At 59.3% G+C, this 57,671-nt stretch carries 48 protein-coding genes; 35 read left to right on the top strand and 13 right to left on the bottom strand.

The genetic code is table 11. The features are described from left to right. Positions 1 to 294: 294 nt before the first annotated feature. Positions 295 to 483 carry a hypothetical protein gene (locus AC07VY_RS14625; protein WP_495097749.1) on the bottom strand — a complete coding sequence of 63 codons (189 nt, stop codon included), beginning with the start codon at positions 481 to 483 and terminating at the stop codon, positions 295 to 297. Between the two features lie 23 nt (positions 484 to 506). Between AC07VY_RS14625 and AC07VY_RS14630 the strand changes: the two genes are divergently transcribed. The 3 genes from AC07VY_RS14630 to AC07VY_RS14640 are packed head-to-tail and all read left to right on the top strand — an operon-like array spanning position 507 to position 4,470. Further along, complete coding sequence (locus AC07VY_RS14630) at positions 507 to 1,754, top strand: acyl-CoA dehydrogenase family protein (protein WP_495097750.1); 1,248 nt, start codon at positions 507 to 509, stop codon at positions 1,752 to 1,754. 25 nt (positions 1,755 to 1,779) lie between these two features. Next, positions 1,780 to 3,033 (top strand): SfnB family sulfur acquisition oxidoreductase, encoded by a 1,254-nt coding sequence (locus AC07VY_RS14635; RefSeq protein ID WP_116607046.1) that lies wholly within the window; start codon positions 1,780 to 1,782, stop codon positions 3,031 to 3,033. 3 nt (positions 3,034 to 3,036) lie between these two features. Further along, positions 3,037 to 4,470 carry an LLM class flavin-dependent oxidoreductase gene (locus tag AC07VY_RS14640; RefSeq protein WP_495097751.1) on the top strand — a complete coding sequence of 478 codons (1,434 nt, stop codon included), beginning with the start codon at positions 3,037 to 3,039 and terminating at the stop codon, positions 4,468 to 4,470. A 259-nt stretch (positions 4,471 to 4,729) separates the two neighbouring features. Here AC07VY_RS14640 and AC07VY_RS14645 read toward each other — a convergent pair whose 3' ends face one another. After that, complete coding sequence (locus AC07VY_RS14645; protein WP_495097752.1) at positions 4,730 to 5,467, bottom strand: hypothetical protein; 738 nt, start codon at positions 5,465 to 5,467, stop codon at positions 4,730 to 4,732. Between the two features lie 651 nt (positions 5,468 to 6,118). Between AC07VY_RS14645 and msuE the strand changes: the two genes are divergently transcribed. From msuE to AC07VY_RS14685, 8 genes are read left to right on the top strand one after another with little or no spacing between them, the layout of a single operon-like run. Beyond that, entirely contained in the window at positions 6,119 to 6,706 is a 588-nt protein-coding gene (msuE, locus tag AC07VY_RS14650) for an FMN reductase (RefSeq protein WP_495097754.1), read from the top strand. Between the two features lie 28 nt (positions 6,707 to 6,734). After that, the gene (sfnG, locus tag AC07VY_RS14655; RefSeq protein ID WP_495097755.1) at positions 6,735 to 7,865 is read left to right on the top strand and encodes a dimethylsulfone monooxygenase SfnG; all 1,131 of its coding nucleotides are present in this window, start codon (positions 6,735 to 6,737) and stop codon (positions 7,863 to 7,865) included. A 12-nt stretch (positions 7,866 to 7,877) separates the two neighbouring features. Then, entirely contained in the window at positions 7,878 to 8,792 is a 915-nt protein-coding gene (locus AC07VY_RS14660) for an ABC transporter ATP-binding protein (RefSeq protein WP_495097756.1), read from the top strand. Beyond that, a complete protein-coding gene (locus tag AC07VY_RS14665) occupies positions 8,792 to 9,688 on the top strand; it encodes a branched-chain amino acid ABC transporter permease (RefSeq protein ID WP_207776344.1) in 897 nt (298 codons plus the stop codon). The genes AC07VY_RS14660 and AC07VY_RS14665 overlap by 1 nt, the downstream gene beginning before the upstream one ends. Beyond that, the gene (locus AC07VY_RS14670; protein WP_495097757.1) at positions 9,685 to 10,698 is read left to right on the top strand and encodes a branched-chain amino acid ABC transporter permease; all 1,014 of its coding nucleotides are present in this window, start codon (positions 9,685 to 9,687) and stop codon (positions 10,696 to 10,698) included. The genes AC07VY_RS14665 and AC07VY_RS14670 overlap by 4 nt, the downstream gene beginning before the upstream one ends. 41 nt (positions 10,699 to 10,739) lie before the next feature. Beyond that, positions 10,740 to 12,056: an ABC transporter substrate-binding protein gene (locus AC07VY_RS14675; protein ID WP_495097758.1), complete on the top strand. Its 1,317-nt coding sequence runs from the start codon at positions 10,740 to 10,742 to the stop codon at positions 12,054 to 12,056. A 10-nt stretch (positions 12,057 to 12,066) separates the two neighbouring features. Beyond that, entirely contained in the window at positions 12,067 to 12,819 is a 753-nt protein-coding gene (locus AC07VY_RS14680; protein ID WP_495097759.1) for an ABC transporter ATP-binding protein, read from the top strand. Positions 12,820 to 12,870: 51 nt separating this feature from the next. Beyond that, on the top strand, positions 12,871 to 13,224 hold the full coding sequence (locus tag AC07VY_RS14685; RefSeq protein ID WP_495097760.1) for a FlxA-like family protein: 354 nt from the start codon (positions 12,871 to 12,873) through the stop codon (positions 13,222 to 13,224). Positions 13,225 to 13,269: 45 nt separating this feature from the next. Here AC07VY_RS14685 and cysK read toward each other — a convergent pair whose 3' ends face one another. Further along, positions 13,270 to 14,244 (bottom strand): cysteine synthase A, encoded by a 975-nt coding sequence (gene cysK / locus AC07VY_RS14690; RefSeq protein ID WP_495097761.1) that lies wholly within the window; start codon positions 14,242 to 14,244, stop codon positions 13,270 to 13,272. A gap of 228 nt (positions 14,245 to 14,472) precedes the next feature. Here cysK and AC07VY_RS14695 point away from each other — a divergent pair, with 228 nt between their 5' ends. The 4 genes from AC07VY_RS14695 to AC07VY_RS14710 all read left to right on the top strand — a co-directional run bounded on the left by AC07VY_RS14695 (position 14,473) and on the right by AC07VY_RS14710 (position 17,510). After that, complete coding sequence (locus AC07VY_RS14695) at positions 14,473 to 15,300, top strand: ABC transporter substrate-binding protein (protein WP_495097762.1); 828 nt, start codon at positions 14,473 to 14,475, stop codon at positions 15,298 to 15,300. A gap of 68 nt (positions 15,301 to 15,368) precedes the next feature. Then, the gene (locus AC07VY_RS14700; RefSeq protein ID WP_495097763.1) at positions 15,369 to 16,064 is read left to right on the top strand and encodes an amino acid ABC transporter permease; all 696 of its coding nucleotides are present in this window, start codon (positions 15,369 to 15,371) and stop codon (positions 16,062 to 16,064) included. Between the two features lie 16 nt (positions 16,065 to 16,080). Further along, entirely contained in the window at positions 16,081 to 16,773 is a 693-nt protein-coding gene (locus AC07VY_RS14705; RefSeq protein WP_495097764.1) for an amino acid ABC transporter permease, read from the top strand. Then, complete coding sequence (locus tag AC07VY_RS14710) at positions 16,770 to 17,510, top strand: amino acid ABC transporter ATP-binding protein (protein WP_495097765.1); 741 nt, start codon at positions 16,770 to 16,772, stop codon at positions 17,508 to 17,510. The genes AC07VY_RS14705 and AC07VY_RS14710 overlap by 4 nt, the downstream gene beginning before the upstream one ends. A gap of 134 nt (positions 17,511 to 17,644) precedes the next feature. On the opposite strand, the gene AC07VY_RS14715 is transcribed toward AC07VY_RS14710, so the two are convergent. Beyond that, positions 17,645 to 19,687 (bottom strand): SPFH domain-containing protein, encoded by a 2,043-nt coding sequence (locus AC07VY_RS14715; RefSeq protein ID WP_495097766.1) that lies wholly within the window; start codon positions 19,685 to 19,687, stop codon positions 17,645 to 17,647. Between the two features lie 442 nt (positions 19,688 to 20,129). On the opposite strand from AC07VY_RS14715, the gene AC07VY_RS14720 reads away from it, so the two are divergent. Both AC07VY_RS14720 and AC07VY_RS14725 read left to right on the top strand, forming a co-directional pair. Beyond that, positions 20,130 to 21,062 carry a CysB family HTH-type transcriptional regulator gene (locus AC07VY_RS14720; RefSeq protein WP_495097767.1) on the top strand — a complete coding sequence of 311 codons (933 nt, stop codon included), beginning with the start codon at positions 20,130 to 20,132 and terminating at the stop codon, positions 21,060 to 21,062. 145 nt (positions 21,063 to 21,207) lie between these two features. Beyond that, on the top strand, positions 21,208 to 22,590 hold the full coding sequence (locus AC07VY_RS14725; RefSeq protein ID WP_495097895.1) for an MFS transporter: 1,383 nt from the start codon (positions 21,208 to 21,210) through the stop codon (positions 22,588 to 22,590). A 13-nt stretch (positions 22,591 to 22,603) separates the two neighbouring features. Here AC07VY_RS14725 and AC07VY_RS14730 read toward each other — a convergent pair whose 3' ends face one another. Then, a complete protein-coding gene (locus AC07VY_RS14730) occupies positions 22,604 to 22,810 on the bottom strand; it encodes a heavy-metal-associated domain-containing protein (RefSeq protein WP_495097768.1) in 207 nt (68 codons plus the stop codon). Between the two features lie 173 nt (positions 22,811 to 22,983). Here AC07VY_RS14730 and AC07VY_RS14735 point away from each other — a divergent pair, with 173 nt between their 5' ends. From AC07VY_RS14735 to AC07VY_RS14745, 3 genes are all read left to right on the top strand, one after another. After that, a complete protein-coding gene (locus tag AC07VY_RS14735; RefSeq protein WP_495097769.1) occupies positions 22,984 to 25,374 on the top strand; it encodes a heavy metal translocating P-type ATPase in 2,391 nt (796 codons plus the stop codon). Positions 25,375 to 25,388: 14 nt separating this feature from the next. Beyond that, positions 25,389 to 25,778 carry a Cu(I)-responsive transcriptional regulator gene (gene cueR, locus AC07VY_RS14740; protein ID WP_495097896.1) on the top strand — a complete coding sequence of 130 codons (390 nt, stop codon included), beginning with the start codon at positions 25,389 to 25,391 and terminating at the stop codon, positions 25,776 to 25,778. A 198-nt stretch (positions 25,779 to 25,976) separates the two neighbouring features. Beyond that, positions 25,977 to 26,351, top strand: coding sequence for a hypothetical protein (locus tag AC07VY_RS14745; protein WP_495097770.1), 375 nt, complete (start codon positions 25,977 to 25,979; stop codon positions 26,349 to 26,351). Between the two features lie 7 nt (positions 26,352 to 26,358). Here the strand turns inward: AC07VY_RS14745 and AC07VY_RS14750 are convergent, their stop codons facing one another. Next, on the bottom strand, positions 26,359 to 26,982 hold the full coding sequence (locus AC07VY_RS14750; RefSeq protein ID WP_495097771.1) for an outer membrane lipoprotein: 624 nt from the start codon (positions 26,980 to 26,982) through the stop codon (positions 26,359 to 26,361). 315 nt (positions 26,983 to 27,297) lie between these two features. Then, a complete protein-coding gene (locus AC07VY_RS14755; RefSeq protein ID WP_495097772.1) occupies positions 27,298 to 28,083 on the bottom strand; it encodes an IclR family transcriptional regulator in 786 nt (261 codons plus the stop codon). A 211-nt stretch (positions 28,084 to 28,294) separates the two neighbouring features. Between AC07VY_RS14755 and hmgA the strand changes: the two genes are divergently transcribed. The 5 genes from hmgA to AC07VY_RS14780 all read left to right on the top strand — a co-directional run bounded on the left by hmgA (position 28,295) and on the right by AC07VY_RS14780 (position 33,096). After that, positions 28,295 to 29,629: a homogentisate 1,2-dioxygenase gene (hmgA, locus tag AC07VY_RS14760; RefSeq protein ID WP_495097773.1), complete on the top strand. Its 1,335-nt coding sequence runs from the start codon at positions 28,295 to 28,297 to the stop codon at positions 29,627 to 29,629. Next, complete coding sequence (fahA, locus tag AC07VY_RS14765) at positions 29,626 to 30,948, top strand: fumarylacetoacetase (protein WP_495097774.1); 1,323 nt, start codon at positions 29,626 to 29,628, stop codon at positions 30,946 to 30,948. The genes hmgA and fahA overlap by 4 nt, the downstream gene beginning before the upstream one ends. A gap of 13 nt (positions 30,949 to 30,961) precedes the next feature. Further along, positions 30,962 to 31,600 (top strand): maleylacetoacetate isomerase, encoded by a 639-nt coding sequence (maiA, locus tag AC07VY_RS14770; protein WP_495097897.1) that lies wholly within the window; start codon positions 30,962 to 30,964, stop codon positions 31,598 to 31,600. A gap of 18 nt (positions 31,601 to 31,618) precedes the next feature. Beyond that, positions 31,619 to 32,422: a 4-hydroxy-2-oxoheptanedioate aldolase gene (hpaI, locus tag AC07VY_RS14775; RefSeq protein ID WP_495097775.1), complete on the top strand. Its 804-nt coding sequence runs from the start codon at positions 31,619 to 31,621 to the stop codon at positions 32,420 to 32,422. Between the two features lie 92 nt (positions 32,423 to 32,514). Continuing rightward, complete coding sequence (locus AC07VY_RS14780; protein WP_495097776.1) at positions 32,515 to 33,096, top strand: SRPBCC family protein; 582 nt, start codon at positions 32,515 to 32,517, stop codon at positions 33,094 to 33,096. 51 nt (positions 33,097 to 33,147) lie between these two features. Here AC07VY_RS14780 and AC07VY_RS14785 read toward each other — a convergent pair whose 3' ends face one another. Further along, positions 33,148 to 34,134, bottom strand: a complete 987-nt coding sequence (locus AC07VY_RS14785; RefSeq protein WP_495097777.1) for an AraC family transcriptional regulator — start codon at positions 34,132 to 34,134, stop codon at positions 33,148 to 33,150. Between the two features lie 159 nt (positions 34,135 to 34,293). Between AC07VY_RS14785 and AC07VY_RS14790 the strand changes: the two genes are divergently transcribed. From AC07VY_RS14790 to katG, 4 genes are all read left to right on the top strand, one after another. Continuing rightward, on the top strand, positions 34,294 to 35,901 hold the full coding sequence (locus AC07VY_RS14790; RefSeq protein WP_495097778.1) for a carboxyl transferase domain-containing protein: 1,608 nt from the start codon (positions 34,294 to 34,296) through the stop codon (positions 35,899 to 35,901). A 16-nt stretch (positions 35,902 to 35,917) separates the two neighbouring features. Further along, positions 35,918 to 36,706 (top strand): enoyl-CoA hydratase/isomerase family protein, encoded by a 789-nt coding sequence (locus tag AC07VY_RS14795; protein ID WP_495097779.1) that lies wholly within the window; start codon positions 35,918 to 35,920, stop codon positions 36,704 to 36,706. A gap of 10 nt (positions 36,707 to 36,716) precedes the next feature. Next, a complete protein-coding gene (locus AC07VY_RS14800) occupies positions 36,717 to 38,723 on the top strand; it encodes an acetyl/propionyl/methylcrotonyl-CoA carboxylase subunit alpha (RefSeq protein WP_495097780.1) in 2,007 nt (668 codons plus the stop codon). A 220-nt stretch (positions 38,724 to 38,943) separates the two neighbouring features. After that, positions 38,944 to 41,112 carry a catalase/peroxidase HPI gene (gene katG / locus AC07VY_RS14805; protein WP_495097781.1) on the top strand — a complete coding sequence of 723 codons (2,169 nt, stop codon included), beginning with the start codon at positions 38,944 to 38,946 and terminating at the stop codon, positions 41,110 to 41,112. Between the two features lie 239 nt (positions 41,113 to 41,351). Here katG and AC07VY_RS14810 read toward each other — a convergent pair whose 3' ends face one another. Together AC07VY_RS14810 and AC07VY_RS14815 are read right to left on the bottom strand one after the other, a co-directional pair. Further along, entirely contained in the window at positions 41,352 to 42,779 is a 1,428-nt protein-coding gene (locus AC07VY_RS14810; protein WP_495097782.1) for an ATP-binding protein, read from the bottom strand. A 2-nt stretch (positions 42,780 to 42,781) separates the two neighbouring features. After that, on the bottom strand, positions 42,782 to 44,896 hold the full coding sequence (locus AC07VY_RS14815) for a PAS domain-containing protein (RefSeq protein WP_495097783.1): 2,115 nt from the start codon (positions 44,894 to 44,896) through the stop codon (positions 42,782 to 42,784). Positions 44,897 to 45,468: 572 nt separating this feature from the next. Between AC07VY_RS14815 and AC07VY_RS14820 the strand changes: the two genes are divergently transcribed. The 6 genes from AC07VY_RS14820 to AC07VY_RS14845 are packed head-to-tail and all read left to right on the top strand — an operon-like array spanning position 45,469 to position 52,473. After that, positions 45,469 to 48,426 (top strand): EAL domain-containing protein, encoded by a 2,958-nt coding sequence (locus tag AC07VY_RS14820; RefSeq protein WP_495097784.1) that lies wholly within the window; start codon positions 45,469 to 45,471, stop codon positions 48,424 to 48,426. A gap of 2 nt (positions 48,427 to 48,428) precedes the next feature. Then, positions 48,429 to 48,749: a hypothetical protein gene (locus tag AC07VY_RS14825; RefSeq protein WP_495097785.1), complete on the top strand. Its 321-nt coding sequence runs from the start codon at positions 48,429 to 48,431 to the stop codon at positions 48,747 to 48,749. After that, positions 48,746 to 49,588: an HDOD domain-containing protein gene (locus AC07VY_RS14830; protein WP_495097786.1), complete on the top strand. Its 843-nt coding sequence runs from the start codon at positions 48,746 to 48,748 to the stop codon at positions 49,586 to 49,588. The genes AC07VY_RS14825 and AC07VY_RS14830 overlap by 4 nt, the downstream gene beginning before the upstream one ends. A gap of 10 nt (positions 49,589 to 49,598) precedes the next feature. Next, positions 49,599 to 50,561, top strand: a complete 963-nt coding sequence (locus AC07VY_RS14835; RefSeq protein WP_495097787.1) for an ATP-binding protein — start codon at positions 49,599 to 49,601, stop codon at positions 50,559 to 50,561. Further along, entirely contained in the window at positions 50,558 to 51,910 is a 1,353-nt protein-coding gene (nosR, locus tag AC07VY_RS14840; RefSeq protein WP_495097788.1) for a response regulator c-di-GMP phosphodiesterase, NosR family, read from the top strand. Before AC07VY_RS14835 ends, nosR begins: the two co-directional genes overlap by 4 nt. Then, positions 51,910 to 52,473: a response regulator gene (locus tag AC07VY_RS14845; RefSeq protein WP_495097789.1), complete on the top strand. Its 564-nt coding sequence runs from the start codon at positions 51,910 to 51,912 to the stop codon at positions 52,471 to 52,473. Before nosR ends, AC07VY_RS14845 begins: the two co-directional genes overlap by 1 nt. Positions 52,474 to 52,603: 130 nt before the next feature. Here the strand turns inward: AC07VY_RS14845 and AC07VY_RS14850 are convergent, their stop codons facing one another. The 3 genes from AC07VY_RS14850 to AC07VY_RS14860 form a co-directional block, all read right to left on the bottom strand. Further along, complete coding sequence (locus AC07VY_RS14850) at positions 52,604 to 53,779, bottom strand: EAL domain-containing protein (RefSeq protein WP_495097790.1); 1,176 nt, start codon at positions 53,777 to 53,779, stop codon at positions 52,604 to 52,606. 483 nt (positions 53,780 to 54,262) lie between these two features. Continuing rightward, positions 54,263 to 55,603, bottom strand: coding sequence for an ABC transporter substrate-binding protein (locus AC07VY_RS14855; protein ID WP_495097791.1), 1,341 nt, complete (start codon positions 55,601 to 55,603; stop codon positions 54,263 to 54,265). Then, positions 55,569 to 57,614, bottom strand: coding sequence for a putative bifunctional diguanylate cyclase/phosphodiesterase (locus AC07VY_RS14860; protein ID WP_495097792.1), 2,046 nt, complete (start codon positions 57,612 to 57,614; stop codon positions 55,569 to 55,571). The genes AC07VY_RS14855 and AC07VY_RS14860 overlap by 35 nt, the downstream gene beginning before the upstream one ends. Between the last annotated feature and the right edge of the window lie 57 nt (positions 57,615 to 57,671).

The raw sequence follows: 57,671 nt of genomic DNA on the forward strand, positions 1-57,671 counted from the left end.
GGGGCCTTGCAGGTCCACGGTTTCTATGGTCAGGGGGGCGCCTGCTTTCCAGGCGACTGCGGCTTTGGTTTTCATGGTGTGTGTCTCTCTTGCGGTCTACGCGCGGGAATGAAATATGGACGCGAATGTAATGCTGCGCCGGCCCGCGCCGCGCTGCAATCGGGCCCATCCAGCATGAATGGCCGTGTTGGGGCGCAACTTGGCCGGATTGCACCCCTGCCAAGCATTTGCTATATAAAACATAGCTACTCGCGCAGGTAATTCGTGCGCCAGAGCCCTAAAACACTTGAATTTTCAGAACGCAAACCCCACAGCCGCCACTGCTGCCAGCGCAGCACCTGGCCCGCAGTCTGCTGCAAAACCAGCAGCAGCAGTGCGCCACACAGCCCCTAAGCCCTTGATTTTGTTCATAAAAATATTGGCACAGTCCTGGCATATATGGAATATGCGACCAAACCATTGCGGCTTCAATGCAGTGGGCATATCAACATTCCAGGAGAACCGCCATGAACCCCCATCCCACGCCGGCCACCGCTGCTTGGAGCCCCTACGACCACCCCACCCTGGCCGACAAGTTCCGCCCCATCTTCCAGCGTATCGCCGACACCGTGCTGGAACGCGAGCGCACGCGCACCCTGCCGTTTGAACCCATCACCTGGCTGAAGCAGGCCGGCTTTGGCGCGGTGCGGGTGCCGGTGGAGCACGGCGGCGGCGGCGCGTCGATTCCGCAGTTGTTCCAGCTGTTGATCGAACTGTCGGAGGCCGACTCCAACGTCACCCAGGCGCTGCGCGGACATTTCGCGTTTGTCGAAGACCGGCTCAACGCCCCGGCCAGCGCGCACCGCGACCTGTGGCTGCAGCGTTTTGTGGCGGGCGAGCTGGTGGGCAACGCCTGGTCGGAAGTCGGCAGCGTGGCGATTGGCGATGTCATCACCAAGGTGTCGCAGAAGGACGGCGAATGGGTGGCCAATGGCCGCAAGTTCTACAGCACCGGCAGCATCTTTGCCGACTGGATCGACCTGTACGCGCGCCGTGCCGACAACAACGCAGACATCATTGCCGCCGTCAGCACCCACCAGCCGGGCGTGGTGCAGCAGGACGACTGGGACGGCTTTGGCCAGCGCACCACCGGCAGCGGCACATCGGTGTACACCGACGCCAAGATTGCCGAAGAAAACATCTTCCCCTTCGAGACCCGCTTCAAGTACCAGACCGCCTTCTACCAGCTGTTCCACCTGGCCACGCTGGCCGGCATTGGCCGCGCCATCGAGCGCGACGTGGCCCAACAGGTGCGGGATCGCCAGCGCGTCTACAGCAACGGCAATGCCTCGCACGTCAGCCAGGACGCGCAAATCCAGCAGGTGGTGGGCCAAATCTCGGCCCTGGTCTATGCCGCCGAAGCCACGGCCCTGCGCGCCACCCTGCCCGCCCAGCGCGCATTTGAAGCCCGGCTGCAGGGCGACAACCCCGAGGCCGAGCGCCAGGCCAATATCGACGCCGAGATCGAATCTGCCCAGGGCCAGATCGTCGTGTCCGAGCTGGTGCTGCGCGCCGGTACCGACCTGTTCAACGCGCTGGGCGCATCCGCCGCCAGCACCAGCAAGTCGCTGGACCGCCACTGGCGCAACGCCCGCACCGTGGCATCGCACAACCCCATCGTCTACAAGTCGCGCATCGTGGGCGACTGGCGCATCAACGGCACCGAGCCGCCCTACGTCTGGCAAATCGGCAACGGCACAGGCCGCAAGGTTTGAGTCAAACATCTTCCAAGGAATCACCATGAGCACTGCCACCCTGGACCGCCCCCGCGTCAACTCCACCGCGCCGTTCACCGCCCGCCCCCGCCCCAGTCAACCGGCCCACGTGATCCGCGATGATGCCGAAGCCATCACCGTGGCGCACCGCCTGGCGGCCGAGTTCCGCACCGAATCCGCGCTGCGCGACCGCGAAGGCTTGCTACCACTTTCAGAGCTGGACGCGTACTCGCAAAGCGGGCTGTGGGGCATTAACGTACCCAAAGCCTATGGCGGTGCGGGCGTCTCCTACGCCACGCTGGCGCAGGTGATACGCATCCTGGCCGAGGGCGATTCCAGCCTGGCCCAGATCACGCAAAACCACCTGGCCCTGGTCGCCCATATCGGGCTGGATGGCACGCCGGCCCAGCAGGCCGAGCTGTTTGGCCTGGTGCTGCAAGGCATACGCTTCGGCAATGCGTTCTCGGAAAAAAACAGCAAGAACGTGGCCGCGTTCGAAACCACCTTCAAGATCGAGGGTGACACCGCTGTGGTGAACGGCCAGAAGTTCTACACCACCGGCGCGCTGCTGGCACACATCGTACCCATCGTCACGGTAGACCCGCTGGAGGGTAAGGGCTACCTGGCTTTTGCCGACCGCAACGCCGACGGCCTGACGGTGCTGAACGACTGGTCCAGCTTCGGCCAGCGCACCACAGCATCCGGCTCGATCCAGATCGTCGATGTGCGCGTGCCGCTGAGCCGGCTGGTACCCGTGGCAGCGTTTGACCGCCCCACGGCAGCGGGCGCGATTTCGCAGATCATCCAGGCCGCGATCGACGGCGGCATTGCCGCCGGCGCGATTGCCGAGACCATCGCCTTCGTGAAGAACCGCAGCCGCCCCTGGATCGACAGCGGCAAGGAAACCGCCGCCGAAGACCCGTTCACCATCAGCGCCATCGGCGACCTGACGCTGCGCCTGCACGCCGCCGAGGCCCTGCTGGAGCGAGCCGGCCGCGCCATCGACCTGGCCCTGGCCGAGCCGAACGAGGCCACGGTCAACGCCGCCACCCTGGCCACCGCCGAAGCCAAGGTGCTGACCACCGAAGCCGCGATTGCCGCCACCAACAAGCTGTTTGAACTGGCCGGCACCCGCTCCACCCTGGCCGAGCACAACCTGGACCGCCACTGGCGCAACGCCCGCGTACACACCCTGCACGACCCGGTGCGCTGGAAGTACTACCACCTGGGCAACTACCACCTGAACGGTGTGCACGCTCCACGCCACGCCTGGAGCTGATGGATGGGACGGCACATTCGCTTCAACGCGTTCGAAATGAACTGCGTGGCCCACCAGTCCCCCGGGCTGTGGGCCCACCCGCGCGACAGGTCCTGGGAATACAAGGACCTGCGCTACTGGACCGACCTGGCCAAGACGCTGGAGAAGGGCTTCTTCGACGGCATCTTCATCGCCGACGTGATCGGCTACTACGACGTCTACAAGGGCAGCAATTACCACGCGCTGCAACAAGGCGCGCAGATCCCGGTGAACGACCCGCTGCAGCTGGCCGCGCCCATCGCCATGGTGACCGAGCACCTGGGCATAGGTATTACCGCGTCCACCTCGTTCGAACACCCCTACACCTTTGCGCGCCGCCTCTCCACCGCCGACCACCACACCCAGGGCCGCCTGGGCTGGAACATCGTCACCTCCTACCTGGAGAGCGGCGCCAAGAACATCAGCCAGGGCGGCCTGCGCCGCCACGACAACCGCTACGAAGTGGCCAACGAATACGTGGAGGTGCTGTACAAGCTGCTGGAAGGCAGCTGGGAGGCCGATGCCGTGGTGCGCGACCGCGCCAAAGGCATCTTCGCCCACCCGGAAAAGATCCACGAAATCGCCCACAAGGGCAAGTACTTCGACGTGCCCGGCTACCACCTCAGCGAGCCCTCGCCGCAGCGCACACCGGTTCTGTACCAGGCCGGCGCGTCCGGCCCCGGCAAAAGCTTTGCGGCCCAGCATGCCGAATGCGTATTCGTCGCCGCGCCCACGCAGAACGTGCTGAAAAACTATGTGCGCGACGTGCGCGCACAGGCAGCCATTGCCGGGCGCGACCCGCGCAAGCTACTGGTCTACAACCTGGTGACCGTGATCGTGGACGAGACCGACGCCAAGGCGCAGGCCAAGTTCGAGGAATACCAGCGCTACGCCTCCTACGACGGCGCGCTGGTCTTCATGTCCGGCTGGACCGGCATCGACTTCGGCCAGTACGCGCCCACCGAACTGGTGCGCAAGGTGGACACCAACGCCATCCTGTCGGCTGTGGAAGTGCTGGCCGGCGGCGACCGCTCCTGGACCATCGAGGAATTGGCGAAGTGGGGCGGCGTGGGCGGCCTGGGCCCGGTGTTCGTAGGCTCGGCCGCCACCGTGGCCGACATCCTGCAACAGTGGGTGGAAGCCACCGATATCGACGGCTTCAACCTGGCCTACGCCATTGCGCATGAGACCTTTGAAGACGTGGTCACCCACCTGGTGCCCGAGCTGCAGCGCCGCGGCGTCTACCCCTCGGCCTACAAGCCCGGCACGCTGCGCGAAAAGCTGTTTGGCGACGGCCCCCTGCTGCCCGCCACACACCCGGCGCAGCAGTATCGTGATATTGAAAAGGTGAAGAGGGAGGGTGGGCAAAGAAGCGCGCCAGCGGCGGCGGAGACAGAGCGGGAGGCTGCTCTGTCTTAAACCGTCACATTGGCGTTTGCTTCGTTTTTGATAGCTACCAGCGCAGGGCTCTTCTGCGCTGGTGGCTATTTTTTCTTTGTGACTTGGACTCTTGGCTAACGATTGGCACAGTGGTGATTCAGCCTGCATGTTGGTACGAACCACAGCAGAGCCCACTTCAGATGTCGGACATTTAAGCAGCAGACGCTTCCCCAACAGCCAAAAAATAGGTCAGTTTTTAAGCATGTGGAGGAGTCCATTTACGACCAGTTAAACCGTATTACACCCTCGCCAAAAGCTCTGCAGACAATCCGACGTGGACTTCCGACAAGGCATCGCTCACAGTCTTGATATACAGGTCGAATCTCGGGACGCTACGGAAATTGCTGCCAAGAAGCCCACCATGGACACTCCAATTTCGCATGAGATAAATCAGCAAAGGCATATCTAGCGCAGAGTAGCTTCCTGTCATAACAGCGGCGGCGATTAGTTTCCCTGTGGCCATATTCTGGTACTGAATGGGGGTGTACTTTTCGTGTAGAACTTGAAGAATAGGAAGTGAGGTTCCGATTGGATGTCCGGGCACAGTGGACACAGTCGGCGTTGCGAGAATTTGGTGTAATTTCGCCAGAAGGCCCGTCATCGCCGCGGACAAGACGCCAGAATTTGCATAAAACAACCTGAATCTATCCAGCTCAGTTCTTGGGGGCGTTGAAACAAAAAACGACACAACGGAATTCCGCGAGAACAGCGCATTTATCCCTGACCATGCAAGGTTAAATCGGATCATTTCGGATACGCTGTGTGTCTTTGGTGACTTATTCATCAGCCGACTGTCGTAAGCGATTGGCTTCATCGAAGCGGCACGACGAGTCCAATCAGATGAAATACCAAACGCTATCCGAAGTTCAGATTCAATCGCCGTTGGCTGATTGGGATTGGAGCACTTGGCTGTAACTGCCTTGGCGCACGCACTGTATGCCTTGCCCGCAGCTTGTAGATTCTTGATTGTTGACATTAGGACACTCTACCTGCACGGGTTAATGAATCTGGACCGCAAAACCTGCGGGACAAAAAATCGCTACGGTATCTATTGGCCATTCAAATATCCTGAAGGTAGTTTGCAGACTGGTTGCTCAACAAGGTCCCGGACAAATATCCAGTTATAAAAAGCTCCACCCGACCTCGCAGAGCTTGCGTAACCATCTTATCCGTCCAATGCGAACTTGAAGTACCACAAACAGGTAAAAACAACTGTTGGTAGGTAAGTGAATTGCATCACTACATGTCGCCCACGCCAAAGCATGGCGGCCGCCTATTCAGCAGCCAGTCTTCTCCCGTGTCAATGAATCAGCCTAATGGTTCGGCAAAGGCCGTCCCACAAGCTACCGGCTCGCAATGCATCTTGCTGCCGACGCAGCAACATCACCCACTACTGCTGCCCCAACAGCATCCAAAAACAGCATATGCATGCGCGCAAACCGACTATGGCGCAGGCACTGCTGCTGCAGCAGCAACACATCCGCAGCCTGTTGAAAACCCAGCACAAGCAGCACCTGAAAAACACCCTAAACCCTTGATTTAAATCAATATTTCTTCTGGCACGCCATTCGCATAGAGCCACTGTGCTGCAAATAGGTTGCGGCTTCCAAACAGAGGTCCTATCAACATGGTGAAGAAACTCAAAGTCGTGGCTGTATCCGGTGGTTTGCAGCGCCCCTCCCGCACGCTGGTGCTGGTACAAGAATTGTTGGCCGCGCTGGGCGATGCCCTGCCTATCGACGTGCATCTGATCGAGCTCGGCAACATCGGCCCGCAGTTCGCTGGCGCGCTGTACCGCAGCCAGCTGCCGGCCCATGTGGAGGCCGAAGTGGCCGCCATCGAATCCGCCGACCTGCTGATCGTGGCCAGCCCCGTGTACCGGGGCTCGTACACAGGCCTGTTCAAGCACCTGTTCGACTTCGTGCACCACGAGGCGCTGACCGATGTGCCGGTGCTGCTGGCCGCCACCGGTGGCAGCGACCGCCATGCGCTGGTGATCGACCACCAACTGCGCCCGCTGTTCAGCTTCTTCCAGTCGCGCACGCTGCCGATTGGCGTGTACGCGGTGGAGAAGGACTTTGACGGCTACGAGATCAGCAGCCCCGCGCTGCGCGACCGCATTGCCCTGGCGATTGCCCGCGCCGTACCCCAGCTGTCGCACCGCGCCACTCCCGATGAAGTGCCTGCCACAGCTGCAGAAGCCGTCGCCGCCTGATCCACCCCTAACGCACAGGAGTCTTCCCATGAGCAATGCATCCAGCACCCCACCCGCAGAAGTCAAGTTCGCCTACTGGGTACCCAATGTCAGTGGCGGCCTGGTGGTCAGCACCATCGCGCAGCGCACCGACTGGAGCCTGGAATACAACCAGAAGCTGGCGCAGACGGCCGAGAAAGCCGGCTTTGACTACGCGCTGAGCCAGATCCGCTTCACCGCCGGCTACGGCGCCGAGTACCAGCACGAATCCGTGTCCTTCAGCCAGGCGCTGCTGCATGCCACGACCAAGCTGAAAGTGATAGCCGCCATCCTGCCCGGCCCCTGGAACCCGGCCGTAGTGGCCAAGCAGATCGCCACCATCGACCACATCTCCAGCGGGCGCATTGCCGTCAACATGGTGAGCGGCTGGTTCAAGGGCGAGTTCCAGGCGATTGGCGAACCCTGGCTGGAGCACGACGAGCGCTATCGCCGCACCAACGAATTCATCCGCGCGCTCAAGGGCATCTGGACGCAGGACAACTTCAGCTTCAAGGGCGACTTCTACCGCTTCACCGACTACACGCTGAGCCCCAAGCCGGTACAAAAGCCGCACCCGGAAATCTTCCAGGGTGGCAGCTCGCGCGCGGCACGCGACAACGCGGCCAGCGTGTCCGACTGGTACTTCACCAACGGCAACACGCCCGACAAGCTGAAGGAACAGATCGACGACATCCAGACCAAGGCCGCCAAGAACGGCCACAAAGTGCGCATCGGCGTGAACGCCTTCGTCATCGCCCGCGACACCGAGGAAGAAGCTAAGGCTGTGCTGGCCGACATCATCAAACATGCCCATGTGGAAGCCGTGCACGCCTTTGGCGACGCGGTGAAGCAGGCCGGCAAGGCATCGCCCGAAGGCGAAGGCAACTGGGCCAAGTCCACGTTTGAAGACCTGGTGCAGTACAACGACGGCTTCCGCACCAACCTGATCGGCACGCCGCAGCAGATCGCCGAGCGCATCGTGGCGCTGAAGGCGATTGGCGTGGACCTGGTGCTGACCGGCTTCTTGCACTTCATCGAAGAGGTGGAGTACTTCGGCCAGAAGGTGCTGCCCCTGGTGCGCGCCCTTGAAGCAGCCCAGGCAGAAAAGCAGGCCGAGCCTGCGCTGGAAGCCGTGGCCTAAGGACTGCACAACATGCCCAGCGCCAGCCTAGGCCTGGACCGGCTCACACCGGTCTCGCCGCCACCGATCACCACGCTCAGGCAAAGCACCGAGCGGCCCCGCCCGGCGCGGCCCGCCCACACGGCGCCCGCCGCTGCCACGGCAGCGACGCCCGTGCTGCGGCTGGAAGACATCCATCTGTCTTTTGGCGGCGTGACCGCGTTGGCCGGCGTGGACCTGTCGATTGCGGCCGGAGAAATCCGCGCCGTGATCGGGCCGAATGGTGCGGGTAAAAGCTCGCTGGTGAATGTGGTCAGCGGCCTGTACCGGCCCGACCAGGGACGCATATGGATAGGCGGCAAAGACTTCGCCCAGGTGCCCACGCCACAGCTGGCGCGGCTGGGCGTGGCCCGTACTTTCCAGAATCTGGCGCTGTTCAAGGGCTTGACGGTGCGCGACAACATCGTGATGGGGCGGGTCGACACGGTGCGCTCCACGTTCATCGAGCAATGGATAGGCCTGGGCCGCGCACGGCGCGAGCGTGACGACGCACAGGCCCGCACCGACGAGATCATGGGCTTCCTGAGCCTGCACAGCGTGCGCGAGCGCCTGGCGGGCACCCTGCCCTATGGTCTGCAAAAACGGGTGGAGCTGGCACGCGCTCTGGTGGCGCGCCCGCAACTGCTGTTGCTGGACGAACCCATGGCCGGTATGACCGTGACCGAGAAGAGCGAGATGGCGCATTTCGTGCGCGCCGCCCGCGACCAGTTTGGCACCACCATCTTGTTGATCGAGCATGACATTGGCGTGGTGCTGGCCTTGTCGGACCGCGTGGCGGTACTGGACTACGGCCGCAAGATCGCCGACGGCACACCAGCCGAAGTGCGCGACGACCCAGCGGTCATTGACGCCTATCTGGGCGTAGCCCATGCAGAAGAAAGCCTGTGATGGACGGATTTGATTTCGCCTTTTTTGCCGAAGTGCTGGTCGGCGGCCTGCTCTCCGGTGTGATGTATTCCCTGGTGGCGATTGGCTTTGTGCTGATCTACAAGACCTCGGGTGCTTTGAATTTTGCGCAAGGTGCGCAGCTGCTGTTTGCAGCGCTGACCTTTGTGAGCCTGGTGGAACGCGGCATCAGCTTTCCGCTGGCGCTGCTGGCCACTTTTGCACTGATGGTGCTGCTGGGCCTGGCGGTGGAGCGCGTAGTGCTGCGCCCGCTGGTGAACCAGCCGCCCATTACCCTGTTCATGGCCACGCTAGGCCTGTCGTATGTAATCGAAGGCGCGGCCCAGATGCTGTGGGGCACCCAGGTCCATGCGCTGGACCTGGGCATTGCCGACGAACCGCTGGAAGTGTGGGGCATTCTGATCTCCACCTTCGACCTGTTTGCCGCTGCCATTGCCGGCACCATGGTGGCGCTGCTGTCGGCATTCTTCCGCTACACCCATGTGGGCCTGGCCTTCCGCGCCGTGGCCGACGACACCTATGCAGCCATCGCCGTAGGTCTGCGCCTGCCGCGTATCTGGGCCACGGTATGGGCCACCGCCGGCACCATCGCACTGGTGGCGGGCCTGCTGTGGGGTGCCCGGCTGGGCGTGCAGTTTTCGCTGTCGCTGGTGGTGCTGAAGGCGCTGCCGGTGCTGATGCTGGGCGGCTTTGACTCCATCTTGGGCGCCATCGTCGGCGGCCTGCTGATCGGTGCGCTGGAGAAGCTGGCCGAGGTGTATCTGGGCCCCTTCGTCGGCGGCGGCATTGAAAGCTGGTTTGCCTATGTCGCAGCACTGGCCTTTTTGCTGGTGCGCCCGTCCGGCCTGTTTGGCCAGAAGCTGGTGGAGCGCGCATGAGCGAGGCTGCATTCCCCGCCAAGGCTTGGGGCGCACCATTAGCCTTGCTATTGGTCGCCTATGGCGTGGTGCCCGCGCTGGGCAGCGCCTATTTGTTCGACGCCATCCTGATCCCGTTCCTGGCGCTGTCGCTGGCGGCCGTGGGGCTGAACCTGTTGACGGGCTACGCCGGCCAGTTGTCACTGGGTTCGGCCGCCTTCATGGCCGTGGGCGCATTCGCGGCATACAACTTCAACCTGCGCCTACCCGGCCTGCCGTTGTTGGCCAGCATCGCACTGGCGGGCCTGTCGGCTACCGCCATCGGCCTGATGTTTGGCCTGCCCAGCCTGCGTTTGCGCGGCTTCTACCTGGCCGTGTCCACACTGGCAGCGCAGTTCTTTGTGCAGTGGGCTTTGACCAAGTTCAGCTGGTTCACCAATGACAACGCATCCGGCGTGATCGACGCACCGCCGCTGCAGGTGCTGGGCTTCAGCTTTGACACACCCGTGGGCCGCTACCTGTTTGCGCTGACCCTGGTGGCAGCGTTGACGGCCCTAGTCTGGCGCCTGGTGGGTACGCAGACCGGGCACAACTTCATCGCCATCCGCGACAACGAGCTTGCGGCCCGCGTGATCGGTGTGCCGGTGCTGCGCACCAAGCTGCTGGCGTTTGCGATTTCGTCCTTCATCGTGGGCGTAGCCGGTGTGCTGTGGGCCTTTGTGTACCTGCGCACGGTGGAGCCTGCGGGCTTCAACCTGGACCGCTCGTTCCAGATTTTGTTCATTGTCATCATCGGCGGCCTCGCCACCATACGCGGGGCTTTTCTGGGTGCCGCGCTGATCGTGGTGTTCCCGCTGCTGCTGTCACGCGTGGGCGCCCTGCTGTTTGGCGGCTGGTTCGACTCCGGCGTACTCGACATGACCCAGCGCATCGTGCTGGGCGCACTGATCATCTTTTTCCTCATCGTGGAACCGCTAGGCCTGGCCGCCCTTTGGCATCGCGCACGGAAGAAGTTGTCTCCGGCTGTCTGAAAACAGCATTTCAATTCAAAAATACACGGGAGTTTTCATCCATGTCTTTCATCAAAAACCTGCGTACCGCGGCCATTGCTGCGACGCTGGCCATCAGCAGCCTGCAGGCGGCCCAGGCCGACGAACAATTCTTTCCGCTGCAAAGCTACCGCGTCGGGCCCTATGCTGCCGGCGGCACCGGATTCTTTGGCGGCTTCATTGACTATCTGAACCTGGTCAACACCCGCGACGGCGGCGTGGGTGGCGTCAAGCTCACCTGGGAAGAAGGCGAAACCCAGTACGAGGTCGAACGCGGCGTGGAGGTGTACGAGCGCCTGAAAACCAAACCCGGCATCGCCGCCTGGAACCCGCTGTCGGTCGGCATTGCCTACGCGCTGATCGACCGCGTGACGGCCGACAAGGTGCCCCTGCTGACCATCAACCACGGCCGCACCGACACCACCGACGGCCGCGTCTTCAAATACATCTTCCCGCTGCTGCTCAACCCCTACAGCGAAACCTCAGGGATAGTGAACTACATCGCCGGCAAGGTGGGTGGTGAAGACAAGCTCAAGGGCAAGAAGATCGTGGTGCTGTACCACGGCTCGCCCTACGGCAAAGAGACCATCCCAATTTATGAGCTGCTGGCCAAGAAATACGGCTTCACGGTGCAGCAAATCGAAGTGCCACACCCTGGCAACGAGCAGCAATCGCAGTGGCTGACCATCCGCCGCGCCAAGCCCGATTACGTGGTGCTGCGTGGCTGGGGCGTGATGAACCCGGTGGCGCTGAAGACCGCGCAGAAGACCGGCTTCCCGGCCGACCACATCATCGGCAATGTGTGGTCCAACTCCGAAGAAGACGTGATCCCCGCTGGCGACGCCGCCAAGGGCTATGTGGCCATCACCAGCGTGGCCGCCGGCACGCAGTTTCCCGTGGTGCAGGACATCGTGAAGACGGTGTACGACGCCGGCAAGGGCAATCTGGAAGACAAGAAGCGCATCGGTACGCGCTACCACAACCTGGGCATTTTGAACGGCATCCTGAACGTGGAAGCCATCCGCATCGCGCAGGCCAAGTTCGGCAAACGCACGCTGACCGGTGACGAAATCCGCTGGGGCCTGGAAAACCTGAAGATCGACGAAGCCCGCGCCGCCGCACTGGGTGCCAAGGGCTTGTTCCATTCGATCAACGTGACCTGGGACAACCACGAAGGCGATGGCCGCGTGGCGTTCCAGCAGTGGGATGGCAGCAAATGGAATGTGGTGTCCGACTGGATCGCCCCCGACTGGAAACTACTGCGCCCCATCATTGAAAAGTCGTCCCTGGCCTACGCCAAGGAAAAGAACATCAAAGTGCGCACCAGCATCAACGATTGAAACCCACACCATGCTGCAGATTGATGCTGTCGAAGCGGTTTACCAAAATGCCATCGCGGCCTTGCATGGCGTAAGTCTGGACGTACGGGCAGGCGAAATCCACGCCTTGCTCGGGGCCAACGGCGCAGGCAAATCGACCACGCTGAAAGCCGTATCCAACCTGCTGCCAGCACAGCGCGGCAAGGTGACTGCGGGCAGCATCGTGTTTGACGGGCATGACGTGGGCCGGAGCAGCCCGGCCGCGCTGGTGCGGCTAGGGCTGGTGACGGTACTCGAAGGACGGCACTGCTTTCGCAGCCTGACGGTAGAGGAAAACCTGCTGACCGGCGGCCTGGGCCGCAGCGCCAGCCGGGCCGAGTTGGCCCAGGATCTGGAGCGCGTCTACGCCATCTTTCCGCACCTGCGGGACAAGCGCCGCGCCCAGACCGGGCTGACCTCCGGCGGAGAACAGCAGATGACAGCCATTGGCCGCGCGCTGATGTCACGCCCGCGCCTGCTGGTGCTGGACGAACCGTCCATGGGCCTGGCGCCCCTGGTGGTGCAAGACATCTTCCGGCAGCTCAAAAGGCTGAACCAGGACGAAGGCTTGACCATTCTGGTGGCAGAGCAGAACTCCACTGTCGCCCTGCAATATGCAGACCGGGCCACGGTACTGGACACAGGGGTAGCCGTACTGACGGGCACCACCGCAGAGCTACGGCAGCGCTCGGATATCCAGTCGTTCTACTTTGGTGAGGCCATAGCGGAGGAATTGGCAGGCTAATACCGCCCATTTCATCCTCAAGTCCGCGCGCTGGCGGCCGATAAAGTAGGCATGAACGTCTCATCCATCAGCGCAACGTCGTCCTCCGCCTCGTCAGGCAGCGGGACTTCTGACGCCATCGCCAAGCTGCAAAAGCAGATCCAGGCAGTGACGACCGAGTTGAAAAACCTGGCCGCCAGCGACATGGATGCCAAGGCCAAGGAAACCCAAAGCCAGTTGCTGCAGAATGAAATCCAGATGCTGCAGGCGCAAATCGCCGCCCTGCAACAGCAGCGCCAACAAGCTGACGCGTTGAAAATCCAGAAAAATTCCAAGCCAGACGCAGCCGACGCTGCTGCGCAAGCGCCAACTGCGCCCAAAAAACGTACGCCGGGGCTGGGTGAGTTGATCGACACCTACGCTTGAGGCATATCTGAGGCCCCTGCCTCAGAGCCGGTCCCTCAGCAGCGGCTATACAGCGGCGCCAGTCGCGTCAAAAACACCTTCAAACAAGGCCGAGCTCAGATAGCGCTCACCCGAATCCGGCAGCACCACGACGATGGTTTTGCCCTCGCTCTCCGGTTTATTGGCCCAGCGCACAGCAGCGGCCACGGCGGCGCCGCAGGAAATGCCGGACAAGATGCCCTCCTCGCGCGCCAACCGCCGCGCATAGTCCAGCGCCTCGTCGTTGCTGACCTGCTCTATGGCATCCACCAGCGACAGGTCCAGCACATCCGGCACAAAGCCCGCGCCTATGCCCTGGATCTTGTGCGGTGCGGGTTTCAGCTCTTCACCGGCGCGCTTTTGCGTCAGCACCGGGCTGGCCGATGGCTCCACGGCCACCGAAATAATGGCCTTGCCCTGGATCTGCTTGATGTAGCGCGACACGCCGGTGATGGTGCCGCCGGTCCCCACGCCCGACACCAGGATGTCAATGCGGCCATCGGTGTCCTGCCATATTTCAGGGCCGGTGGTGGTGGCGTGGATGGCCGGGTTGGCCGGGTTCTGGAACTGCTGCAGCAGCACGTATTTGGGGTCGCTGGCCGCTATTTCCTCGGCCTTGGCGATGGCGCCCTTCATGCCCTTGGCGCCCTCGGTCAGCACCAGCTTGGCGCCATAGGCCAGCAAAATTTTGCGCCGCTCAATGCTCATGGTCTCGGGCATAGTCAGGGTGATGGGAATGCCTTTGGCTGCCGCCACAAACGCCAGGGCAATACCGGTGTTGCCGCTGGTGGGCTCCACGATCTCCTTGCCGGAGCCTAGCAAACCGCGCTTTTCCGCGTCCCAGATCAGTGCCGCGCCGATACGGCATTTGACCGAATAGGCGGGGTTACGGCCCTCGATCTTGGCCAGCACCGTGGCCTTGGCACCATCGGTAATGCGCTTGAGGCGGACCAACGGCGTGCGTCCTATGGACAAGGAGTTGTCTGCGTAAATCGCGGTCATGGTGGGCGTGCTCCGTGGTGAAAAAGACCACTTTAGGATCAAAGCGTGGTGGCTCCAACGAAGAAAAAATCAGTTTCATACAAGCTGTATGTATGAGAACCTGACTACGGCCTACTGCCACATCGCTTATGCGTTTTTCCATCTTGAATATCGCCATTCATTCGTTCACAGCATGTGGAGGCATGCCTACAGTCGGCCTCCTCATTACTTCTCTGAGCGAACCACACAATGCCATTCCGTCCTGCCGCAATCATTGCCACCGCACTCGCTGCGACCCTGTTGTCCCACGCCGCAATGGCCGACCAATTGGATGACATCAAGAAAAAAGGCGAGCTGGTCATCGGCGTACTGGGCACCGACGAACCCAACAGCTTTGTCGATCCCAAGACCCGCGAGATCGTCGGCTACGAGGTGGACATCGCCAGCGCCATCGCCAAGAAGATCGGCGTCAAGCCCGTGTTCAAACAGCTGGCCGTGGCCGCCCGTATTCCCGAGCTACAGCAAGGTCGGGTGGACATCCTGGCCGCGTCGCTGACGCATAACAAGGAACGTGAAGCGCAGGTGGACTTTTCTCTCACCACCTTCGTCACCGGCCAGAAGGTGCTGGTGAAGACCGCTAGCGGTATCAACGACCTGCCCCAGTTGGGCGGCAAGAAGGTGCTGACCGTGAAGGGCGGAACGCAAGAGCCAAACATCCGCAAGGCCGTGCCTGGCGTGGATGTGGTGACCTTTGAAACCACGCAGCAGGCCTTTCTGGCACTGCAGCAAGGCAAGGGCGTGGGCTATGTAAATGACGAGGCCTCGTTGGTCAACGACTACGCCAAGCTGGGTGCAGCCAAGAAGGACTACGCCATCCTGTCGCAAAGCATCAGCGTGGAGCCCCTGGCCCTGGGTCTGAAGAAAGGCGAAAAGAGCCTGAAGACCACGGTGGACGGCGTGCTGCGTGAACTGGAAAGCTCGGGCGAAGCCGACAAGCTGTTCGTCAAATGGTATGGCCCCGCCACCAAGCTGCAGTTCGACAAGCGCAGCTTCAAGATCGATAGCGACCAAATCTAACCGCGATTTTTCGTGCCTGTCCGCACCACCTCTGCACGGGGTGGTGCGGATTCTTTTTATAGCTGCACATGCTGAATTTTGATCTGAACCTGCTGCTGACCGGCCAGTACCACGATTGGCTGCTCAGTGGCCTCGTGCTGTCACTGCAGTTGGCCAGCATCACCCTGGTGCTGGCGCTGCCGCTGGGCATGGTGGTCGCCCTGCTGCGCCTGTCGCCCTTTCGCTTGCTGCGCAGCCTGGGCTGGCTGTATGTGGAGAGCATCCGCAACGTGCCGCTGTTGGCGCACCTGTTGTTCTGGTACTTCGGCGCACCCGAGTTGCTGCCCGACCCGGTAAAGGAATGGCTGTACGCCGGCAATATCGAGGCGCTGAGCGCCATCGTCGCGCTGACGCTGTACACGGCAGCCTATATGGCCGAAAACATACGCAGCGGCATACGCGCCGTACCCACGGTGCAGACCGAGGCCAGCCGCGCACTGGGTTTTGGCTTCATCGCCACCATGCGCCTGGTAGTACTGCCGCAAGCGCTGCGCGTGACCATACCGCCACTGCTGTCGCAAACACTGAACCTGTGGAAGGACACCAGCGTGGCCACCGTCATCGGCGTGGCCGAGATGATGTACCAGGCGGCCAAGGTTGAATCGGCCACCTTTCGCAGCATGGAGGCCTTTGCCTTCACCACCAGCGCCTACCTGGCGGTGGCGCTGCTGATCACCGGCCTGGGCGTCTGGTACCAGCACCGCTACCCGGTGCGTTCCATATAAGCAGGCGACCACAAGCATGTTGGAACTGATACAAACCTACTGGATTTACTTTCTGGTCGGCCAGTACCCGAACGGGCCGCTGGGCGGCCTGGCGCTGACCGTTTCACTGGCGGCGCTGGCGCTGCTGCTGGCCCTGCCGCTGGGGCTGCTGCTGGGCTTGGCACGCGTCAGCCCCTGGCGCTGGCTGCGCTGGCCCATCACCGCGCTGGTGTTCCTGGTGCGCAGCGTGCCGCTGCTGATGGTGATCTTCTGGGCCTACTTCTTCCTGCCCAGCATCACCGGCCACAAGACCGAGCAGTTCAGCACCATGCTGATGGCGCTGGTGCTGTTTGACGGCGTGTACCTGGCCGAGATCGTGCGCGCCGGTGTGCTTGGCGTGCCCAAGGGGCAGATGGAGAGCGCGCGTTCGCTGGGCTTCAGCTACCTGGCCGCCATGCGCCTGGTGATCCTGCCCCAGGGCCTGCGCCACATGCTGCCCTCGCTAGTGAACCAGTTTGTCGACTCCATCAAGGCCACCTCGCTGGGCTACATCATCGGCCTGACCGAGGTGTCCTTTATTGCCGCGCAGATCAATACCCAGGTGTTCACCCAGAGCACCCAGGTCTACACGCTGCTGGCCCTGACTTATTTTGTGCTGTGCTTCGGCCTGTCGCGCTTCGCCTTCTGGCTGGAACGGCGCAGCACCCTCTCTGTGAAAGCAAGCGCATGATCCAGTTCCAACAAGTCCAAAAATGGTATGGCGACTACCACGCGCTGGTAGACGTTTCTGAAACCATAGAACGTGGTGAAGTGGTGGTGGTCTGCGGCCCGTCGGGCTCGGGCAAGTCCACGCTGATACGCACGCTGAACCGGCTGGAGTCGATCCAGTCTGGCCAGATTCTGATCAACGGTGAGGACATCCACCGCCGGGGCGTGGACCTGAACCGCTTTCGCTCCAGCATAGGTTTTGTGTTCCAACAGTTCAACCTGTTCCCGCATTTGACAGCGCTGCAGAACTGCACACTAGCGCCGGTACGCCTGCGCGGTCTGAGCCCGGCTGCAGCTCGGGAAGAAGCCCTGGCCCTGCTGGACCGCGTGGGCCTGGCGCACAAGGCCGATGCCTACCCCAATGCCTTGTCCGGCGGCCAGCAGCAGCGCGTGGCCATCGCCCGCGCTCTGGCCATGCAGCCGCCGCTGATGCTGTTCGACGAGCCCACCAGCGCGCTCGATCCCGAGATGGTGGGGGAGGTGCTGCAGGTGATGCGTGCCCTGGCCAAGGACGGCATGACCATGGTCTGCGTCACCCACGAAATGGGCTTCGCCCGCGAGGTGGCCGACCGCGTGCTGTTCATGGACACCGGCCGGGTGCTGGAGCGCGCCGACCCGCACAGCTTCTTCAGTCAGCCGCAGCACCCACGCGCCCAGCAGTTCCTGGCCGATATCCGCTCACCGCATACGCGGGCGTGAGCGGCATATGCACAAGGATTAGCTATAAAATAAATAGCATACTGCGCAGGTACTATCTGCGCCAGTGGCACATTTCTCTCGGTTAAATCCCGGTCCCGCAGCGCAGATGCAGGCTACACATGCATTCCGCCAATTTATGAGCCCGTATGGGCTATATGCCCCGTGCGCTGATCCCTCACTAGCCCTGCAAGCAAAACGTCCACCAAGGTACCGCCCTCCTTCGACCCTCCATTCACAACTACCTCGGGTACCAGTTTCACACCTGCGGAAGCCAGTGCCTGTGCGACCTGCACGATTGCATAGTTGCCGGACTCCATGGAGTCAATCTTCTGCTTGATCACCGTCGCCTCCGCCTGCCCGACCGCCAGCGTTTTGCCGGCTTCGGCCTCGCCGGTTACCCGGATCACCTCTGCGTCCGCGCTGGCATTGATCTTTTTCGCCCGCGCAGCGCCGTCAGCCGTCTTCACGGCGGCCTGGGCAGAGAAGTCGGCAATGGCAACCTTACGCTCAGCGTCTACAACCTGCGCCTGGGTGTTGGCCAGTGCGGTGGCTTGCTCCAGTTGCTGCTTCACGCCCTGGGCTTCCATCTGGGTGTTGTAGGTAACTTTCTCTTGTTCGGCGATCTTGCGATCGGTCAAGGTTTTCATAAGGTCGGCAGGCGGGCTGATATCGCCAATCAGGGTCTCCACGGCCCCCACGTCGTAGTCCTTCAATGCGCGGGCAATAGCTTCCTTGGCATCGGCTTGGCGCTCCGTACGCTTCTTCAGAAAGTCGATGACGTCAGAACTCTGCGCAGCATTGCGGAAGTAGTTGCCAATAGTGGGCTCCAGTACCTGTGTCACCAGCGCTTCCATGCTGCCAAAGCGGGCAATGACCTTGGGGGCATCGTTACGCGGAATATGGATGATCTGGCTGACATCCAGGTTGAAGGTGAAACCGTCAGCCGAACGAACCGAAATGGTGGATAGGTTGGCGTCCAGCTTGTGGGCTTCCATTTTGCCGGTCGCCCAGTTCAGTACGACGTTCGCGGTCGGGACCACCCGCACCTTGTGGGTATAGGTATTGACCGCGTATTTTCCTGGATCGAGAACATCTACCCAGACACCTTTCTCACCGCGGCGCACCATATTGGCATGCTTGAATTCGACACCCGTCACATCGTCACCGGCCTTGCCAACGAATGCGACAACAACGCCGACCGAGGCGATAGGCACTTCGGTCATGTCGATGATCTCGACAGTCGCAAACATGGGGTTGATGAAGTAGCGTCCGGCAAGCAATACCTGCTCCTGCAGGCCCTTGGTACCACCGTTATCCACAAACGCCTGGGGGTCCTGAAACAAGTTGTGGCCGGGCACTTCGGAGCCAGCGATTTCACCGGTCTTCAAGGACGCACCTTCACGCGTCGTCACAATGCCAACCTTGTTGTCTGGCACGTCCTGCACCGCAGCCATGGAAACCTTGAACAACCGTGGATTGATCCGGTATTTGCCTTGCGGAATGATGGTCATTTGGGGACCACGCTCACCACCTTTACTCATGAAGGCCTGTGCATCTTGGAACGAATCACAGGCAACTTGCTTACCAATAATGCGACCGCCAGACAGCGCCTGCCCATCCCGCGCCTCAACAATACCAATCTTGCCCGGTTCGATCACAGTCATGGTGTCAATGTGCACCGTGAACAGCAAAGTGTTGATACGCCATGCACCAGGCGGAATAACCGACATCTGTACCCCGCGCTCACCGCCATTGACCAGGAACGCACGTGCATCCTGGAAGTTGTCGCACACAACCTGCTTGGCGATCACCCGTCCGTCGGGCAATGGCGTCCCGTCACAAGCCTCGATGACCGCAATACTGCCATCGGGAACAATCACAAACTTCACCAGTTCGATGGTGTATTGCCAGGGCCACAAGAAAAAATGCAACCCAGGCGCCAGGGTATCGGCTTGCAGGCCCGCCTCCCCCATGAGCGCCACAATTTTTCCTGGAGGCAGTTCCCGGTTGGCGCCAAACAGCACAAATTTTTTGGTGATAGTGCCAATGGAATCGTCAGGCACGATCACCACGCCAAAGAGCCGAAAGGTCCACTTGTAGAACGCAAAGAATGCCAGTATTACGGCAACGGTTAACACGACGCCTATATGGTTAAAAACGACATCATCCATGTCCATATTCATCTTTCTTGGTTGGATTTCTTGAGAGTTTCGGAGCCTTCTGAGACACCCATTCCAGGATGTCTAGATGGACGAAGGTGGATGAACGCAGCTTCGCGGTTCACCCCAAATAGTAGGCCTCCGCTAGAGGGAAAATATCGAGGCTTTGGCAAGCGCTTGGAAAACAGCCTGTACTGACAGGTTTTCAGTGTGCTCTTGCGACTATTCGAATACTTGGCCTGCGGAACGATCATGTGCTGACCTCAGTATGCACAGTTTGCCGCCCTATCCCGTCAACTCCGGCTCTACCCATCCACCATTTTGAGAAGACCCCGAAGTTCTACTTGCACCAACTCAATAGATCGATTAACTATATGGAATAAACAATTTATTCTTTTGAGAAATAATATTTACGCCAAATAATCGCCGCTGGTTTGGTTATCAGGCAGGGCTTTTCTCCATGAATTTTCAGCAATTACGCTCCGTGCGCGAGACGGTGCGGCGCGGTTTCAATCTGACCGAAGTGGCCAATGTGTTGCACACCTCGCAGCCCGGTGTGAGCCGCCAGATCCGTGAACTGGAAGAAGAGCTGGGCATTGAGCTGTTCGTGCGCGCCGGCAAGCGGCTCACCGGGCTGACAGACCCGGGCGGCCATGTGCTGCCCATCATTGAACGCATGCTGCTGGACAGCAATAACCTGCGCCGCGCCGGCGAGGAATACATGTCCCAGCAAAACGGCCAGCTGGCCATCGCCGCCACCCATTCCCAGGCCCGCTATGCGCTGCCGGCGGCGGTGCAGGAGTTCCGCACACTGTTCCCTAGCGTGACCTTCCACCTGCACCAGGGCTCGCCCGGCCAGGTGGCCGAAATGCTGCTGTCCGGCGAGGCCGATGTGGGTATTGCCACCGAGGCGCTGGACCAGTACGAAGAGCTGGTGGTGCTGCCCTGCTACCGCTGGACGCACTCGGTCATCGTGCCACCCGGTCACCCGCTGCTGGACGCACCGCTGACGCTGGAGCGCCTGACCGCCTACCCGCTGATCACCTACGACAACGGCTTTACCGGCCGCACGCGCATCAACGACGCGTTCGCCCAGCAGCAACTGACGCCGCACATCGCCCTGGCCGCCATGGATGCCGACGTCATCAAGACCTATGTGGAGCTGGGTATGGGCGTGGGCATCGTGGCGTCCATCGCCTTCGAGGCAGAACGCGACCTGTCGCTGCGCGCCATCGACGCGGGCGAGCTGTTCGGCATCAACCTGACCAAGCTGGCGGTGCGCCGGGGCAGCTATCTGCGCAGCTATGTGTACGCCTTCATCGCCTCATTTGCGCCCACGCTGACCCGCGAGGTGGTGGAGCAGGCACTGGGCCAGAACAACTTCGCCGGCTGATCTCCGTTGGCCCGCGAGCCGCGAGTACCCTAGCGGCCCATACTGTTTACGGCTTGCCGTTAGTATCGGCTGCATTCGGGTTACTACCTAGTCAAGCCCGCTACCCTTGCCCTCGGCCGCGCTGCGGGGCTTTCTGATTTCGCCCATGCCCGACCTGTCGTCCACCTCACCCACGGCACACACAGCCGCCATCAGCCAACCCAAAAGCCACGAGGTGCTGGCGCTAGTAGCCATCCTGCTGGGCGTGGTGCTCAGCGCGCTGGACACCGCCATCGCCAACACCGCCCTGCCGGCCATCGCGGCGGACTTGCACGCGCCGGCAGCCAACTCCATCTGGATCATCAACGCCTACCAGTTAGCGGTGGTAGCAACCCTGCTGCCGTTTGCCGCCCTGGGCGACCTGGTGGGGCCGCGGCGCATCTTCATCGGCGGCCTGACGCTGTTTACCGCCGCTTCGCTGGCCTGCGCGTTTGCCAGCACCCTGCCCCAGCTGGCTTTTGCGCGCGCCTTGCAGGGCGTGGGCGGCGCCGGGGTGATGAGCGTGAACATCGCGCTGATACGGCTGATCTACCCGCCCGCACGCCTGGGCCGTGGTGTGGGCATGAACGCGTTGGTGGTCGGCATCGGCTTCACTCTGGGCCCGGCGGTGGCATCGCTGGTGCTGGCGGTGGCGTCCTGGCCCTGGCTGTTTGCCATCAATGTGCCGCTGGGCCTACTGGCCCTGGCGTTTGCGTTCACTTCGCTGCCGCAATCGCCCCGGCGTGGCCATGGCTTTGACCCCTTGGCCGCCGCGCTGACCGCCGTGACCTTCTCGGCGCTGATCTTCGCCTTGGGCTCAGCCGCCCAGCGTGAGGCAGCGACGGTGGTGTTGCCGCCCCTGGGCCTAAGCCTGGTCACTGGTCTGCTGCTGTTACGGCGCCAGGCCGGCCACCCCGCACCCATGCTGCCGGTGGATCTGTTCCGCCGGCCGATGTTTGCGCTGTCCACCATCACTGCCATGGCGTCTTTCGCGGCCCAGGGCCTGGCCTTTGTGTCGCTACCTTTCTACTTTGAAGAGGTGCTGCACCGCAACCCGATCGACACCGGCTTTCTGATGATGTCCTGGCCAGTGATCGTGGCGCTGGCCGCGCCGATAGCGGGCCGCATGTCTGACCGCTACCCGCCGGGCCTGCTGGGCGGCGTGGGCCTGGCGCTGCTGACCCTGGGCATGGCGTCGCTGGCGTTGCTGCCGGACAACCCGCACACACTGGACATCGTGCTGCGCATGGCGCTCTGCGGCGCGGGTTTTGGCTTCTTCCAGTCACCCAACCTGAAGGCGCTGATGTCCAGCGCACCACCCGAGCGCAGCGGTGGCGCCAGCGGCGTGATCGGCATGGCGCGGCTGCTGGGCCAGACGGTGGGCGCCGCCCTGGTGGCCCTGTGCTTCAGCCTGGCCGGCATGCAAGGCTCCACCTGGGCGCTGTCGTTGGGCGCCGCATCAGCCGGCCTGGCGTCCATCGCCAGCTTTGCTCGACTGTGGGCTCGCTGAACCGACGCGATTACTAAACCACTAACGGGACCGGCGTATAGCCCGCGTCGCTGATGGCCTCCCGCAGGGCCTGCACATCGGCTTCGCGGCTCTCAATGTCCACGCGGTGCGCCGACAGATCGATATGCACCTGGGCGGCCTGGTCGGTGGCCTGCACGGCCTTGGTGATGGTGCTGGCGCAGTGGCCGCAGGTCATGTCTTGGACTTCGAAGCTGATCATGGAATGTTCCTCGTTGGTGGATAGATGGGCATACTGTGCACCTTCACACGATGGTAAGGTCAAGCAGGATTTTTCAGTAACCACCCTGGTTGCATTGATTTTCCAAACAAATCCTTGACATTGCCATGGTGGGAAGCTTCAACATGAAGCCGATTCCACCACACACAAGCACCATGTCTTCCACCCTAGCAGCCCCCCTTCAACTCGGCATTGCCGGCATGAGCTGCGCATCCTGCGTATCGCGGGTGGAAAAAGCCCTCAAAGCCGTGCCGGGCGTACACGAGGCCAGCGTCAACCTGGCCACCGAACAAGCCTCGGTACAGGCCGACGCCACGGTAGGCACCGCCACGCTGGCAGCGGCCGTGCAGCGTGCCGGCTATGCGGTGCAAACCACCGAGAGCAACCTGCAGATTGAAGGCATGAGCTGCGCGTCCTGCGTGGGCCGGGTGGAGAAAGCCTTGCTGAAGCTGCCCGGCGTGCTGTCCGCCTCGGTGAATCTGGCCACGGAGAAAGCCACCGTACAGGCCCTGTCCAGCGTGACGCCAGCGGCGCTGAAAGCCGCCATCGCCAAAGCCGGTTACACCGCCAAAGACCTGGCCGCACCGGCATCTGCCCGGCGACTGCCGGACTGGTGGCCGGTAGCCGTCGCCACGGTACTCACCCTGCCCCTGGTCTTGCCCATGCTGCTCGGCTGGCTGGGCATCGATGCCATGCTGGACGGCTGGACCCAGTGGGCGCTGGCCACGCCGGTGCAGTTCTGGCTGGGCGCACGCTTTTACCGTGCCGGCTGGGGTGCTTTGCGCGCGCGCACCGGCAATATGGACCTGCTGGTGGCGCTGGGTACCAGCAGCGCCTATGGCCTGTCGGTCTACCTGCTGTTCCAGCATGCGGGCCACGGCATGCCGCACCTGTACTTTGAAGCCTCTGCCGCCGTCATCACCCTGGTGCTACTGGGCAAATGGCTGGAGGGCCGGGCCAAGCGGCAGACCGCCGACGCCATCCGTGCGCTGAATGCGCTGCGCCCCGCCACGGCCCGGGTGCAGCGCGGCACCGAGCTGCTGGAGCTGCCGGTGGACCAGCTGGTGCTGGGCGACCTGGTGCTGGTGCGGCCCGGCGAACGCATTGCCGTGGATGGCGAGGTAGTCGAGGGCAGCAGCCACGTGGACGAGTCGCTGATCACCGGCGAAAGCCGCCCCCTGGCCAAAACCGTGGGCGACCATGTCACTGGCGGCGCCATCAACGCCGAGGGCGCGCTGACGCTAGCCACCCGGGCCCTGGGTGCGGAAACGCGGCTGGCCCGCATCATCCGCCTGGTGGAATCTGCCCAGGCAGCCAAGGCACCGATCCAGCGCACAGTGGACAAAGTCAGCGCGGTGTTTGTGCCCGTGGTGCTGGGCATTGCGCTGCTGACATTGGCGGGCTGGCTGCTGGTGGGCGCCGACGCGTCCCAAGCGATTCTGAACGCTGTGGCGGTGCTGGTGATTGCCTGCCCCTGCGCGCTGGGCCTGGCCACACCCACGGCCATCATGGCGGGCACCGGTGTGGCCGCGCGGCACGGCATTCTGATCAAGGACGCGGAAGCACTGGAGGTGGCCCACGCTGTCACCACCGTCACTTTCGACAAGACCGGCACGCTGACCCAGGGCCAGCCCTCTGTGGTGGCGGTGCTGCCCGCCACAGGCCAGAGCCGCGACGAGGTATTGACCCTGGCCGCTGCCTTGCAGCACAGTAGCGAACATCCGCTAGCCCGCGCGGTAGACCGCCAGGCACAGACCGAGCAATTGCCGGTGCCCGCTGCCCAACAGGCCCGCGCGCTGCCGGGGCGCGGGGTCGAAGCCGTGGTGGACGGGCAGCTGTACCAGCTGGGCAGCAGCCGCCTGCTGCAAGGGCTGGACTTGGGCCCCTTGGCGGCACAGGCCCAAGGCCTGGAAGCGGAAGGACGCACTATTTCCTGGCTGCTGCGCCAAGACAGCACACCTACATTGCTGGGCCTGCTGGCCTTTGGTGATGCCATCAAACCCACGGCCCGTGCGGCGGTGGCCCGCCTGCATGCCCAGGGCATTGCCACTGTGATGCTGACCGGCGACAACCGCGGCAGCGCCGAAGCCGTGGGTCAGGCGCTGGGCATACAGCAGGTGCAGGCCGAGGTGTTGCCCGCCGACAAGGCCTCCGCCGTGCAAGCCCTGCGCACCGCTGGCCAGGTAGTGGCCATGGTGGGCGACGGCATCAACGACGCACCGGCCCTGGCCACGGCCGACGTGGGCATCGCCATGTCCACCGGCACCGACGTGGCCATGGAAACGGCCGGCATCACCCTGATGCATGGCGACCCCGGCCTGGTGGCCGACGCGCTGGACATTTCGCGGCGCACCTATGCCACCATCCGGCGCGGTCTGTTCTGGGCTTTTGCCTACAACGTGGTCGGCATACCGCTGGCGGCCCTGGGCTGGCTGAACCCAGTGGTGGCTGGCGCTGCCATGGCCCTGAGCAGCGTCAGCGTGGTCGCCAACGCCCTGCTGCTGAGCCGCTGGCGGCCCGCTGCATCCACGGAGAAAAAAGCATGAATACAGCCATCGCCATGAACATCGGCATGGCCGCCAAGGCCTCGGGCGTGTCGGCCAAGATGATCCGCCACTACGAGCAAGTAGGCTTGCTACCCGAACCCAACCGTACCGAGGCCGGCTACCGCCAGTTCAGCGAGGCTGAGGTGCACACCCTGCAGTTCATCCGCCGGGCGCGTGACCTGGGGTTCTCGATCGCGCAGATCGGCGAACTTGTAGGCCTGTGGCAGAACCGCAAGCGCCCTAGCCGCCAGGTCAAGGCCCTGGCCCAGGCGCATATCCAGGAGCTGGAACAAAAAGCCCAGGAACTGCTGGCCATGAAAGCCACGCTGGAGCACCTGGTGCACTGCTGCCATGGCGACGACCGGCCCGAATGCCCCATCCTGGAGCAGCTGGACAAAGGCTAAATTTCTACAAGCTTTTTATGCCTCTAGCGCAGGTATTACTTGCACCAGTAGCTACAAAATTGATAGCACCAGGAAGCCCATCAAGCGCTGCACAGCCGCAATCCTCGGCACACTGTCCTACAAAAAATACCCAATCCCGCTGATGGAACTTTGGAGCACCGGGTTGCACTATCCAGTGTCATTTGTAAATATCTGTATATGCGCACTTATCCACGCACCGAATTCCACGTTAAACGCTCGTTTGCCGATGGCATCAGCCACCCGGCCAGCCTGGCCATCGCACTGGCGGTGTTGATGGCGGCCTTGATAGGCTTGCTATGGGCACTCTGGTGGCCACTGGGTGCGAGCCTGGCATGGGCCTGCTTCCATGCATCGCTGAGCCCCTTGCAGTATGCGGAAACCCAGCACATGGTGGGCGCCTTGCTGGTGGCCGCCGTGGTAGTGGGCGTGGGCACCATGTTCGGCCCCGTGGCCGCTGGCTTTACCAGCCTCACCTTGCTGCTGCCGCTGGGACTGGCCGGCTTGGGTTTACGCGGCGAGCCTGCCGATGCGGCCTATCCGTCCAGTCTTTAACCGTTATTTAACCGTTCAAACGCGCCACGCCATTCACAATCTTCACCCGGTCGCCAGGGCGAACGCTCTGTTCAGACTGGTGCAGCGTGCGGGTCGATCCGTCATCCAGGCGCACCACCACTTCGTAGCTGTGCGTGGCCTTGACCTGGCCTTCAATATGGTTGCCCGCAAACGCGCCACCCAAAGCACCTAGCACCGTCGCTACGTCGCGACCACGGCCACCGCCGACCTGGTGGCCCAGCACACCGCCGACTACGGCACCACCCACAGCACCCACGCCGCTGCCTTGTGCTGGCGTAGTCACTTCACGGGCCGATTCCACCACACCACAGTCGCCACAGCGCTGTGCCACCGCCTCGGGTTGAACAGCAGGGCGCGGGGTCGCATGCTGCACCACCGGTTTGGCCACGGGGGTCATGTTCTGTGCCGATGTTTGCACCGGAGGCGCCACCACCACGGGTGGGTTCGTCTGGGCCAGCTCGCTCATCTCGGCATTCTTGGCAGTGGAGGAAGGCAACCAGCCCAGAATGGCGGCGGTGCCGACTGCGCAGACCATCACCACAGCGGCGCAGGCCACCAGGATCATGGGGTGGAGACGGGATTTGGAAACAGCGTCCAGGGGCGTATTCATAACGATCACCTTTGTTTTTGATTGTTGACGGGCCAAGCTTGCACAAGGCATGAAAAGCTATTTGGATAACGCAGCCCTTGTCTGTAAAGATGACACGAAACCGGCCTTGGCGGGTAACAGTGATTGTTACAAGTTCACCCCTACAAGGTTTGCAGCCAGGTTTTATCCCCGCCAAAGAAGCTGACATGCATCCAAAGCGCCACCCGTTACGCACCCCTGCCATGCCCTTTATTACGCTTTTTACGTTCAGTGGCGCGGCCCGCATAACGCGCCGTTTCCATCTGTTGGCTGTGGGGTGCTGCGGCCCTAGCCCACTTACACATCAAAGTGCCCTAGGCGCCTAGCTGCTTGCCTTGCGGCGTCCAGCAAGGCGGCCGGATCCGGGCCATCCCAGGCTGCGCTCAGGTAATCCTTGTGGCCAATGAGTGTCAGCACGGCCACGAGCTGCCGCTCCAGACCATACACCGGCGTGCTGAACGCGCTGATGCCAGGCTGGGTGTTTCCATCGGATCGGGTCATGCCATGGGCTTGCAGGTCCGCCGCAATGTGTACCCGCTCACTCTCAAAATCCAGCGGCGTGCCGGGCGCGCTCAGCAAAACCTCCACCGGATGGTTCAAGGCTGCGGCAATCTTGTCACGTGGCAGTACGCCCGCAAACACGCGACCGGTCGCCGAACCCAGCAAGGACACCACCGAGCCCGGCCGCAGGGCAATATGCAAAGGCCGGCGCGCCTCCACCATCCGGACCACGGTTGGCCCCAGATTGCCCCATACGGACACGGCTACCGCATGCCCTGTCGCCTGGGCCAGCGACTCGGCTGCATCGTTGACCGGCCGCATGGGCTCCAGTTGGTGCAAATAGGTCAGCCCTAGCTGGAGCGCAGCCGGCCCAAGGGCATACAGCCCGTCGGCACGGCGTTGCTCCACCAGTCCCAACTTGGCAAAACTGACCAAATAAGGGTGGGCCCGCGAAGCTGGCAGGCCAGCCTGAGCGGCCAGGTCCTTGAGCGTCATGGGCGACGCATTCTCGGCCAGGGCCAGTAGCAAGCGGCCACCCACCTCAATCGACTGTACGGCGCGTTGCTCTCGAGGTTCCTGCATGGTGGGTCCAAATTTCGTTAATGCCAAAGAATTTTGCCATACGCTAATTTTTGGCTATGATTCAACAAATCAATTTGCAAATAGCGAATTCAAATGCAGACTGGCGTGATGCAGCTTTGTGCAGATGTATGAAAAAAATGCCTACAGCGCAATATCTATCTGCGCAAGCAGCTACATAAAACATAGCAACGCTATAGAAAGCGAGAACGATATGACGGAGACAAACCTGGCCACGCGCCAGTACCAGCATGGCTTTGGCAACGAACACGCCACCGAAGCCGTGGCCGGCAGCCTGCCGCAGGGCCGCAACAGCCCGCAGCGGGCGCCGCTGAACCTGTACGCAGAGCTGGTCTCCGGCTCGGCCTTCACCGCGCCGCGCGCAGAAAACCGCCGCAGTTGGCTGTACCGGCGCCAGCCTTCGGTGGTCACCGGTGCCTACCAGCCCTATGCCCAGCCGCGCTGGACCAGCGGCGCCGCCACTGGCGTGGTCATGCCGCCCGACCCGCTGCGCTGGAGCCCCTTTCCCCTGCCTGCCGCGGGTACGGCGGTGGACTTCATCGACGGCCTGGCCACCGTGGTGGCCAACGGCGACCCCGAAACCCAGACCGGCATGGGCGCCCTGGTCTATGCCGCCAACAGCTCCATGCAGCAACGCGCGCTGGTCAATGCCGATGGCGAGCTGCTGCTGATCCCGCAGCAGGGCCGGCTCATTATCACCACCGAGCTGGGCGTGCTGGACGTGCGCCCCGGCGAGATCGCGCTGATCCCACGCGGCATGGCTTTCAAGGTAGCCCTGCCTGACTCGGAAGCTGGCGCGGGGCCGTCTCGCGGCTATGTATGCGAAAACTACGGCGCCGCCTTCCGCCTGCCCGAGCTGGGGCCCATAGGCTCCAACGGCCTGGCCAATGCACGCGACTTCCAGGCCCCGGTGGCTGCGTTTGAAGAACCTACCGGCGACTATGAAATCATCAAGAAATTTGGCAGCCGGCTGTGGCGCAACACCCACCAGGGCACGCCCTTCAACGTGGTGGCCTGGCACGGCAACCTGGCGCCGCTGAAGTACGACACGGCCCACTTCATGGTGATCGGCTCCATCAGCTTTGACCACCCCGACCCGTCCATCTTCACCGTGCTGACCAGCCCCAGCGATACGCCGGGCACGGCCAACTGCGACTTCGTCATCTTCCCGCCGCGCTGGCTGGTAGCCGAGGACACCTTCCGCCCACCCTGGTACCACCGCAACCTCATGAGCGAGTTCATGGGCTTGGTCTACGGCCAGTACGATGCCAAGCCCGAAGGCTTCAAGCCCGGCGGCGCCAGCCTGCACAACTGCATGGTGCCGCACGGCCCGGATACCGACGCCTTCGACAAGGCCAGCCACGCCACGCTGGCGCCCCACAAGCTGGACGACACCCTGGCCTTCATGTTGGAGAGCCGCTACCGCTTGGTGCCCACCGCCTACGCCATGCAGGGCAGCAGCCTGGACCCCGCCTACGCCCAATGTTGGCAAGGCCTGCAAGACCATTTCAAGAAAGCCACCCCATGAGCACCGCACCCGACCACACCCACGCCCCCACACTGCAGAGCTGGGTCGCCTCGGCCAACCAGGCCGGCAGCGACTTCCCCATCCAGAACCTGCCCTATGGCCGCTTTCGCCGCGCCGGCAGCGGCGAGGCCTGGCGCATAGGCATTGCCATTGGCGACCAGGTCCTGGACCTGCAGCGCGCCCACAGTCAGCCCGGCTGGCCCCAGTCCCTGGCTGCGCCGCTGGCGGCTCTTGCAGCCGGTGACCTGAACAGCGTGATGGCAGCCCCCAAAAGCCAGCGCCAAGCCCTGCGGGCTGCCTTCTCTGCCGCCCTCAGCGCGAATAGCCCGCAGGCCGCAGCGTTGACGTTCTGCCTGGCGGCACAGCAAGATGCGGAAATGGCCCTGCCCTGCCACATCGGCGACTACACCGACTTCTACACCGGCATCCACCACGCCACCACGGTAGGCAAGCTGTTCCGCCCAGACAACCCGCTGCTGCCCAACTACAAATGGGTGCCTATCGGCTACCACGGCCGCGCCTCCAGCATCGTGGTCAGCGGCCAGCCGGTGCGCCGCCCGCTGGGTCAGCTCAAAGGTGCGGAAGACACGCCCAGCTTCGGCCCCTGCCGCCGCCTGGACTACGAGCTGGAGCTGGGCGCTTTTGTCGGCCCGGCGAACGCGCTGGGCGAGCCCGTGCCCATGTCCGAGGCCGAAGACCGGCTGTTCGGCCTGGCACTGTTCAACGACTGGTCGGCCCGCGATCTGCAGGCCTGGGAATACCAGCCGCTGGGTCCGTTCCTGGCCAAAAACTTCGGCTCTACCCTGGCGCCCTGGGTCGTTACCATGGAGGCGCTGGCGCCCTACCGCGTTGCCTTCGAGCGGCCCGCCAGCGACCCGCAGCCCCTGCCGTATCTGGATGCGGCAAGCAACCGCGCGCAAGGCGCCATCGACATCACACTGGAAGTCTGGCTGCAAAGCCGCGCCATGCGCGAGGCCGGCCTGGCGGCGGTGCGTCTGTCGCAGTCCAACTTCCGTGACGCCTACTGGACCCTGGCCCAGCTGCTGGTGCACCACGCCAGCAATGGCTGCAATCTGCAGCCCGGCGACCTGCTCGGCACAGGCACCCAGTCCGGCCCGGCCCCCGGCCAGGGCGGCTCGCTGCTAGAGCTTTCGCTGGGCGGCAAGCAGGCTATTGCGCTGCCCGGTGGCGAATCGCGTACCTTCCTGGAAGACGGCGACACCCTCACGCTGCGCGCCTACTGCGAACGCCCCGGCGCCGCCCGCATCGGGTTTGGCGAAGCCAGCGGCACGGTGCTGGCGGCTCCCACCCTGCCCTGAGGCCGCCACCATGCTGCAATTGCACAGCTACTTCCGCAGCTCGGCCGCCTACCGCGTGCGCATCGCGCTAGGCCTGAAAGGCCTGGACGCCCAGATACTGCCGGTGCATCTGCTCAAGAACGGCGGCGAGCAGCGCAGTGCCGCCTACCGCGCCATCAACCCCGCAGGCCTGGTGCCGGCCCTGGTGGACGACGGGCGCGTCCTCACCCAGTCGCTGGCCATCATCGAGTACCTGGAGGAATGCCATCCCCAGCCGCCATTGCTGGGCAGCACGCTATTGGAGCGAGCCCACATCCGCGCACTGGCGCTGGATATCGCCTGCGAAATCCACCCGCTGAACAATCTACGCGTGCTGAACTACCTCAAAGACGAGATGGGCCTGGATGAAGATCAAAAAATGCGCTGGTACCGCCACTGGACCGAAACCGGCCTGGCCACGGTAGAGGCCCGCCTGGCGCACACCGCAGGCCAGTACTGTGTGGGCGACAACACCAGCCTGGCCGACTGCTGCCTGGTCCCCCAGGTATTCAACGCCCAGCGCTTCGCTTGCAGCCTGGACCAGTTCCCCACCGTGATGGCGGTACATAAGCGCTGCAGTGCATTGCCAGCTTTCCAGCAGGCTGCACCGGAGATGCAGCCCGACGCAGGCTAAGTAGCGTAGGATTTCGGCATGCACATGCCCACCAATACCTTCAAGAAGAACCTGCGCGAAGGCCGCGCCCAGATCGGCCTGTGGGTCGGCCTGGCCGATGCCTATGCGGCCGAGGCCCTGGCCACCGCCGGCTACGACTGGCTGCTGATCGACGGCGAACACGCACCCAACGATGTGCGCAGCATCCTGACCCAGCTGCAGGCGGTAGCGCCCTACCCCGGCCACGCCATCGTGCGCCCGCACATAGGCGATGTGGCGCTGATCAAGCAGCTGCTGGACACCGGCGCCCAAACCCTGCTGATCCCCATGGTGGACACAGCCGAGCAGGCCGCCCAGATGGTGGCCGCCACGCGCTACCCGCCGCACGGCATACGCGGCGTGGGCAGCGCACTGGCCCGCTCATCGCGCTGGAACCAAATCGACGGCTATCTGCACAAGGCCAACGCCGAAATGTGTGTACTGGTACAGGTCGAAACCCTGGCCGCGCTGAAGAACCTGAAAGCCATTGCCGAAGTGGACGGAGTAGACGGCGTGTTCTTCGGCCCCTCCGACCTATCCGCCTCGATGGGGCTGCTAGGCCAGCCCGGCCACCCGGACGTGCAGCAGGCGATTGCCGAAGGCATGGCGACAGTCCAGGCGGCTGGTAAGGCAGCCGGCATTCTGGCCGTGGACCCGGTGCTGGCCAAGAAATATCTGGCCCTGGGCGCCCTGTTTGTGGCCGTGGGCGTGGACACCAGCCTGCTGGTCAAGGCAGCCAAGGAGCAACTGGCCATCTTCAAGGCAACCAGCACCTCCGCCAGCGGCGCTGCGTCTGGTTATTGAGCCCCCACAGCCCCGCTGTATTAGCGGGTAACTCCCTGCACGACGGCGCAGCGCATGGCACACTGGACTTCAGTTTGAGGAAAGTGATTTCTATGTTGCGCCGTGCATGTTTGCTTGGTTTCACAGCAACAGTCCTGTGGGCTGCGGCTCCATTCGCGCTGGCGGCAGACCCGCCACAGGCCGTCGCAGAGGAGGACGTTCAAGTCCAGCGCTCCGGGCAAGGCTTCACCGTGGACCTGAGCTTTTACGCCCCCGTGCCCCCAGCCCAGGCCTGGGCCGTATTGACCGACTTCGAGCACATGCCGGAGTTTCTGCCCAACCTGACCAGCAGCCACGTCAACAAGCTCAGCGATACCGAGCTCAAGGTCAGCCAGACCGGTGTAGCCAAGTACGGCGTGTTTTCAGCCAACTTTGAGTCCATCCGCGAAATCACGCTGACGCCCGAAACCGAAATCCACGCCCACGGCGTGGGTGGCAATCTGCAGCATCTGGAAAGCGTAATGCAGCTGCACCCCGAGGGTAGCGGCACCAAGCTGGTCTACCACGTGGAAGCCTTGGCGGGCTTTTGGTTCCCACCGTTGATCGGCCCGTCCCTGGTGCGGCACGACACCGCGGCCCAGTTCTCGGCCATGGTGCGGGAAATGCTGCGCCGCAGAGGCGTTGCTATACTTTAAGTAGCTACTTGCGCAGTATTTATCTGCGGTAGAAGCGGTTTTAGCCCCGCACTACACCGTATGTCCTGCAGCCCTGAAATCGGCCGGGGCCTGTCCCGTCCAGCCCTTGAATGCACGGGAAAAGCTCTTCTCGTTGGTAAAACCCACCGCCAGAGCAATCTGTTTGACCGGCTTGGCCGTGCGCAACAACTGCTGCGTGGCGAGGTCGCGCCGCACTTCATCCTTTAAACCTTGCAGCGAAACCGCCTCGGCCAGCAACTGGCGGTGCAAGCTGCGCACAGAAAGCCGTAGCTCCGTGGCGATAGCCTCGGCCTGGGTGAAGTCGGCCGGCCGTTGCTGCAGTAGATTTTTGACGCGTTGCGCCAGCAACCTGTCACGCCGGTAGGGCAACACAATCAGCGGCAAGGGCCGGCGCAACATCATGCCCAGGGCCTTCTCATCACGGCGTATGGGCAGCGCCAGGTACTGCGCGTCGAAACGTATGCACGCACCTTCGGCGCCAAACTCTACCTCCCCGGAAAACATGTGCGGATACACGGCTGCGTGCGCAGGTGCCTCGAACGGAAAACAGGCCTGGGCCAAGGGCAAGCGTGAATCCACCATCCAGCAGGCCACGCCATGTGCATTGCGCAGGCAGGTGACAAGGCAGAACTCGCGGAACGGGCCCAAATCACGCTGCTCCTCTATGCACAGCGTGGCCACACCCGCAGCCACCTCCAGCTTCAAAACGATGTCGTCCACCAGCAAGCCGTGGTGGCGGCACCAGCGCTTCAAGGCCACACCGAGATTCGGGGCGGTGATAGATGCACGGCTCAACATGCCGTAGCTGCCCCAACGCAGCTTGCGCGAGAACCAGCCCAGGGCTTCGTCGTCCAGCTCGTGCATGGCGTGGGCGCTGATGGCCTCCATCTGTGCCGCCGTGACCCGGGCATCGGTGCGATCCACATTTTTTGTCGCAATTTGTGCCACCTGCAAGGCCTTTGCGGGGTCGATACCGTATTTTTGGTAGGCCAGCAATATGGCTCGTACAAAAGCCATGGGCGTTACTGCCGGGCGTGAAGATGCCGAACTGGACGAAATATGCATGGTTAAAAGAGTCTAAGCACGGATGGCAGTATTTGCAACCTGACTGGCAAGACATGTGCAAAGCCCAGGCATAGAGTGCAGACACAAGCAGCTATCGCAAGGAGACACTACATGCACGCCTTGGCCACACACATCAATCCGCGCGCGGCCGACTTCCAGGCCAATGCCGCGGCGATGCGTTCAGCGGTCGCAGACCTGCGCGCCAAAACGGATGAAGCCGCACTGGGTGGCGGCGAGCTAGCGCGCAGCCGCCACACCGCGCGGGGCAAGCTGCTGCCACGTGAGCGTGTGGACCAGCTGATAGACCCGGGCAGCCCATTCCTGGAAATAGGCCAACTGGCCGCGTACGGCATGTACGACGGAGAAGCCCCATCTGCGGGCCTGGTGGCGGGCATAGGGCGCATCCATGGGGTGGAATGCATGGTGCTGGCCAACGACGCCACGGTCAAAGGCGGAACCTACTTTCCGATGACAGTGAAGAAACACCTGCGTGCACAGGAAATCGCCGAGCAAAACCACCTGCCCTGTATTTATCTGGTGGATTCAGGGGGGGCATTTTTGCCACTGCAAGACGAGGTGTTCCCCGACCGGGAGCACTTTGGCCGCATCTTCTACAACCAGGCGCAAATGTCGGCCAAGGGCATTCCGCAGATCGCGGTGGTCATGGGCTCGTGCACGGCCGGCGGTGCCTATGTGCCAGCCATGAGCGATGAAACCATCATCGTGCGGAACCAGGGCACGATCTTCCTGGGTGGCCCACCGCTAGTAAAGGCGGCCACCGGCGAAGTGGTCAGCGCAGAAGACCTGGGTGGGGGTGATACCCACACCCGCATATCGGGCGTAGCCGATCACCTGGCGGAGAACGACCACCACGCGCTGTCCATTGCACGCAGCATCGTGGCGAACCTGAACCACCAAAAAACCTTGACCCTGCGGCTGCAAGCCACTGAAGAGCCGCTGTACGACGCCGAAGATATCTACGGCATCATCCCGCAGGACACGCGCAAGCCATACGACGTACGCGAAGTCATAGCACGCGTGGTGGACGGGTCCCGCTTTGACGAATTCAAGGCGCGCTACGGCGCCACCCTGGTCACAGGCTTCGCGCACCTGTACGGCATGCCGGTAGGCATCATCGCCAACAACGGCATCCTGTTCGGCGAATCGGCACAAAAAGGCGCGCACTTTATAGAACTGTGTGGCCAGCGTGGTGTGCCACTGGTGTTTCTGCAAAACATCAGCGGCTTCATGGTGGGCCGCAAGTATGAAAACGCAGGCATTGCGAAGGACGGCGCAAAGATGGTCACGGCGGTAGCCACCGTCGGCGTGCCTAAGCTGACCATGCTCATAGGCGGCAGCTTTGGTGCCGGCAACTACGGCATGTGCGGCCGCGCCTATTCCCCGCGCTTGCTGTGGATGTGGCCCAACGCACGCATCAGCGTGATGGGCGGCGAGCAGGCAGCCGGCGTGCTGGCCACCGTCAAGCGCGATGGCATAGAGGCCAAGCAAGGTACATGGTCCGGACAGGCGGAGGAAGACTTCAAAGCCCCCATCCGGGCGCAATACGAAGAGCAAGGCCACCCCTACTACGCCACCGCCCGCCTGTGGGATGACGGGGTGGTCGACCCAGCCCAGACCCGGCGCGTGCTGGGCCTGTCTTTGGCGGCCACGCTGAACGCGCCCATCCTGCCGACGAAGTTCGGCCTATTTCGTATGTAAGGCATGTGAGGCCCGTATGCACTACCAATACCTGAAGATCGAACACCGCGGCGACTGCGCCTGGATCTGGATGAACCGTGCCGAAGTCCACAACGCCTTCAACGAAACGCTGATTCAGGAGCTGACAAGCTGTATCGCCGAGCTTGACGCCGCGCCTGCTGTGCGCGCCATCGTATTGGCGGGTGCCGGTAAAAGCTTCTCGGCCGGGGCCGACCTGAACTGGATGCGGCGCCAGGGCGAGGCGCCCCTGAAAGATAACCTGGCCAGTGCGCACAAGCTGGCAGCACTCTTCAGCACCCTGTCGCAATGCGCCTCGCCTACGATTGCACGCGTACACGGCGCAGCCCTGGGCGGTGGCATGGGATTGGCTGCAGCATGCGACATCTGCATTGCATCTACCAAGGCCACATTTGCCACCACCGAAGTCCGGTTCGGCATCATTCCCGCCGCGATTGGCCCCTATGTTGTGCGAGCCATCGGCGAGCGGCAGGCCTACCGCTATTTCCAGACGGCGGAGCGCATCGATGCCGTGCGCGCACAGCATATCGGCTTGGCGCATGAAGTGGTTGAACCCGAGCAGTTGGACGCCTGCGTGCAGCAGATCGTCGATGCACTGTTGGCCGGCGGCCCACTTGCGCAGACAGCCGCAACCCAGCTGATACGCCGTATCGCGCACCAACCGATAGACACGGCACTAGCCACTGAGACCGCGCAGCGTATTGCGGTGCTGCGCGCGACCCCCGAAGCCAAGGAGGGGTTGAGCGCGTTTCTGGAAAAGCGCGCGCCCGTCTGGAACCACGCATAAGGAGGAGACGATGTTCAAAAAAATCCTCGTTGCCAACCGGGGCGAAATCGCCTGCCGCGTCATCAAGACAGCACGCCAACTCGGTATTGCCACGGTCGCGGTGTATTCCGATGCAGATGCCCATGCACGCCATGTCCGCCTGGCCGACGAGGCCCTATGGATTGGTGCAGCGCCCGCGCTTGATTCCTATCTGCGCGCGGACCGCATCCTGGCGGCCGCACAGCACAGCGGCGCCGAGGCAATCCACCCGGGCTACGGCTTTCTGTCAGAGAACGCCGACTTCGCCGAAGCCTGCGAACGGGCAGGCATTGTCTTCATTGGTCCGCCGGCCGCGGCGATCCAGGCCATGGGCAGCAAGTCCGCGGCGAAACAGTTGATGGAGAAGGCCGGCGTACCCTTGACGCCCGGCTACCACGGCAGCAACCAGGACCCGCTATTCCTGGCCCGGCAGGCAGACACCATCGGCTACCCCGTGCTGATCAAAGCCAGCGCCGGTGGCGGCGGCAAAGGCATGCGCCGTGTAGACCAGGCGGCCGACTTTGCTGCCGCGCTCAACTCCTGCCAGCGCGAGGCCTTGAACGCCTTTGGCAGCGACCATGTGCTGGTCGAAAAATATGTGCTCAAGCCGCGGCATATCGAGATCCAGGTATTTGGCGACATGCAGGGGCATGTGGTGTACCTGTTCGAACGCGACTGTTCTGTGCAACGCCGTCACCAGAAGGTACTGGAAGAAGCCCCCGCGCCCGGCATGACGCCAGAGCGCCGCGCGGCCATGGGCCAGGCGGCCGTAGAAGCGGCCAAAGCCGTCGGCTACGTGGGTGCAGGAACGGTGGAGTTCATTGCCCAGCAGGATGGCAGCTTCTACTTCATGGAGATGAATACCCGCCTGCAGGTCGAACACCCTGTGACCGAAATGCTGACGGGGCTGGACCTGGTGGAGTGGCAGTTGCGGGTGGCGTGCGGCGAGCCACTGCCACTGCGGCAAGAGCAGCTCACACTCCACGGCCACGCGCTGGAGGCCCGCATCTATGCCGAGGATCCCAACAAAGGATTTCTGCCTTCTACCGGCCGGCTGGTGCATCTGGCCACACCGCAGGAATCGGCCCACGTACGTATAGATACGGGTGTAGCGCAAGGCGACGAGATCACGCCCCACTACGACCCCATGATCGCCAAGCTGATCGTCTGGGGTGCAGACCGCAGCCAGGCACTTGCGCGCATGCACCAGGCACTGGGCCAATACCAGGTAGTGGGCGTTCAGACCAACATCGAGTTCCTCTCGCGTCTGGTGACAAGCCCGTCGTTCAGCCATGCCGATCTTGATACCGGCCTGATAGAGCGCGAAGCAGCGCTTCTATTCCCATCCAACACCCGCGTGCCTGACGAGGTATGGTTGCTGGCAACGTTGGCCGAACTACAGGACCAGGCCCAACAGACAGCGCGCGAGGCTGGGCGTGACGCGTATCCAGACTCGCCCTGGCGCGCACTAGACGGCTGGCGCCTGAACGGATGGGCTAGACGCACGATACAGCTGCGCATGGGGGATACCGTGCAAGCTATCGAGGCTGAAAGCCTTGGCGTGAATGGCAGATATACGCTTTGGCTGCATGCAGAACGCCTGCCCGCGCACGCCACACTGGATATGCAAGGCCAGCTACAGGCCTGCATAGGTGAACGCCAGCTACACGCAAAGGTAGTGCCGGTCGGTGACAAAAGACATGTGTTCTTCGAGGGAAGAACTTGGGCCTTGGCCATAGTGCCCACCGCATACATAACCACGGATCACGCAGTCGAAGGCCATTTGAAAGCACCAATGCCCGGAAAGGTACTGGCGTTGCTGGTCGCCACTGGCACACGGGTAGATAAAGGCTCGGCCCTATTAGTCATGGAAGCCATGAAGATGGAGCACACAATCACCGCCCCACGTGACGGCGTGGTCAAAGCGTTCTACTGCGCAATCGGAGAGCAGGTGGCCGAGGACGCGGAGCTAGTCGAATTCGATGATGAAACGTCCTAGCGGGAGAGTAAAAGAGCTTTGGGGGCAGAAAATCCGAGGGCATCTTTGAAAAACTCTATTCAATACATAAATTTTATTGAGTTCTTGGATTCATAGTAATTAATTACTATGAATGTCCCAGGCTGTCATTTGCAAACAATGGCCGCACATGCATATTTCTGCCTGCTGCTGCGGCACCACGTATCCACAAATACAGCCACCAACCGACAAAGGAGAACCCATGTCCAATGAAGCCAAGTGTCCCGTCCACCATGCTGCCAGCGGCGGCACAACCAACAAAGACTGGTGGCCCAACCAGTTGCGGGTTGACGTATTGAACCAGCACTCCAACAAGTCCCACCCGCTGGGCGAGAAGTTCAATTACGCAGAAGAATTCAAGAAACTGGACTACAAGGCACTCAAGGCGGATCTGGTCAAACTGATGACCGACAGCCAGGACTGGTGGCCGGCCGACTTCGGCCACTACGGCCCTCAGTTCATCCGCATGGCCTGGCACAGCGCGGGCACCTACCGTACCCAAGACGGTCGTGGCGGTGGTGGCCGTGGCCAGCAGCGCTTTGCGCCGCTGAACTCCTGGCCCGACAACGTCAACATCGACAAGTCACGCCGCCTGCTCTGGCCTATCAAGCAGAAGTACGGCCAGCAGATTTCCTGGGCCGACCTATTCATCCTGACTGGCAACGTGGCGCTGGAATCGATGGGCTTCCGGACCTTCGGCTTTGCCGGTGGCCGTGAAGACGTGTGGGAACCCGACATGGATGTGAACTTCGGTTCCGAGACTTCCTGGCTGGCCGCAGACAAGCGCTTCAGCGGTGGGGGCGACCGCAACAAAGGAGAGGGCGAGCTAAACAACAACCTGGCCGCCACCCACATGGGGCTAATCTACGTCAACCCGGAAGGCCCCAACGCCAGCGGTGACTACCTGGCCGCGGCCAAGGACATCCGTACCACCTTCAGCCGCATGGCGATGGACGATGAAGAAATCGTCGCCCTGATCGCCGGTGGCCACACCTTTGGCAAGGCGCACGGCGCAGCGCCCGAGTCGCACAAAGGCCCAGAGCCCGAAGGCGCGGGCATTGAAGCCCAGGGCCTGGGCTGGAACAGCAACTTTGGCAGTGGCCATGGCAAAGACACCGTCTCCAGCGGCCTGGAGGTCACCTGGACCACCACCCCGGCACAGTGGAGCAACAACTTCTTTGAAAACCTGTTCAAGTACGAATGGGAGTTGACCCATTCGCCCGCCGGTGCCAAGCAGTGGGTCGCCACAAATGGGCCGGAGATCATCCCTGACGCACATGTGCCGGGCAAGTTCAACAAGCCCACTATGCTGACCACCGATCTGACGCTGCGCTTCGACCCCGAGTTCGGCAAGATCTCCAAGCGCTTCCATGAAGATCCGCAGGCCTTTGCCGAAGCCTTTGCCCGCGCCTGGTACAAGCTGACCCACCGCGACATGGGCCCGAAAGCACGCTACCTCGGCCCTGAAGTGCCCAAGGAAGACCTGATCTGGCAAGACCCGCTGCCGGCTGCAACCTACCGTCCTACGGCGGCGGATATCTCCGAGCTCAAGGCCAAAATCGTCGCCTCCGGCCTGTCGGTAAGCGAACTGGTGTCCGTGGCCTGGGCTTCGGCCTCCACCTTCCGTGGCGGAGACAAGCGCGGTGGTGCCAACGGCGCACGGCTGGCCCTGGCCCCGCAGAAGGACTGGGAGGTCAACAAGATCGCCGTCCAGGTATTGCCCAAGCTGGTTGAGATCCAGCAGGCATCTGGCAAGGCCTCGCTGGCCGACATCATCGTATTGGCCGGCAGCGTGGGCGTCGAACAGGCGGCCAAGGCAGCAGGCGTGGCCGTCGCGGTGCCATTTACGCCGGGCCGCGTCGATGCGACGCAGGCGCAGACCGATGTCGAGTCCTTTGCTGTGTTGGAACCCCTGGCCGATGGCTTCCGCAACTACAAAAAGGGCAAGATCGGTGCGCCGACCGAAGCCCTGCTGGTTGACAAGGCCCAGTTGCTGACCCTGACCCCGCCCGAACTGACCGCATTGGTCGGTGGTCTGCGCGTGCTGGGCGCAAATGCCGACGGCAGCAAGCACGGCGTATTCACAGACCAGGTAGGCGTACTCAGCAACGATTTCTTCGTACGTCTGCTGGACATGGGTATCGAGTGGAAAGCCGTGGACGGTGAGGCTGAAGTATTCGCAGGCCGCGATCGTAAGACCGGCCAGGTGAAATACACCGGCACCCGCAACGACCTGATCTTCGGCTCCAACTCGGTGCTGCGCGCTTACGCCGAGGTCTATGCCAGCGCCGGCGGCGCACAAAAGCTGGTGACTGACTTCGTCGCAGCCTGGACTAAAGTCATGAACCTGGATCGCTTCGACCAAGCCTAAGCACGCAAGTCGAACCAACGATCTCCATTGCCCCAAGCGGAAAGGCATAGCCTTCTCCGCTTGGAGCAATTAGGTTTCTGATCCTCCGCGGAATTCTGAGTATCTTCAAACCCCTAAACGTTACTGCCGATCTGAAGTTATCCCTACCGCCTGATCTGATCAATTTTTCATTTGCCACCGCACCCGACATGTCTAACACATATCACCGACCAATAAAATACGCCGATTAGAGTCGCCATTTATATATTGACTGTCGGTGCTACATCGTGCGGCATTGGCCGGCGAATGGGCAGCGTGACGCGAAACGTCGTGCCTTGCCCTATGGTGCTTTCCACTTCAATGCGCCCCTGGTGTTTTTGCACAATGCCATATGACAACGACAGTCCCAGTCCGGTACCCTTGCCCACCGGCTTCGTAGTGAAGAAGGGTTCAAAAATGCGTTTGAGCGTGTCTGGAGGAATACCTGCACCATTGTCGGCAACCTCCAGCCACACATCCTCTCCCGCGGAGCCTGTACGTATCGTAATGCGCCCGCGCGCATCACCCATGGCATGTGCTGCATTGACTACCAGATTCATCACCACCTGGTTAATCTGCGAAGCCAAGCATTCGACGTCAGGGATATCTCCATATTCCTTGACCACATCAGCCTTGTATTTGACTTCGCTGGCCACCACATTTAAGGTGGATTCAATACCATGGTGCAGATTGGCCCATTCCCATTCCTGCGTCGAATCCACGCGCGAAAAGTCCTTCAGATCTTGCACGATCTGGCGCACCCGCATAATGCCTTGTTGCGATTCGCGCATCAGCACGGGAATATCCTCTTTTAAAAAATCCAACTCAATTTCTTCACGCAGCTTGCGTAACCTAATTGCAACCTCAGGAGCAACTATGCTGCCTTCGGCATTTTCAAATGCATCCAGCATCTGGAAAAGCTGGGTCAAATATCCCTCCAGTGTGCTGAAGTTCGAAAAGATATAGCCAATCGGGTTATTGATCTCATGTGCCACACCAGCTGCAAGCTGACCGATGGAGGCAAGTTTTTCTGATTGCACCAGCTGACCTTGCAGATGCTTGCGTTCCTCTATCTCTAGTTGCAATGCTTCGTTGCTAGCACTTAACTCCTTGGTGCGTTCACGCACAGCCTCCTCCAGCTGCGTAAACTGTTCGAATGAGTCTTGTGCCATCTGCCACTTGGCAGTCAATGAAGATGCTAACTGGTAAACTTCAATCGCATCGAACGGTTTCTTTAGAATCAACAGCCGATCGCGCGCATCCAGCCGGGCCAGCACCTCATCCCAGGAGGCATCTGCATATGCTGTGCAGATCACGATCTGCAATCGCGGATCTTCCCTCCACAGGTGCTCGATAGTTTGCACGCCATCCCAGCCAGGCGGCATACGCATATCGACAAAGGCCATCGCGTAAGGCCTTGAGTCATGCAATGAAGCTTGTACCTTGGTCAGCCCTTCTCGTCCCTGGTAGGCCGAATCAAGTAAGAATGCATCAACGGCGGGCTGATCAGCATCGCCAAACAAAGCCCTCTCGACCGCACCGAGCTCGACACGCTCCGACACCTGGGGCGCGAGCACCTTGCGAAAATCCTCGTGGATGGCGGGCATATCGTCAATCAGCAAAATACGCCGATTAGGTAGTTGGTTCATTGCTATCCCTCTTGGGTGTCTATAGGAATATCGAGGGTAAACGTAGCTCCTTGCCCAGTTCCACTACTATGCGCAGACAAGCTTCCGCCCATTTCCTGCGCCGCTATTACACAGCTGTGCAGACCGAAGCCGTGCCCGGTTTTTCGGGTAGTGAAACCATGCGCGAAGATGCGCGTCATATTTTCTGGCGCAATGCCTTCGCCATTGTCGGCCACGGTGATGCGCAGCGCCCTCCCCTGTTCCGAAATGACAAGGCGGGCGCCCAGCGCGATAGTGGGATTGGCTAGCCCCAGACCATCCAGGGCCTGCTTGGAATTGCCGATCAGGTTCACCAAAATCTGCAATACGCGATGTCGATCCAGCGAGAGAGCGGGCAGTGCATCAAAGTCTTTGACGATCTGCACTTTATGGCGCACTAGGGAGCTGACATTCATGCGCAGCGCATCCTCCACCAATTCATTCCAGCGTACCGATTCAACCACGCGCGGGGCACTAGCGTGGGACTGCTGAGTCGCGACGATTTCCTTGATATGGTCAACACTCTTGGCCAGCAGGACAAGTTCTTCTGCCATGGCCCTATGTTCCAAGTCCAATGCCTGGGCCAATTCACGCAGGTAAATCGGTAACAACTTACCCCTTGCGTCTTTCGTCAAAAATTCACTCAGTGCATCAGCATGTTCATCCATCAGGCCCACAGCACGCGTCAGGCCTTTGAGTTTTGAGTTCCTCAACTGCGCGCTGAGCATATCCGTGGAGACATTGACACTATTAAGAATGTTGCCCACGTTGTGTAGCACGTTGGTAGCAATCTCGGCCATGCCTGCCAAACGCGAGGCGTCGACCAGCTTTTTGTGCACGTCTTCGATCGTTCTCTCCGCCTCTTTCAATTTGGAGATGTTTTTAGAGGTACCAAATGTGCCAATGAGGCGTCCATCTCTGTCACGCCAGGGGCACTTTGTCGAGAGATGCCAGTCAGCCTGTCCATCCGCATTGACTGCGACGATTTCGCTCTTTTCGATCATAGGCTGCCCCGTGCGCAGCACCTCCTGCTCATCTTTTGCGAACTCTGCCGCATGCTCGATGCCGTAAATATCAGCATCTGTTTTACCTATGACATACTCCTTGAACGCATCGACACTCTGCAAATGCGGAGGTAAGGTGTCGTCCGCACCCGCCGGTAACGCAGCACGAAATCGGTTTATTGCCGTTTGCATAAGGCTGCTGATCTCAGAACGGCTGAGCTGAACGAAGCGTGATTGCAGGTCTTTAAAGAATATCGAATCCGGCAGGTTTTCCATAAGTGTCGCGAGTAAATCCCGCTGGTAAGCCAACTCCGCTTCTGCTTGCTTGATAGCCGAAATATCCTTGGTAATACCAAACGTACCAATAATCACACCATCTTTATTACGCAACGGCATTTTGGTGGTCAGCGCCCAGGTATCCGGTCGGCCATCCTGCCAAGTTTCCCGCTCCACCTTGTTGATGATGGGTTGACCGGTCCGGATGATTTCCTGTTCATCTTCATACGCAGGGCGAGCATGCTCTTCGGAAAAGATATCGAAATCCGTCTTGCCTACCAGCTCATCTACAGACCTTCCACCAAATTGGTGGGCCTGAGCCGTGCTGCACTTGATAAAACGCGATTGGATGTCCTTGAAATAAATGTGATCTGGAGAGCTGTTCAACAGCATCCACAACAAGTCTCGCTCGTAAATGAGCTTCTCCTCGGTCTGCTTGCGCTCCGTCACGTCTTGGCATGCCCCTTGGATACGGACAATCAAGCCGGCAGCGTCCCGCGCAGCTTCGCCCATACCGCGAACCCATATGTGCCGGCCTTTGGCCGTGAGCACTTCCAATTCCAAGTCAAAAGACGTGCCCTGCTGAACACATGTGTCAAAGGCATTACGGGCAGCGGCTTGCGATTGTGGAGCATAAAAACCGAAAACCTGCTCAAGCTCAGGAGCCGTGCCTGGAGGCAAGTCATGGATCGCGCACATCTCGTCCGACCAACTAATGCGGTTGTCCGGCAGATCAACAGTCCAACCACCCAGCTGTGCAATGCGTCCGGCCATGTTCAGCAGGGTTTGGTTTAGAGGATTTTCTTTTTCTTGGGCCATGGCAGTATGAAGTCCTCTTGGAAGTTGCTTTCATTTGTCATCCCATCTCGGTCCGACAAAGTAGAGCGAAGTGGCATCTAGACCTTCTTGTGCACGATGCAGAACGACACGGAACGCCCCATGCAGGCGGTCGGTTGCTCTTACAAAGGTTGCACTATGCAGGCAAGTAGGCTCTTGGTGGCATCCACATATAGGGGAATGAGGGTTTCCCCTTGGTGCAAACCACGACAGTTTGCACGAAACCCGATATCACGCGTGGTTGCATTGGGTCAGTTGCCCATCCGCTTGGAGTGAAGCATCCTTACTCATGCAGCCTTGTTTCCCTCGGCGTTCAGCAACTGTCTTAACGGCTCTAAGTTCGTGGCAAAGTTGATATGGTTTGCCCACAGAGTTAGATTCTGGGTGTAAAGTGTTTCGAGCGGCTGGGACGGACGGTAGTGCGTTCGACACGCTGCAGGAGGCCAAAGACATATGGATGTTCCAATGCACAACATGCTTGCGTCCCCCCCCTTTTTTGTGCGCGACGACCAAGCACTATCCAGGCCCGGCGTGCAAGCGGTACTAAGTATCGTATGAACAGCGCAATACCTGTCCCCTCTGTGGAGCCTCTGGATCAGCACGCAATGTTGGCCAATCTATCCACCGATACCTATCGGCTCTTGATGGATCACGTGCAGGCTGCCGTGTTTGTCGTACAGCATGATCGCTTCATCTATGCGAATCCAAATCTGACCCAACTGTTTGGCTACCCGTTGGAAGAAATGCTTGACGGAATGGATCCTATATTGCTGACAGCGCCAGAGTACCGTGACGCGGTGCGTATGCGTTCGCAGGCGAGGATGGTGGGAGGTGGCGGCGACTTTTACGAGATCGAATGCCTGCGTAAAGATGGGGCTCGTTTTTCGGCCCAGGTCCGGGGTATACGGATTGAGTTGCCTGGCGGGGCAGCTAATCTCGTGACCTTGCACGATGTCAGCGATATCAAGCGCACTTCCCGTATTGCAGAGTCCAGGGCGCAGCTGCTAAGCAATGTGGAAGAAGTGGCCCGCATTGGCTCAGCTGAAATGGACCTAGCCACGGGGGCTATGACGCTGTCCTCTGGAATGTTCAATATTTTCGGTGAAACGCCCAACGAGGCCATCGTGACAAGAGATTGGCTGTTTTCGCGGGTACCGGCAGCGGACCGCCCATATGTACAGGCCATCAGCGAAGGAGTTTCTCCTGGTGAAATTTGTGAATTTCAGCACCGCATTGTGCATGCTGACGGGAGCTTGCGCACCGTACTGCACCGTGGTGTCGCCGAGGCCGATATTCAGGGGCGGACCGTGCGATCGGTCACCATATTGCAGGACATTACCGTACAACGCGCCGCTGAGCAACGCCTGGATGCGATGGCCAATACCGATGAGATAACGGGCCTGCATAACCGCAATGCCTTCAGCCAGCGTCTGGAAACGGTGCTGCATGAAGCCGACAGAAAAGAGGCCCAGATTGCCGTACTTGGCATCCAGATCGGTCAATTGAAATTGGTGAGCGAATCTCTGGGTAAGGCGGGTGGAAATCTTTTGCTGGCCGCCGTGGCGATGCGACTGCAAGAAAACATCGAGGCTGGCGATGAACTGGCACATTTTGGCAGCGGCGAATTTGCTGTTCTCAAGGCGCGTGATGGCGCAGTAGATGAAAACATGGCGGTGCAGCTTGCTGCGAACCTGATGGACGCATTAGCTATGCCTTTGGTGGTAGCAGACAACGAAATCAGGGTGAATTGCGCCATGGGAATTGCGTTGTTTCCCATGCATGGCCGGGAGCCTGAAGAACTGTTGAACCACATGCAAGCCGCGACCTACCATGCTGAGGCCAAAGGCAAAAACGAGATTGGTGTCTTTAGTGAGGATATGCAGTCAAAAGCGGTGACACGGCTGGCGTTGGAGTCCGGTCTACGGCGCGCGCTGGAGCGCCAGGAGTTTGAGCTGTATTACCAGCCCAAATTGGATCTTTCGAGCGGTGCGGTCATAGGGGCTGAAGCCTTGTTGCAATGGAATGCACCCGAACTACCGTCGGGTGCCCGCTCTGCATTTCTGGATGTTGCGGAAGAGACCGGATTGATCGTGCCCATTGGGGAATGGGTGCTGCGCACATTGTGCGAGCAGACTTTGGACTGGCAGCGCCTAGGGCTAACGTTAGGGAGGGTGGCGATGAATCTGTCTGCAAGGCAACTGCTGCAGCCCGATATCGTACGGCGTATACAAGCCATATTGACAGAAACCGGACTTGAGCCCCGCTATTTGGGCCTAGAGATCACTGAAGCAGTATTGGTCGGTGAGCGCGTGCACGTGACACGTGTCCTGAGCGAGCTGAACGCCCTGGGTATTGAAATATCCCTGGAGGATTTTGGCACCGGTTACTCCAATCTGAGCTACTTGCGCACCCTTCCCATCAATGTGGTCAAGGTGGACCGTTCTTTTGTACACGATGTCACCGCCGCTTCACAAGATGTCTCCATTACCCGAGCCATTATCAACATGGCCCACAGCTTGCAAATGAAAGTGTTGGCCGAAGGCGTGGAGACCGAAGGGCAGCTTGCCCTGTTGATAGCAAACCACTGCGATCAAATGCAGGGACACTATTTCAGCGCATCTATATCGGCCAATGCGATGAGTGAAATACTGCGGCAAGGTCGGCAACTGCCCGAACACCTTTTACTACGACGCACGCACCAGCGCACCTTGCTGCTAGTGGACGATGAGGACAATATTGTTGCCGCACTCAAGCGGCTGCTGCGTCGTGATGGCTACCATATCGTGACAGCCAACAGTGGCGCCCAGGGTTTGCAACGATTGGCCGAGCATTCGGTGGATGTAATCGTATCCGACCAGCGTATGCCTGGGATGACAGGTGTGGAATTCTTGCGCCGTGCCAAGGAGCTGTATCCCGATACCGTGCGCATGGTGTTGTCAGGTTATACCGAATTGCAGTCCATCACGGACGCTATCAATGAGGGTGCCATTTATAAGTTCCTGACTAAGCCCTGGGACGACGAACGCTTGCGCGGCCACATTGCAGAAGCCTTTTCGCATAAGGAAATGGCGGATGAGAATCGCCGTCTGGGCAGCGCGGTGATCGTAGCGAACCAGGAGCTGAGTGCGGTGAATGAGCGTTTGCAAAAGCTGCTAGAGGCTCAACAGGCGCAGATCAGCCGGGAATCAAACAGCCTGGTCGTGGCACGCGAGGTGTTGGACTCTATTCCCACGGCTGTCATCGGCCTGGATCTTTCGGGAATGGTGGCTTTCGTCAACGCCGATGCTGAAAAACTGTTTGGCAGTGGCGCACTGTTGCTGGGTTGTGATGCGGAAGAGGTTTTCTCACCCGAGCTGCTGCAAGTTTGGCGTGAGGGAGACGGCAGCTACCACCAACTGCACCTGTTTGAGAAGACCTACGGAGTTGTATGCCGGTTGATTGGTGGGGCTGGTCAATCACGAGGCAAGCTTCTAGTATTGACATCAGTCGACGCTCAGTTATCAGTGCACTAGCGATGCAAAAAAATACCATCCCTTTAATAGATGTGCCAGAAGCTGCGGTTCTGGCAGAGCCGGTGCTGGATGCTCAGCAGCAAGTTTTGCTGCCTGCTGGAGCCGTATTAACATCCGCTCTGGTAGCTGGTTTGCGTGATCGTGGAGTGGTCGCCGTGTCTGTGTTGGCGCCTGTTGAGCCGGAATCCGAAGCCGTCCGGGGCGAACGCCAAGTGGCTATGGAACAGCGCCTGCAGTACCTGTTCAGGTATGTACATCAGTCTGGTGAAATCAACCCGCTGCTTAAATTGGTATCTGCATACCGGCAGGAGAGTATGCCGTGAACACTTTATCGACCGAGGATATTTTGCTTAGCGCGCGTGGTTTACCTGCGCTGCCTGCTATCGTAATGGAGCTAATCCAGTGCATGAACGATCCGCATGTCAACATGGAGCAATTGGCACTAAAGATCTCGCACGACCAAGCCTTGACATCCAAGACGTTGCGCTTAGCAAATTCTTCGTTTTATGGTTTGTCGCGTCAAGTAACTTCGATTGCAGAAGCAACCCCCATTTTGGGTATGCGTACACTGCGCAGCATTGCAATTGCGGCAGGTCTAGTGGATAAGTTGCAACGACAGGCAGATTCCAATTTTGACCTTGCTTCCTTCTGGCGGCATTCAATTGGCACCGCTTTGTGCGCTCGTGCTTTGGCGCAGGTCTCAGGTCTAGACGAAGATACTGCTTTCACCCTAGGTCTGCTCCATGATATTGGCCGCTTGGTCTTGGCCACACGACACAGCAGGGACTATGCCGCAGCCATGGCATACCGGCGTGAGCAAGATTGCTCCAGTCAACAAGCCGAACAGTTTGTATGGGGGACGGACCATACACAGGTTGGAAAAGTGGTAGCTGAGCATTGGAATTTCGCCCCCTCAATTGCAGATGCGATAGCGAACCACCACAATCCTTTGCCTCAGCCGAAAAAAAGCCTGGTCGATGTGCTGCATGTGGCTGACAACATTGTTCACGCGTTGGACTTGTCGCACTACAGGGAGGATATGGTGCCGCCGCTGTCCATGGCTGCGTGGTCTCGCTTGGCATTGGATGAGAGTGCCTATACCCAAGTGTTCCGAGCTACAGAGGCGCAATATGAGTCTATGTGCCAGATTCTCTTAACCTAGGAGACGCATCTTGACTACAAATAGCCATTCTTTGGCTCCCGCTGTGGGAGATGTGGGGGCGCTATCTGATGTGAGCGAAAATTTGACGGGAGACCAGGTTAAGGAGCTACTGCGTGCAAATGAAGAGTTGAAGCAGGTCAATGCTCGACTGTCAGACGCTCAGGACAAACTGATGCAATCCGAGAAGTTAGCATCGATTGGCCAGTTGGCTGCCGGTGTGGCCCATGAAATCAACAATCCGATTGGCTTCATTTTTTCTAACTTCGGAACACTGGAGCGTTATCTTGACGATCTCTTCCAGATGCTGTCGGCCTATGAGCAAGCCGAACCGGCATTGGCGGGTACGCCGCTGGGAGGGCAACTGAAGGCTTTGCGCGAGAAGGTTGAACTAGACTTTCTGAAAGAAGACATTCCGTCGCTGATGAATGAGTCTAAGGACGGCATCACACGAGTACGCAATATTGTGCAAAATTTGAAGGACTTTTCGCGTGTAGACACCACGCAGGAATGGGTCCAGGCGGACCTGCATCATGGCATTGTTTCGACCTTGAACATCGTAAACAATGAGATCAAATACAAGGCTGATGTGCTCAAAGAATTTGGTGAAATTCCAGATATTGAATGCCTGCCGTCCGAGCTCAACCAAGTGTTTATGAATTTGCTAGTAAATGCTGCGCATTCTATTCAAGTTGAACGGGGCACCATCACAATCCGCACGGGACAAGAAGGCGACAATGTGTGGGTAGAAGTTCAGGACAATGGTGGCGGCATTTCCAAGGAAAATCTGGGTCGGATTTTTGATCCATTCTTTACCACCAAACCGGTCGGCAAGGGAACTGGCTTGGGCTTGTCTCTTTCTTATGGCATTGTGAAAAAACATTTTGGCCATATCGATGTTTCTAGCGAGATAGGTGTGGGAACCCGGTTCAAAGTAACCCTTCCGATAGTTCATCCACGAGAGGCTGAGCTGTGAATACTGCACTCGAATCGGTAAGTAATCAGCCTACGAGTGTGGCGGACGAGAGTTCTGCCGCGGCAGACTTGCCTGCATGGCGAATTCTGTGTGTGGATGATGAGCCGAATATTGTGGCCGCATTACGCCGACTATTTCGCGGTAGTGGTTACAGCGTTATTACGGCAACCAGTGGTGCCGAGGCGCTAGAGCTACTCGCGCAGTCGCCTGTAGACCTGGTTTTCTCCGACATGCGAATGCCAAATATGGATGGAGCCCAATTCCTGGCGCAGGTGCGTGAGCGATGGCCGCTGACCATACGGGTACTTCTTACGGGCTATTCAGACATCAAGTCCACTATTGCGGCAATCAATAGTGGCGAGGTGTATCGCTACATCACCAAACCTTGGGATGATGTCGAAGTTCTTACAACAGCCCGACAAGTATTTGAACGCCAAACACTTGAGCGTGAAAAGCGTCGACTGGAATCCTTGCTCCAGGACAAGAACAAGGAGCTCACCGAGCTCAATGCGACCTTGGAAGAAAAAGTAATAGCGCGCACCAGCGAGCTGTCACTATTGACCCAGAAGTTGAAAAAAAACTATCTGACCTCAATCAAGGTATTTTCCAACGTCATGGAGTGGCGGGGCGGACAATTATCTGGACATGCGCGACGGGTGGCAGACTTGGCGCGACGTACTGGGCGCGCCATGGGTATGGGCGAAACCGAGCAGCAAGATCTATTTATTGCCTGCTTGGTGCACGACATTGGGCAGATCGGCCTGTCCGACAGCATACTGGCGCGACCCGTGGCGCGGTTGACCGTGGATGAGTTGGCGCTTTACCGCAAGCATCCTGTGCTGGGTGAGCAGGCCTTAATGGCCATGGACGATATGCATGGTGTGGCGACCCTGATTCGTGCACACCACGAACGACATGATGGACAAGGCTACCCTGACGGTATTGCAGGTGATGCTATCCCGTTGGGGGCACGTATCTTGGCCGTGACGGATACCTATGACGACTTGTTGCATGGTCATCTAAGTACAGGCAACTTGGCCGCGCAGGATGCCCGGGCCATGATTTCCCGTGGGCGGGGCACACAGTTCCATCCCGAAGTGGTGGATGTGTTTTTGCAGGTGCTGCTCAAAGCCTCGTCCGTAGATGAGGCTCCGCCGGTGATGACATCTACAGAGAATCTGCGGCCAGGCATGGTGCTCGCGCAGGATCTACTTTCCAGCGAAGGGGGCGTGCTTATAGCGGCTGACCATGTTTTCTCCGTAGAGTTGATTCGGCGGCTGCGCTTGCGTGAAAGTCGTGACGGAGTGCATATGCTGCTACCTATCAAAAAATCGTCCTGGAGGCCCTGATGCAACAACGGATTTTGCTGCTGGACGACGAAGAGCATGTGCTATCTGCGCTTAAGCGCATGTTGCGGGTGGGTTTTGGTGCGGAGTTACGGGTCGAAACTACAGTGGATCCCGAATTGGCCTTGGCCAAATTGAAGGAGTCTCCTTTTGATGTCGTAATTTCCGACTTCCGAATGCCCTTGATGAATGGCTCAGAGTTTCTGGCTTTGGTGCGGTATATCCAACCCCATGCGGTACGTATGATTCTGAGTGCCTCGTCCGATTTCGACAGCCTTATGCAGGTGGTCAATGACGTTGAAATATTCCGCTACCTGGTCAAGCCCTGGGTTGAAAAAGACTTTATCGACCATGTTCGACAAGCATTGGAGAGAGCCGGGCAGCAGCGCTACGAGCGGGAGCTGGCCGACGTAGGACGGCAGCAATTTAACGAATTGAGCTCTGTTGAAATAGAAAAAAAGCGCTTGGAAGCCATAGAGCCCGGCATTACCCGGGTGGAGTGGGGCCCGCAGGGGGAGGTTCTGTTGCCTATTCCCCCCCTCACCGACACAAACGACAAAAGTTAAACGCGATAGCTCTTGCAAAGCGTTTGTTGAGTCACTGCACCCAGGCCGTTGGGGCAATTTTTGTACGTTGGCCAATAACGACAAGGGCTCATTCCTGGAAAAATTTTACCGTTGAGTCCCTAGTACACCCTTATCTTTTGCGGTGTCCCGATTCAAAGTGCAGAAAGGCCTCGCGTAAATCTGAGCGTAGCATCCCCTCATCCCAGGGTTTGGTAAGAAATTTGTAGATAGCACCGCGGTTGATTGCCTCTGAGACACTGCGCAGATCGGCGTAACCGGAAAGAACTAAACGAACGGTATGAGGATGGAGATCGCGGACTCGCGAAAGAAACTCAGAGCCACTCATTTCCGGCATGCGCTGGTCCGAGACAATCACTTGCACCGGATGGATCGATAGAAGTTCCAAGCCTTCCCGTGCACTACTAGCTGTGATGATATCGTAGCCATCCAAACGCAACACGCGTTTGAGCGCAGACAGCACATTCGCTTCATCATCCACCAAAAGCAATGTCCGACGTTCATGAGTGGGCTGGGGCGGGAGGATCAGGGTCCTCCTCAGTACCAGCAGTTCTTCGAAGTCGTCCGCTGGTAAAGGTCGACTGAAGTAATAGCCCTGCATCTCGTCACAATGGTGTTGACGCAGGTAATTCGCCTGCCCTTCGGTTTCCACGCCTTCGGCGATCACCGACATACGCAAGTTGTGGGCGAGACCAATGATCGCCAAGCATATAGCTGCATCTTCAGGCTCGGTGGTCAGGTTGCGCACAAAGGATTGATCTATCTTCAAGTGATCGATAGGCAAACGCCGCAGTCGACTAAGTGAAGAATGGCCGGTGCCGAAATCATCCAACGATATCTTGATACCAGTCGTCCTTAGCTCTTGCAACGTAGCTGCGGCCTCATCAACACTGTCCATCAACGTGGATTCAGTGATTTCTATTTCTAGGTACTTGGCATCCAGTTGGTTGGCCGCAAGTTCCTGGCGGATAAATTGGACCAAATTCTTCTGGCGAAACTGAAGCGCCGACAGGTTGACTGCCACCGGCGGCACAGATAGGCCACGATCCAGCCAAACACGTTGCTGCCTACAGACGTTCTGGACCACCCATTCACCAAGCGGCAAGATCAGACCCGTTTTCTCAGCCATGGGAATGAATTCCGATGGAGGAACTAAGCCCCGCTCAGGGTGCTGCCATCGTATCAGTGCTTCGGCACCACAAATGTCACCGCCCGCCAAATTGACCCGAGGCTGGAAGTAAACCCTTAGTTCATTGAGCGCCAGCGCCCTCCGGAGTTCAAATTCCATAGTAAAAGTGCGTAATACGCTCGTTCCTTTCTGCTGAATAAAAACGAAACCGGCTGCTCCCTTTAAACTTCACATTTGGTATTCCGCAATAGGTTATCACCTTCAATGAAGTTCTTCAGGGTAATGCTGAAAAAGTCCAAAAATGGCACACCACCTGTACTTCCTTTGGCATGGTCGCCGATCAGAACGCTCAATTCGGATATTGCCCCAAATGCACCAAGGAGATGTGTTCTTCGCGAGGATGGCATAGTTCGCACCGAGGGTGGATGATGATGTTGGTACCAGCCTGGAATTTGCAGCGCAATGACCGTGCTAACCAATTCGTCCGCCTAGACATTGAAACGGCCAACCGGCGACACACCGGTACTTTGCTCCGAGCTGGCTGCACCGATTTCATCCATCAGATCCTTGACGTATTTGACGAATCCCAGCTTCTCGGTCACGGTGGCACTGACTTTGGCGACGAGGCTGGTATTAGTTTATTCATTTTTGCGATAAAACATCCGCCAACTGATGCTGCGCATGCACAGCCGAGATCTTGGGATCGTTGAAATAGTCGGCAACGATATCGATCCATCCTTGCGACATCTGCGAAGGCATGATCATCGACTGAGCGGAAACTTGACTACGCTGACGCGAAATCAAATCCAGACCAACTTTCCCGCATGCATCAAGATTTTTGCTCTGAACGTCAGTTCGAACTGGAATCGATCCTTTAATGCGATTGAAGGCGAGCTGATTATCGATATCCATGATCTGGCGCGCGAAGAGCAGTTGGGAGCGGCGATCATGCTCATTGTTTGTGGTCGGAAAGGCAAAAGCGTCGATCACGACGAAATATACCGATTCGGTCCCCGGCGCTAAAGTGCATCGGTAATCCTTGTCGGCTACAAGTCCGGCACCCGTCAGTTCGCCCTTTGCATAATCGCCCATGAACTGCATACCTGCCCGACCCCGACCAACGGAAAGTGCTGCATCGGCCCAAGTCTTGCCAATTCGGCCGGTCTCGACAAAAGCGCTGAGGCGCCGCAAAATACCAAGCGCCTTTAACATCTCTGGTTTCATTGCAGCATGTGGGTCGGCTGCGCTCATCAGACGCGCATAACCCTCCGGTCCATAGACGGAATAGACAATGTCATTAAAAATAAGAGAGATTTCCCATGTGCCTGATCCAAGTGCAATGGGTGTATAGCCTGCGGCCTTGATTTTAATGGCACTGTCAAAAATTCCATCCCAACTTGTCGGCGGCGACAGTTTCAGTTTATCAAATATCTTTTTATTAGTCCAAAGCCAGTTTTCCGCATGAATATTTGCTGGTGCAAAATATATGTGCCCTTTATAGGATATTCGATTGATCACATTTCTAGGCAGAAAATCCCGCCAATGATCGGCAGAGGCGACCTCTTCTATATCTTGGATAACCCCCATCGAAGGTAACTCCTGACTGCCTTCATTGGCATGCCACTGCATGACAGTAGGAGGATAGCCACTGGCAATCCTATCCGTGACTATCTTCAACTCGGTCTGCTTGTCCTTACTTGGCAAATCATCCCATTTGCCGCCACGGCCCCTCCATGCTTGGCGATAGACGTCAAGGGCTTTACTCTCACTTTTTGAAACCCAAAAATGCATCACCTCCACGGTCGGCTGAAATGCACCTTTCGCTCCTTCTAAAGGCGATGGAAATTCAGCATGCGCCAGTGAAAGAAAAAATATTGACGATGCCAAGCCCAAACGCTTTATAGGCGAGTAACATCCACGTATTATCATAATAATAATACCCATTAAATCAAACAACCACCAAAGATTCAAATTGAGCGCCACTGCTAGCGACTAGACGCGATGTAGCCATCTCGAACGGTTGAGGTTGTGCAAAGAAGTAGCCTTGCACCATACCGCAACCAGCTTGCTGTAAAAACATAAGTTGTTCTTCCGTTTCCACGCCTTCAGCAACACAGTTTTTCCCCAGATTTTCAACAAGATCAATCATGGCCTTAATAATTTGCTCCGATTTATTATCAACACCAATATCAGAAATAAAGCTACGATCAATTTTTACATCATCAAACGGAAAATTCCTGAGATTCGTCAAAGATGCGAAACCAGTTCCGAAATCATCGAGCGCAATCGACACCCCCTGTTCACGCAGTTTTATGACGGTTGCAAATATCTGCTCCGTATATTTATTCATATATACATCCTCGGTAATTTCGATCGAAAAATCACTCCATTCAATCGCATACAGCTTAATCGCATTCGCAAACATATCGTAGCCAACTTCAGAAATCAAGATAGCTTCGGGCATATTGATCGCTACACTCCCTGGGGACAGACCCGCATCCCGCCAAACTCGTATGTCGTAAGCCACTTTATTAATAACGCACTCAGTCATTGAAGAAATCGATGCCGCCGTATTGAAGAGATGCAAGAAACGCCCCGGCGATAAAATGCCGAGATCAGGGTGACGCCACCGTACAAGTGCCTCAAATGCGACATGGCGGCCACTTCGAACATCTATTTTTGGCTGATAATAAACAAGGAATTCATCGTTTTCGACCGCATTAAACAGGGCTGTACGAAGCTGACTTTCAGCAAGTCGATCTGCCATCATCGCCTCGTTAAAGATTACTTGATTGTTGCGCATCGTTTTTGCGGAATACAGCGCCAAATCAGCGCATCGTATAATCTCTTTTGCATTACTGCCGTGATCTGGAAAAATAGCGCCACCGATACTGCTCGATACATTGAGAGCATGTCCATCAACAATGCAAAGTTGAGACAAGCTTCCACGTATCCGTGTAGCAATTTTTTCAGCTTCATTGCTATCTGAAAGATTCGGAACCAAAATAGCAAATTCATCGCCACCCAATCTCGCCGCGATGGAATCGGTCCCAATGACTAATGTGATTCGCTTCGCAGTCTCAATCAATAACCCATCGCCAGCTTGATGACCGAAGGTGTCGTTGACTGCTTTGAAATGGTCCAAATCAATCAGAAAAAGTACGAACGAGCCGTTTTCTGAAGATTGGTCCTTTGAACTGTGAGCCGCAATAAGTCGATCCAATATTCGATTGAATGCCATTCGATTGGGAAGATCGGTCAAGCCGTCCCTATGGGCAAGAATCGACAATTTCTGTTCGAAAACCTTCTTTTTTTCATATTCAATACGCAGCTTCTTAAGCAACGGGCCAAGAATAAATATGCCCACAATGAGTAAACCAAGAAGAAGCGACAAAACCAATAAAGCACTGATCCGCTTTGCCATCGTGATGCTCGCCTCGCTCTTCGCAAAAGATTGCCGAATGGCCTCCTGGAAACCACGCATGATGAAACCGTCCGATGCGGCGGCAAAATCTATTGGCCCCCAAAAGGAGTAACGACGACCCCGGCTGACATTGTCAATTTTTCCTAATTTTTCTGCCCGCTCAAGGAAACCTTGCAACCGAAGATCAAGATCGCTTGGTGCGGCATCATCGCCAAGACGACCACGTAGAAGAAGTAATTGGGCATTAATATCCTTAATTTCTGTGATTTCATGGTTCATCTCATCGATCAACCGGTCAAGCACATTGACTGGGATAGCTTTATCTGCAGAAGCACGCATCAATGCACGCGTGGTATTGGCCAGCTGTTGAAACTTAATGAACTGATTGCTTGTAAGAAAACTGACACTTTGCTGAACAGAGTGACGCTCAAGAACAAACTGCATGGTTGCATAAATAACCAATGCAACTACCATAACCAAGATCAAGGCCCCCTTGTAATAACGAGATATCGCCTTAATACGCCGACCGAGTGAAATTCGGTCAATACTTTCAAAATTACCCAATTTCATTTTTTGTAGAAGCAAATCAAATGCCGGAAAGGCAATATATATTTCATGCGCACTACA

The sequence above is a fragment of the Rhodoferax sp. GW821-FHT02C08 genome (assembly GCF_059421805.1).

What these genes read in the sequence shown, in the direction of transcription:
- cysK (WP_495097761.1), bottom strand. Translation starts at nt 14,244, where the DNA reads ATGACCGCGATTTACGCAGACAACTCCTTGTCCATAGGACGCACGCCG.
- AC07VY_RS14810 (WP_495097782.1), bottom strand. Translation starts at nt 42,779, where the DNA reads ATGAACCAACTACCTAATCGGCGTATTTTGCTGATTGACGATATGCCC.
- AC07VY_RS14705 (WP_495097764.1), top strand. Translation starts at nt 16,081, where the DNA reads ATGTTGGAACTGATACAAACCTACTGGATTTACTTTCTGGTCGGCCAG.
- AC07VY_RS14780 (WP_495097776.1), top strand. Translation starts at nt 32,515, where the DNA reads ATGTTGCGCCGTGCATGTTTGCTTGGTTTCACAGCAACAGTCCTGTGG.
- AC07VY_RS14815 (WP_495097783.1), bottom strand. Translation starts at nt 44,896, where the DNA reads ATGGCCCAAGAAAAAGAAAATCCTCTAAACCAAACCCTGCTGAACATG.
- AC07VY_RS14795 (WP_495097779.1), top strand. Translation starts at nt 35,918, where the DNA reads ATGCACTACCAATACCTGAAGATCGAACACCGCGGCGACTGCGCCTGG.
- AC07VY_RS14695 (WP_495097762.1), top strand. Translation starts at nt 14,473, where the DNA reads ATGCCATTCCGTCCTGCCGCAATCATTGCCACCGCACTCGCTGCGACC.
- AC07VY_RS14820 (WP_495097784.1), top strand. Translation starts at nt 45,469, where the DNA reads ATGAACAGCGCAATACCTGTCCCCTCTGTGGAGCCTCTGGATCAGCAC.
- AC07VY_RS14825 (WP_495097785.1), top strand. Translation starts at nt 48,429, where the DNA reads ATGCAAAAAAATACCATCCCTTTAATAGATGTGCCAGAAGCTGCGGTT.
- AC07VY_RS14745 (WP_495097770.1), top strand. Translation starts at nt 25,977, where the DNA reads ATGCGCACTTATCCACGCACCGAATTCCACGTTAAACGCTCGTTTGCC.
- AC07VY_RS14680 (WP_495097759.1), top strand. Translation starts at nt 12,067, where the DNA reads ATGCTGCAGATTGATGCTGTCGAAGCGGTTTACCAAAATGCCATCGCG.
- AC07VY_RS14700 (WP_495097763.1), top strand. Translation starts at nt 15,369, where the DNA reads ATGCTGAATTTTGATCTGAACCTGCTGCTGACCGGCCAGTACCACGAT.
- AC07VY_RS14800 (WP_495097780.1), top strand. Translation starts at nt 36,717, where the DNA reads ATGTTCAAAAAAATCCTCGTTGCCAACCGGGGCGAAATCGCCTGCCGC.
- AC07VY_RS14755 (WP_495097772.1), bottom strand. Translation starts at nt 28,083, where the DNA reads ATGCAGGAACCTCGAGAGCAACGCGCCGTACAGTCGATTGAGGTGGGT.
- hpaI (WP_495097775.1), top strand. Translation starts at nt 31,619, where the DNA reads ATGCACATGCCCACCAATACCTTCAAGAAGAACCTGCGCGAAGGCCGC.
- AC07VY_RS14675 (WP_495097758.1), top strand. Translation starts at nt 10,740, where the DNA reads ATGTCTTTCATCAAAAACCTGCGTACCGCGGCCATTGCTGCGACGCTG.
- AC07VY_RS14710 (WP_495097765.1), top strand. Translation starts at nt 16,770, where the DNA reads ATGATCCAGTTCCAACAAGTCCAAAAATGGTATGGCGACTACCACGCG.
- AC07VY_RS14790 (WP_495097778.1), top strand. Translation starts at nt 34,294, where the DNA reads ATGCACGCCTTGGCCACACACATCAATCCGCGCGCGGCCGACTTCCAG.
- hmgA (WP_495097773.1), top strand. Translation starts at nt 28,295, where the DNA reads ATGACGGAGACAAACCTGGCCACGCGCCAGTACCAGCATGGCTTTGGC.
- AC07VY_RS14730 (WP_495097768.1), bottom strand. Translation starts at nt 22,810, where the DNA reads ATGATCAGCTTCGAAGTCCAAGACATGACCTGCGGCCACTGCGCCAGC.
- AC07VY_RS14640 (WP_495097751.1), top strand. Translation starts at nt 3,037, where the DNA reads ATGGGACGGCACATTCGCTTCAACGCGTTCGAAATGAACTGCGTGGCC.
- sfnG (WP_495097755.1), top strand. Translation starts at nt 6,735, where the DNA reads ATGAGCAATGCATCCAGCACCCCACCCGCAGAAGTCAAGTTCGCCTAC.
- AC07VY_RS14645 (WP_495097752.1), bottom strand. Translation starts at nt 5,467, where the DNA reads ATGTCAACAATCAAGAATCTACAAGCTGCGGGCAAGGCATACAGTGCG.
- AC07VY_RS14635 (WP_116607046.1), top strand. Translation starts at nt 1,780, where the DNA reads ATGAGCACTGCCACCCTGGACCGCCCCCGCGTCAACTCCACCGCGCCG.
- AC07VY_RS14625 (WP_495097749.1), bottom strand. Translation starts at nt 483, where the DNA reads ATGCCCACTGCATTGAAGCCGCAATGGTTTGGTCGCATATTCCATATA.
- AC07VY_RS14845 (WP_495097789.1), top strand. Translation starts at nt 51,910, where the DNA reads ATGCAACAACGGATTTTGCTGCTGGACGACGAAGAGCATGTGCTATCT.
- AC07VY_RS14750 (WP_495097771.1), bottom strand. Translation starts at nt 26,982, where the DNA reads ATGAATACGCCCCTGGACGCTGTTTCCAAATCCCGTCTCCACCCCATG.
- AC07VY_RS14735 (WP_495097769.1), top strand. Translation starts at nt 22,984, where the DNA reads ATGTCTTCCACCCTAGCAGCCCCCCTTCAACTCGGCATTGCCGGCATG.
- AC07VY_RS14685 (WP_495097760.1), top strand. Translation starts at nt 12,871, where the DNA reads ATGAACGTCTCATCCATCAGCGCAACGTCGTCCTCCGCCTCGTCAGGC.
- AC07VY_RS14665 (WP_207776344.1), top strand. Translation starts at nt 8,792, where the DNA reads ATGGACGGATTTGATTTCGCCTTTTTTGCCGAAGTGCTGGTCGGCGGC.
- AC07VY_RS14725 (WP_495097895.1), top strand. Translation starts at nt 21,208, where the DNA reads ATGCCCGACCTGTCGTCCACCTCACCCACGGCACACACAGCCGCCATC.
- AC07VY_RS14715 (WP_495097766.1), bottom strand. Translation starts at nt 19,687, where the DNA reads ATGGACATGGATGATGTCGTTTTTAACCATATAGGCGTCGTGTTAACC.
- AC07VY_RS14670 (WP_495097757.1), top strand. Translation starts at nt 9,685, where the DNA reads ATGAGCGAGGCTGCATTCCCCGCCAAGGCTTGGGGCGCACCATTAGCC.
- katG (WP_495097781.1), top strand. Translation starts at nt 38,944, where the DNA reads ATGTCCAATGAAGCCAAGTGTCCCGTCCACCATGCTGCCAGCGGCGGC.
- fahA (WP_495097774.1), top strand. Translation starts at nt 29,626, where the DNA reads ATGAGCACCGCACCCGACCACACCCACGCCCCCACACTGCAGAGCTGG.
- AC07VY_RS14630 (WP_495097750.1), top strand. Translation starts at nt 507, where the DNA reads ATGAACCCCCATCCCACGCCGGCCACCGCTGCTTGGAGCCCCTACGAC.
- AC07VY_RS14785 (WP_495097777.1), bottom strand. Translation starts at nt 34,134, where the DNA reads ATGGCTTTTGTACGAGCCATATTGCTGGCCTACCAAAAATACGGTATC.
- AC07VY_RS14850 (WP_495097790.1), bottom strand. Translation starts at nt 53,779, where the DNA reads ATGGAATTTGAACTCCGGAGGGCGCTGGCGCTCAATGAACTAAGGGTT.
- AC07VY_RS14660 (WP_495097756.1), top strand. Translation starts at nt 7,878, where the DNA reads ATGCCCAGCGCCAGCCTAGGCCTGGACCGGCTCACACCGGTCTCGCCG.
- AC07VY_RS14860 (WP_495097792.1), bottom strand. Translation starts at nt 57,614, where the DNA reads ATGAAATTGGGTAATTTTGAAAGTATTGACCGAATTTCACTCGGTCGG.
- msuE (WP_495097754.1), top strand. Translation starts at nt 6,119, where the DNA reads ATGGTGAAGAAACTCAAAGTCGTGGCTGTATCCGGTGGTTTGCAGCGC.
- cueR (WP_495097896.1), top strand. Translation starts at nt 25,389, where the DNA reads ATGAACATCGGCATGGCCGCCAAGGCCTCGGGCGTGTCGGCCAAGATG.
- AC07VY_RS14720 (WP_495097767.1), top strand. Translation starts at nt 20,130, where the DNA reads ATGAATTTTCAGCAATTACGCTCCGTGCGCGAGACGGTGCGGCGCGGT.